At 38.8% G+C, this 57,671-nt stretch carries 50 protein-coding genes (2 of these 50 only partly in view); 12 read left to right on the forward strand and 38 right to left on the reverse strand.

Annotation, left to right across the window (positions count from 1 at the left end; translation table 11 throughout):
- From tkt to AC1TPB_RS09875, 3 genes are all read right to left on the reverse strand, one after another.
- Positions 1-1,406, reverse strand: the 5' portion of a protein-coding gene (tkt, locus tag AC1TPB_RS09865; RefSeq protein ID WP_482076308.1) for a transketolase. 613 nt of this gene lie to the left of the window's left edge; 1,406 of the gene's 2,019 nt are visible here — the first part of the coding sequence; it begins with the start codon at positions 1,404-1,406; its stop codon lies beyond the left edge, outside the window.
- Between the two features lie 144 nt (positions 1,407-1,550).
- Positions 1,551-2,438, reverse strand: a complete 888-nt coding sequence (purU, locus tag AC1TPB_RS09870) for a formyltetrahydrofolate deformylase (protein ID WP_482076309.1) — start codon at positions 2,436-2,438, stop codon at positions 1,551-1,553.
- Positions 2,439-2,509: 71 nt separating this feature from the next.
- Positions 2,510-3,631 carry a deoxyribonuclease IV gene (locus AC1TPB_RS09875; protein ID WP_482076310.1) on the reverse strand — a complete coding sequence of 374 codons (1,122 nt, stop codon included), beginning with the start codon at positions 3,629-3,631 and terminating at the stop codon, positions 2,510-2,512.
- Between the two features lie 237 nt (positions 3,632-3,868).
- Here AC1TPB_RS09875 and AC1TPB_RS09880 point away from each other — a divergent pair, with 237 nt between their 5' ends.
- Together AC1TPB_RS09880 and AC1TPB_RS09885 are read left to right on the forward strand one after the other, a co-directional pair.
- Complete coding sequence (locus AC1TPB_RS09880; protein ID WP_482076311.1) at positions 3,869-4,297, forward strand: DUF2621 domain-containing protein; 429 nt, start codon at positions 3,869-3,871, stop codon at positions 4,295-4,297.
- 58 nt (positions 4,298-4,355) lie between these two features.
- Positions 4,356-4,883 carry a hypothetical protein gene (locus AC1TPB_RS09885; RefSeq protein ID WP_482076312.1) on the forward strand — a complete coding sequence of 176 codons (528 nt, stop codon included), beginning with the start codon at positions 4,356-4,358 and terminating at the stop codon, positions 4,881-4,883.
- A 365-nt stretch (positions 4,884-5,248) separates the two neighbouring features.
- Here the strand turns inward: AC1TPB_RS09885 and AC1TPB_RS09890 are convergent, their stop codons facing one another.
- The 13 genes from AC1TPB_RS09890 to AC1TPB_RS09950 form a co-directional block, all read right to left on the reverse strand.
- Positions 5,249-6,706 (reverse strand): DUF6382 domain-containing protein, encoded by a 1,458-nt coding sequence (locus tag AC1TPB_RS09890; RefSeq protein WP_482076313.1) that lies wholly within the window; start codon positions 6,704-6,706, stop codon positions 5,249-5,251.
- A 114-nt stretch (positions 6,707-6,820) separates the two neighbouring features.
- Positions 6,821-7,327: an A24 family peptidase gene (locus AC1TPB_RS09895; RefSeq protein WP_482076314.1), complete on the reverse strand. Its 507-nt coding sequence runs from the start codon at positions 7,325-7,327 to the stop codon at positions 6,821-6,823.
- Positions 7,328-7,344: 17 nt separating this feature from the next.
- The gene (locus tag AC1TPB_RS09900) at positions 7,345-8,331 is read right to left on the reverse strand and encodes a hypothetical protein (RefSeq protein ID WP_482076315.1); all 987 of its coding nucleotides are present in this window, start codon (positions 8,329-8,331) and stop codon (positions 7,345-7,347) included.
- The gene (locus tag AC1TPB_RS09905; RefSeq protein WP_482076316.1) at positions 8,297-10,453 is read right to left on the reverse strand and encodes a hypothetical protein; all 2,157 of its coding nucleotides are present in this window, start codon (positions 10,451-10,453) and stop codon (positions 8,297-8,299) included. The genes AC1TPB_RS09900 and AC1TPB_RS09905 overlap by 35 nt, the downstream gene beginning before the upstream one ends.
- 74 nt (positions 10,454-10,527) lie before the next feature.
- Positions 10,528-11,232: a TadE/TadG family type IV pilus assembly protein gene (locus AC1TPB_RS09910; protein WP_482076317.1), complete on the reverse strand. Its 705-nt coding sequence runs from the start codon at positions 11,230-11,232 to the stop codon at positions 10,528-10,530.
- A gap of 4 nt (positions 11,233-11,236) precedes the next feature.
- Positions 11,237-11,413 carry a Flp1 family type IVb pilin gene (locus tag AC1TPB_RS09915; RefSeq protein WP_482076318.1) on the reverse strand — a complete coding sequence of 59 codons (177 nt, stop codon included), beginning with the start codon at positions 11,411-11,413 and terminating at the stop codon, positions 11,237-11,239.
- 65 nt (positions 11,414-11,478) lie between these two features.
- Entirely contained in the window at positions 11,479-12,339 is an 861-nt protein-coding gene (locus AC1TPB_RS09920; protein ID WP_482076319.1) for a type II secretion system F family protein, read from the reverse strand.
- A 15-nt stretch (positions 12,340-12,354) separates the two neighbouring features.
- Positions 12,355-13,122, reverse strand: a complete 768-nt coding sequence (locus AC1TPB_RS09925) for a type II secretion system F family protein (RefSeq protein ID WP_482076320.1) — start codon at positions 13,120-13,122, stop codon at positions 12,355-12,357.
- On the reverse strand, positions 13,106-14,344 hold the full coding sequence (locus tag AC1TPB_RS09930; RefSeq protein ID WP_482076321.1) for a TadA family conjugal transfer-associated ATPase: 1,239 nt from the start codon (positions 14,342-14,344) through the stop codon (positions 13,106-13,108). The genes AC1TPB_RS09925 and AC1TPB_RS09930 overlap by 17 nt, the downstream gene beginning before the upstream one ends.
- Entirely contained in the window at positions 14,341-15,501 is a 1,161-nt protein-coding gene (locus AC1TPB_RS09935; RefSeq protein ID WP_482076322.1) for a P-loop NTPase family protein, read from the reverse strand. Before AC1TPB_RS09935 ends, AC1TPB_RS09930 begins: the two co-directional genes overlap by 4 nt.
- 145 nt (positions 15,502-15,646) lie before the next feature.
- Entirely contained in the window at positions 15,647-17,659 is a 2,013-nt protein-coding gene (locus AC1TPB_RS09940) for a stalk domain-containing protein (protein WP_482076323.1), read from the reverse strand.
- A 214-nt stretch (positions 17,660-17,873) separates the two neighbouring features.
- A complete protein-coding gene (gene ndk / locus AC1TPB_RS09945) occupies positions 17,874-18,272 on the reverse strand; it encodes a nucleoside-diphosphate kinase (protein WP_482061678.1) in 399 nt (132 codons plus the stop codon).
- Between the two features lie 289 nt (positions 18,273-18,561).
- Positions 18,562-20,334 carry a M3 family oligoendopeptidase gene (locus tag AC1TPB_RS09950; RefSeq protein ID WP_482076324.1) on the reverse strand — a complete coding sequence of 591 codons (1,773 nt, stop codon included), beginning with the start codon at positions 20,332-20,334 and terminating at the stop codon, positions 18,562-18,564.
- Positions 20,335-20,426: 92 nt separating this feature from the next.
- Here AC1TPB_RS09950 and AC1TPB_RS09955 point away from each other — a divergent pair, with 92 nt between their 5' ends.
- Together AC1TPB_RS09955 and AC1TPB_RS09960 are read left to right on the forward strand one after the other, a co-directional pair.
- On the forward strand, positions 20,427-20,600 hold the full coding sequence (locus AC1TPB_RS09955; RefSeq protein ID WP_482061680.1) for a YycC family protein: 174 nt from the start codon (positions 20,427-20,429) through the stop codon (positions 20,598-20,600).
- Positions 20,600-20,839, forward strand: a complete 240-nt coding sequence (locus AC1TPB_RS09960) for a hypothetical protein (protein ID WP_482076325.1) — start codon at positions 20,600-20,602, stop codon at positions 20,837-20,839. The genes AC1TPB_RS09955 and AC1TPB_RS09960 overlap by 1 nt, the downstream gene beginning before the upstream one ends.
- A 122-nt stretch (positions 20,840-20,961) precedes the next feature.
- Here AC1TPB_RS09960 and AC1TPB_RS09965 read toward each other — a convergent pair whose 3' ends face one another.
- The gene (locus AC1TPB_RS09965) at positions 20,962-21,645 is read right to left on the reverse strand and encodes a DUF2225 domain-containing protein (RefSeq protein ID WP_482076326.1); all 684 of its coding nucleotides are present in this window, start codon (positions 21,643-21,645) and stop codon (positions 20,962-20,964) included.
- A 72-nt stretch (positions 21,646-21,717) separates the two neighbouring features.
- Positions 21,718-22,101, reverse strand: a complete 384-nt coding sequence (locus AC1TPB_RS09970; protein WP_482076371.1) for a globin domain-containing protein — start codon at positions 22,099-22,101, stop codon at positions 21,718-21,720.
- A 383-nt stretch (positions 22,102-22,484) separates the two neighbouring features.
- On the opposite strand from AC1TPB_RS09970, the gene ylbJ reads away from it, so the two are divergent.
- Both ylbJ and AC1TPB_RS09980 read left to right on the forward strand, forming a co-directional pair.
- Positions 22,485-23,573 (forward strand): sporulation integral membrane protein YlbJ, encoded by a 1,089-nt coding sequence (gene ylbJ, locus AC1TPB_RS09975; protein ID WP_482076327.1) that lies wholly within the window; start codon positions 22,485-22,487, stop codon positions 23,571-23,573.
- Between the two features lie 74 nt (positions 23,574-23,647).
- A complete protein-coding gene (locus AC1TPB_RS09980) occupies positions 23,648-24,448 on the forward strand; it encodes an NAD kinase (protein WP_482076328.1) in 801 nt (266 codons plus the stop codon).
- A 71-nt stretch (positions 24,449-24,519) separates the two neighbouring features.
- Here AC1TPB_RS09980 and AC1TPB_RS09985 read toward each other — a convergent pair whose 3' ends face one another.
- Complete coding sequence (locus AC1TPB_RS09985) at positions 24,520-25,200, reverse strand: YutD family protein (protein ID WP_482076329.1); 681 nt, start codon at positions 25,198-25,200, stop codon at positions 24,520-24,522.
- Positions 25,201-25,220: 20 nt separating this feature from the next.
- A complete protein-coding gene (lipA, locus tag AC1TPB_RS09990; RefSeq protein ID WP_482076330.1) occupies positions 25,221-26,186 on the reverse strand; it encodes a lipoyl synthase in 966 nt (321 codons plus the stop codon).
- 168 nt (positions 26,187-26,354) lie between these two features.
- Here lipA and AC1TPB_RS09995 point away from each other — a divergent pair, with 168 nt between their 5' ends.
- On the forward strand, positions 26,355-27,374 hold the full coding sequence (locus AC1TPB_RS09995) for a M23 family metallopeptidase (RefSeq protein ID WP_482076331.1): 1,020 nt from the start codon (positions 26,355-26,357) through the stop codon (positions 27,372-27,374).
- Positions 27,375-27,752: 378 nt separating this feature from the next.
- Here AC1TPB_RS09995 and yunB read toward each other — a convergent pair whose 3' ends face one another.
- The 3 genes from yunB to AC1TPB_RS10010 form a co-directional block, all read right to left on the reverse strand.
- Positions 27,753-28,751: a sporulation protein YunB gene (gene yunB / locus AC1TPB_RS10000; RefSeq protein ID WP_482076332.1), complete on the reverse strand. Its 999-nt coding sequence runs from the start codon at positions 28,749-28,751 to the stop codon at positions 27,753-27,755.
- Positions 28,752-28,937: 186 nt separating this feature from the next.
- Complete coding sequence (locus AC1TPB_RS10005) at positions 28,938-31,004, reverse strand: exosporium glycoprotein BclB-related protein (protein WP_482076333.1); 2,067 nt, start codon at positions 31,002-31,004, stop codon at positions 28,938-28,940.
- 249 nt (positions 31,005-31,253) lie between these two features.
- A complete protein-coding gene (locus AC1TPB_RS10010; RefSeq protein WP_482076334.1) occupies positions 31,254-32,102 on the reverse strand; it encodes a sugar phosphate isomerase/epimerase family protein in 849 nt (282 codons plus the stop codon).
- A 197-nt stretch (positions 32,103-32,299) separates the two neighbouring features.
- On the opposite strand from AC1TPB_RS10010, the gene AC1TPB_RS10015 reads away from it, so the two are divergent.
- Positions 32,300-32,518: a hypothetical protein gene (locus tag AC1TPB_RS10015; protein WP_482061690.1), complete on the forward strand. Its 219-nt coding sequence runs from the start codon at positions 32,300-32,302 to the stop codon at positions 32,516-32,518.
- Between the two features lie 318 nt (positions 32,519-32,836).
- Here the strand turns inward: AC1TPB_RS10015 and AC1TPB_RS10020 are convergent, their stop codons facing one another.
- Together AC1TPB_RS10020 and map are read right to left on the reverse strand one after the other, a co-directional pair.
- Complete coding sequence (locus AC1TPB_RS10020) at positions 32,837-35,116, reverse strand: ATP-dependent helicase (RefSeq protein ID WP_482076335.1); 2,280 nt, start codon at positions 35,114-35,116, stop codon at positions 32,837-32,839.
- A 66-nt stretch (positions 35,117-35,182) separates the two neighbouring features.
- On the reverse strand, positions 35,183-35,935 hold the full coding sequence (gene map / locus AC1TPB_RS10025; RefSeq protein WP_482061693.1) for a type I methionyl aminopeptidase: 753 nt from the start codon (positions 35,933-35,935) through the stop codon (positions 35,183-35,185).
- 284 nt (positions 35,936-36,219) lie between these two features.
- Here map and AC1TPB_RS10030 point away from each other — a divergent pair, with 284 nt between their 5' ends.
- Positions 36,220-36,864, forward strand: coding sequence for a hypothetical protein (locus AC1TPB_RS10030; RefSeq protein ID WP_482076336.1), 645 nt, complete (start codon positions 36,220-36,222; stop codon positions 36,862-36,864).
- 66 nt (positions 36,865-36,930) lie between these two features.
- On the opposite strand, the gene chrA is transcribed toward AC1TPB_RS10030, so the two are convergent.
- The 3 genes from chrA to metE all read right to left on the reverse strand — a co-directional run bounded on the left by chrA (position 36,931) and on the right by metE (position 40,587).
- A complete protein-coding gene (chrA, locus tag AC1TPB_RS10035; RefSeq protein ID WP_482076337.1) occupies positions 36,931-37,476 on the reverse strand; it encodes a chromate efflux transporter ChrA in 546 nt (181 codons plus the stop codon).
- A 1-nt stretch (position 37,477) separates the two neighbouring features.
- Positions 37,478-38,074 (reverse strand): chromate efflux transporter ChrB, encoded by a 597-nt coding sequence (gene chrB, locus AC1TPB_RS10040; RefSeq protein ID WP_482076338.1) that lies wholly within the window; start codon positions 38,072-38,074, stop codon positions 37,478-37,480.
- A gap of 230 nt (positions 38,075-38,304) precedes the next feature.
- Entirely contained in the window at positions 38,305-40,587 is a 2,283-nt protein-coding gene (metE, locus tag AC1TPB_RS10045; protein ID WP_482076372.1) for a 5-methyltetrahydropteroyltriglutamate--homocysteine S-methyltransferase, read from the reverse strand.
- 165 nt (positions 40,588-40,752) lie between these two features.
- Between metE and AC1TPB_RS10050 the strand changes: the two genes are divergently transcribed.
- Together AC1TPB_RS10050 and AC1TPB_RS10055 are read left to right on the forward strand one after the other, a co-directional pair.
- A complete protein-coding gene (locus tag AC1TPB_RS10050; protein ID WP_482076339.1) occupies positions 40,753-41,556 on the forward strand; it encodes an ABC transporter ATP-binding protein in 804 nt (267 codons plus the stop codon).
- A gap of 2 nt (positions 41,557-41,558) precedes the next feature.
- Complete coding sequence (locus tag AC1TPB_RS10055) at positions 41,559-42,695, forward strand: ABC transporter permease (RefSeq protein ID WP_482076340.1); 1,137 nt, start codon at positions 41,559-41,561, stop codon at positions 42,693-42,695.
- Positions 42,696-42,963: 268 nt separating this feature from the next.
- On the opposite strand, the gene AC1TPB_RS10060 is transcribed toward AC1TPB_RS10055, so the two are convergent.
- Positions 42,964-45,480, reverse strand: coding sequence for an AAA family ATPase (locus tag AC1TPB_RS10060; RefSeq protein ID WP_482076341.1), 2,517 nt, complete (start codon positions 45,478-45,480; stop codon positions 42,964-42,966).
- A 294-nt stretch (positions 45,481-45,774) separates the two neighbouring features.
- Between AC1TPB_RS10060 and AC1TPB_RS10065 the strand changes: the two genes are divergently transcribed.
- Complete coding sequence (locus AC1TPB_RS10065; protein WP_482076342.1) at positions 45,775-46,491, forward strand: hypothetical protein; 717 nt, start codon at positions 45,775-45,777, stop codon at positions 46,489-46,491.
- Between the two features lie 133 nt (positions 46,492-46,624).
- On the opposite strand, the gene AC1TPB_RS10070 is transcribed toward AC1TPB_RS10065, so the two are convergent.
- The 9 genes from AC1TPB_RS10070 to AC1TPB_RS10110 form a co-directional block, all read right to left on the reverse strand.
- Complete coding sequence (locus AC1TPB_RS10070) at positions 46,625-47,203, reverse strand: hypothetical protein (RefSeq protein ID WP_482076343.1); 579 nt, start codon at positions 47,201-47,203, stop codon at positions 46,625-46,627.
- Positions 47,204-47,580: 377 nt separating this feature from the next.
- On the reverse strand, positions 47,581-48,540 hold the full coding sequence (locus tag AC1TPB_RS10075; protein WP_482076373.1) for an NAD(P)-dependent alcohol dehydrogenase: 960 nt from the start codon (positions 48,538-48,540) through the stop codon (positions 47,581-47,583).
- A gap of 81 nt (positions 48,541-48,621) precedes the next feature.
- A complete protein-coding gene (locus AC1TPB_RS10080) occupies positions 48,622-49,320 on the reverse strand; it encodes a DUF4386 domain-containing protein (RefSeq protein ID WP_482076344.1) in 699 nt (232 codons plus the stop codon).
- Between the two features lie 230 nt (positions 49,321-49,550).
- Complete coding sequence (locus tag AC1TPB_RS10085) at positions 49,551-49,739, reverse strand: hypothetical protein (RefSeq protein WP_482076345.1); 189 nt, start codon at positions 49,737-49,739, stop codon at positions 49,551-49,553.
- Positions 49,727-50,161 carry a helix-hairpin-helix domain-containing protein gene (locus tag AC1TPB_RS10090; protein WP_482076346.1) on the reverse strand — a complete coding sequence of 145 codons (435 nt, stop codon included), beginning with the start codon at positions 50,159-50,161 and terminating at the stop codon, positions 49,727-49,729. Before AC1TPB_RS10090 ends, AC1TPB_RS10085 begins: the two co-directional genes overlap by 13 nt.
- Before the next feature lie 21 nt (positions 50,162-50,182).
- Positions 50,183-50,395 carry a hypothetical protein gene (locus AC1TPB_RS10095; protein ID WP_482076347.1) on the reverse strand — a complete coding sequence of 71 codons (213 nt, stop codon included), beginning with the start codon at positions 50,393-50,395 and terminating at the stop codon, positions 50,183-50,185.
- A gap of 307 nt (positions 50,396-50,702) precedes the next feature.
- On the reverse strand, positions 50,703-51,647 hold the full coding sequence (locus AC1TPB_RS10100; protein WP_482076348.1) for a DUF3800 domain-containing protein: 945 nt from the start codon (positions 51,645-51,647) through the stop codon (positions 50,703-50,705).
- Between the two features lie 1,215 nt (positions 51,648-52,862).
- Positions 52,863-53,060, reverse strand: coding sequence for a DUF2281 domain-containing protein (locus AC1TPB_RS10105; RefSeq protein ID WP_482076349.1), 198 nt, complete (start codon positions 53,058-53,060; stop codon positions 52,863-52,865).
- 460 nt (positions 53,061-53,520) lie between these two features.
- Positions 53,521-57,671, reverse strand: the 3' portion of a protein-coding gene (locus AC1TPB_RS10110) for an Eco57I restriction-modification methylase domain-containing protein (RefSeq protein ID WP_482076350.1). The gene runs 199 nt beyond the window's last position; only the last 4,151 of its 4,350 coding nucleotides appear in the window; the start codon falls outside the window, past its right edge; it ends in the stop codon at positions 53,521-53,523.

Raw genomic sequence — 57,671 nt, forward strand, 5'->3', positions numbered from 1 at the left:
TCATGCGTAAGTACAAATGTAACCGGTAGTTTCATTAGAGCTGATAGACGTACTGCAGGACGTAGGTAATCAGTGAATACGAAGAATGTACCACCGTATACTTTAAGACCAGAATGAAGTGCAATACCATTCATTGCTGCAGCCATTCCGAATTCACGAACACCGAAATAGATGTTGCGACCAGAGTAATCAGATGCTCCATATTGAGCTTCGTCATTAATATGAGTCATAGTAGAGCTTTCAAGGTCAGCAGAACCACCAACTAGGTTAGGTACATTTTTCGCAAGACCATTAATTGCTTTACCCGATGCAATACGAGTTGACACTGCAGCATCTTCAACTTTGTATGCCGGAAGATCAGCATCCCAACCTTCTGGAAGTGCGCCAGAAATAGCTGTTTCAAATTGTTGAGCCAATTCAGGATTTGCTGCTTTGTAAGCGGCAAACATTTCATTCCAAGCTGCGTTAGCTTTTTCACCAGCAGCTTTTACTTCTGCAAAGTGAGTAGTAACTTCTGTTGGAATATAGAACGCTTCTTCAACTTCCCAGCCATAATATTCTTTAGTAAGTTTTGCTTCGTCAGCACCAAGTGGAGAACCATGAGTACCGCCACTTCCGCCTTTTCCTGCTTTGTTAGGAGAACCGTAGCCAATGACTGTTTTCACTTCGATTAGCGTTGGCTTAGCAGTATCCGCTTGAGCAGCAGCAATAGCTTGCTCAATAGCAGCTAGATCGTTACCATCTTCAACGCGAAGTACTTGCCAGCCATAGCCTTCAAATCGGCTTTGGACTGTTTCTGAATAAGAAAGACCAAGTACTCCATCAAGTGTAATGTCATTTGAATCGTAAAGTACAACTAATTTACCAAGTTGCAAGTGACCTGCAAGAGAAGCTGCTTCATGGGAGATACCTTCCATCAAGTCGCCATCGCCACAGATTCCAAATGTGAAATGATCTACCACTTTGAAGTTTTCTTTGTTGTAAGTCGCACCAAGCTGAGCTTCAGCCATAGCCATACCAACAGCCATTGCGATACCTTGTCCAAGTGGACCTGTCGTTGCATCAACACCAGCAGTATGTCCGAACTCAGGATGACCTGGAGTTAGCGATCCCCATTGACGGAATTGTTTCAGTTCTTCCAAAGGAAGATCATAACCAGAAAGATGTAACAAGCTATATAAAAGCATTGAACCATGACCTGCTGAAAGTACGAAACGATCACGGTTAATCCATGTTGGATTGGATGGATTGTGGTTCATTGTTTTTGCAAACAATTGATACCCCATCGGTGCTGCGCCCATTGGCATACCTGGATGTCCAGATTTTGCTTTTTCGATTGCATCGATTGCTAGTGTACGAACAGTATCAATGGACAACTGCTCGATAGATTTTTGTGAAATAGTCATTTCAGTATCCTCCTAAAAACTTTTTTGTAGCCTCCGCGATTAACTTTTCGTCTGACAAAAAGTTAGTTCGAAAGCATTAGCTTAATTTGTTGGTTTTTCGTGGGACAATATCGTTAATTTCTTTGCATATTGTAACATTCTACACTAATTAAATACAACCGTCTTGTTCTGATGAACGAGTACACGATCTTCCAAATGCCATTTGATTGCTCGCGCTAGTACTACCTTCTCAATCGTGCGTCCGATCCGTTTCAAATGGTCTACCGTATCACGATGTGTGACACGTTGAACATCTTGTTCAATGATTGGACCGCCATCAAGTTCTTCGGTTACATAGTGTGCTGTCGCACCAATAATTTTCACGCCACGCTTGTACGCCTGAGCATATGGACTACCGCCAATAAATGCGGGCAAGAAGGAATGATGGATGTTAATAATACGATTTGGAAATTCTTCGATGAATTTAGCTGGAATAATTTGCATATAACGGGCAAGCACAATTAGATCAGCCTTCCCCGAAACTAATTCAATATGTTTGCGTTCAACTTCAGCCTTTGTATCAGGTGTAACTGGAACATGATAGTATGGAATGCCAAACGATTCCACTTGTTCTTTCATATCAAGATGATTACTAACGACCATAGAAATATCAGCATCCAGATCACCAGATTTCCATTGCCATAAAATTTCCATCAGACAATGATCTTCCTTAGACACGAAAATTGCCAGACGCTTTTTACGACTAGCACGGAACGTACTCCACTTCATCTCAAAACGATCTGCCACACGATTAAAATCTTCTACTATAATGGGTAGCTCTTGTTCAAGATTGTTGAGATCAAACTCAAAGCGAATAAAGAACATGCCACCCTCAGGGTTCATTGTAAATTGATCCGATTGTACGATGTTTGCACCATGCTCATGTAGAAACTGCGATACCGTTGCTACGATTCCGGGGCGGTCTGGACAAGCGATGAGCATTCTTGCGCGATTCTCAAAGTTGCGATTAGTGGTGTTCAATACTTGTGACATGATTACCTTCCTTTTCAACTTGTATTATAGGGTAGTTCAAAAAACAGACTTATATTTAAACTTCCAAAAATTTAATTTAAACTTTGACCTGATAACACTGCTGTTAGACGCTGATTCACTTCTGCTTCGGAAAGCTCGGCAGACAAGATGTTGCCTTCCATAACTAAATCGTACAGACGCTCCTGTGGTTCGCGTGGATCAGCTTTTTTCGCTTTTGCATCGGATTTCAATAACTCCCAGGTTTGCTCAACCAACTGCTGTGGGTTAATATCCTGCTTTGTGAAAAATTGAGTTAGCTTCTCAACATCTTCAATAAACGACGCTCCAAAACGCTCCTTCACGTTACCACGCAGCAATGCAATTTCCACCTCATACATCGGAGCTGTTTTTTTCGCATCTTTTCCAATCCAAGGTGTCTCAAGAATAAATGGTCTACCAGCCAATGCTTCATGATGGACAATATTATGAATCGTCTGGAAGCCGACATAGCCTGAGCCTAATGTAGCATGTCGATCCTTATGTGCTCCGATATTATTTTTACTATCATTAATATGAACAACGGCAATACGATTAAGCCCGACAATGTTGTCAAACTGCTGCAATACACCATCTAGGTCATTCACTATATCATAGCCTGCATCGTGAATATGGCAAGTATCAAGACATACTGTTAACCGATTGTTCATTTCTACTTTTTCAATAATCGCTGCGAGTTCTTCAAAGGTACGTCCAATTTCCGTTCCTTTGCCTGCCATCGTCTCAAGCGCAATATTGACATTCGTTTCGGCAGTTCCCGCTAACACTTGATTCAATCCCTCCGCAATACGGTTAATGCCAAATGCAGCATCTTTATCCGTGTATGCACCTGGATGCAATACGATATTTTGCACTCCGATATGATGAGTACGGCGTATTTCTTCTTGTAGGAAATTTACACCTAATTCAAATGTATCTTCTTTGTAAGAGCCCAAATTAACGATATAGGGGGCATGTACAACAATTTCGCTAATACCGGTCTGCTCCATCAATGCTCTGCCTTCTTCAATGTATAAAGATTCAATCGGCTTGCGTCGCGTATTTTGCGGTGCACCCGTGTATATCATAAATGTGCTTGAATCATATGAATTTGCTTCTTTTGTTGCAGTTAATAATCCCTTATCTGAGAATGAAACATGGGAACCTATTTTCAACATAATTTTTTTCTCTCCTTCTCGAGATTAATCACAGTTTATTGTAGTTCAATTATAGCCGATTTCGCAAGGGAAAAACCGTAAAGCTCCTTACTTCTAGCCTATATTTCAACATTATCATTAAAATAGTAAGAAATGTCGCTATAATACGCTCGAAAACCTTTCCATTATAGGCTATAATTTATAGAAGGCTCAAATGATTCACTTGAGCTTGCAACTTAATTTGAGGTGAACTTACAAATGTATGATTGGTTTATGTACTTCATTGTTTTTTGGGCAGTAGTAATGGTTGCCGCTATGTCGGTAGGCGGCTTTTTTATGTTCCGTAAATTTCTTAAAATCATGCCTAAAGGTGACGGAAAATCTAAACTTGATTGGCAAAACTATTGGGTTGACCGAAGTCGCCCAATGTGGACAGACGATTCAAAGCTGTTTCTCGCTGAGCTTGTTTCACCAGTTCCTACGCCGTTCCGTGATATAGCATCTCATTCTATTGCAGCAAGTATCGGACAAGTAGCGATAGAAAGCGGAGCTGAGACAGTGACACGTGGACATTGCATTGAAGGTTATATAATAGCAACTCCCAAGCGAGATTATAATAGCTTGATGGCTTTCCTGAAGAAGAAAAATATCGATTATTCGCCGTATCAGCATTTGTTCAATAAATAATAAGTGCAACTTATTAACGGGTAATTGCGTATTATCTTATAGGAGGTGGCTTCAGACTATGAAATGGAAAAACAAAGCAAAGAGAACAGCCACAACTACAAGTGCTATTCTATTAGCGATTATGCTTACTGCTTGTAGTGATCAAAATAACAACATCGTTCCTCCAAATAACACACAAGAGGAACAAACAGATGTAGGCTCCATCCCATCTACGACTCTACCTGACGAAACAGGTGAATTAGATCCTGGTTCTATATCTGGCGATAATAATTCTAATGAAGATAATGATACAGATAAGCCAAATGATAGTAATGACTCTAGTTCAAATGATGGACAGACTGCTACAGATGACTTTACCGAAAGTGATGTCATTAGTGCCAAAGGTATTTATATTGGTGCTGCAGATAACCACACTATCGAAATTGAGGTAGATAGTACTTATATCTCTCTTCAAGTCGAAGAGGACCTACAATACATTATTAATGATTACCCAAGTGATAAACCTGTTTCCTTCAAATACGTTAAAAGAGCATATAAAGGTTTTGACGATACACAAAATTGGTTAACAAGCATTACATTAGAATAGTCGCTAATTAGTAAACGGAGCAGTAACAATCATCACGATGATTGTTACTGCTCCGTTTCATTCTCATGTATAATGTAAGTATCTACATAACATAGTTTTTGAGGAGGTAAACTTTATGTTCGCATTAATTACTTTTTTAGGTTTTTTCGTAATTCCAATAGTTTCGTTCATTTTTATGTTTATTATTTTAGTTAAATATAACAAAGCTAACAGAATAATTGCCTCATTATGTTTTTCTGTCATTGTATGGGTTTTGATTACTTCAATTCTTTTATATCAAGGCCTTATTTCATCATAATTAGATAGTTTTATCTTTATCAAAATAGTCTACTCTATCTCTACTCGACATTAGTTAAGCTGCTCATCTACATCGCCAATTGATACTTAGGACCTTCATTATTAACTAACTGAATAATATCCCCCTCATACAATGGGTATGTCTTATAGGCGATCATCAATTGCCCATTCAAATAACTACCATTGCGAGAGCCTACATCTTTAATATGAATCGATCCATTATCGACCTCTACTTCAAGATGGACACGTGAAACGCCTGATGCAGCATCTTGATAATGAACACCTTCCTCAGCACGCCCTATTAGAAATCGATGATCATTAACAATAATTCGTTGCTCATCATCATAAAGCTTTCTAACTAATGAAGGTGTTCCGCTATTGCCTTTTGCCCCAAGAGATGTCGTTAACTGCTGTACATCGAGCATAACTGTTGCCTGTGGCGCTGCCACGCGTGCTTGTCCATTATTATGTAACGGCTTAAAATCTGCATTAGTCTTCACCGGATGTTCCGCCAATGAAGTTTGGGATGATTGATTAGATGGATTCGTATCTGAAGGGAGCGATTGATCATAATGATTCGCTTGATCATTGCGTTTTCGAAAGCTTAGCACTTTCCAATGTTGTTTCATTACAATAATAATTCCAGTCAACAATATGAGAGTAACTCCAGAGCTAAGCAGCAAATTAGTTATTGTAGTCTCTTCGATGTAAAGCATTTTCCACGATAACCCGATAACAGCAGCTATTAGCAAAATCGCTATATAATGCTTCATCCCGATCGTTCTTTTCTCTTCTTCATCTATTCCCCAATCATCATATTCCTGATCATTATCTGCTCTTGAAAATCCAATTGGAGCTTGTTCAGGTGACGATTCCAGCTCATTCTGAACATAATATACAACAGAGGCAGGCTTTGATTGTTCGCGATCTACTGGTTGTAACTCTTCCTGTGAAGGAGACGATTGCTGATGAATAAGATCTAATAATAGCTGACGAAGTGGATTAATCGGTAAGTATTCACTTCCAATTAATTGTAGTATCTTTTGATAGTCTTCATAATGCAAACTATCTACAAGTTGCGACCATCTAACCGCTAATAATAACAATTGATGTTCTTCCTTATAGAATAGTTCCTGAACAGGTATATATACTAATCTGATATTATTAGTCATCGGGTCAATATAAATAAGCTTCTCCTCTAAAAGACAACATTGCGGTCTTAGCATATAGTCATAACAAGTAGCTAGTGCATCAAGTAATGATAGCAATAAGCTATAGTAATCGATCATCTTAATACTTCGTGGTTGGTAATAATGAGTGAGTAGCTTATAATGTTGTATTCGATATACGAATACAATATCATTATCAATTTCATTCCAATCAAATGGCAGTAGCGTACGTACTGTATTGGCACTTAGCATATTCATCTCTAACGAATTCATGTCACGTGAAGTGAATGGAACTGTTCGTTCTATCGTCATCTGATGACCATTACTCATCGTATAATCGATTTTCAATTGCTTCATCTTAAACCTCCTAAAACTTTTTGTTAACTTCCACGTACAACTTTTCCACAAACAAAAAGTAGCTTCGAAAGCATAAGCCAAACTTTTTATTCATATAAAGTAGCTTCAAATGCATTATCTCAGCATATAGACTACTAGCATTGCTGGAGTAACTGCGAGCATAAATGGAAACTGATGAACCTTGTTAATTCCTAAAGCGATTAATGTCGGAGTGCTATCGGCCTCAATAACATAATTGCTATATTGATATCGATATCTATGCTTCAACTTAAGTATGGTCCGATAACCGATAAATAAAATAGATATAACACCGCCAAATAAAAAGGATAACATCATTAACTCAATAATTGGTCGTATGCCAATAAGAGCCGCCATTGATGCAAATAGCTTTACATCTCCAGCACCTATACCTTTAAACAGATAGATTAACCACATTGGAATAAATCCAACTAGTACTGCCACTGTTGCCCACCATAATCCCATCCATCCTTCCTGAACTAAACAATAACTGTAACCACAAAGAAGCGAACCTAGGCAGATCCAGTTCGGTATTTTAAATGATGTCACATCAAAATACAATGCGATGATAACGATTAATAGCGCCAGCCAGTAGTTCACCATCTTGCTCCCTCCTTCACCTATTTACTCTTTGCAACATTAAATATCTGTTCAATTTGATAGGATCGCTCAGGCAGTGAAAGATTCATATTCCACGAGCCAACCGTTGTATTACCCGATACATGCCATGTCCACTCCGCTTCACCTTTATCATTTGAAATAACCTCACCAAGGTGCTTAGCTACACTACTCCCACTTTTGTAAACAATACCTAAGTCAATCTTAGTGTTAGGTAGCGTAATTATTTTAAGCGTTGCCTTATGTCCCGGCTTTACTGGATTAGGCGTAAGTGATACGACATAGATGTAAGCATCTTCTACTTCATTGATCTCATAATAAGATGGCCGTACATCTGGTATCCATACGCGTTGCACAGCTTGCTCCCTAATTATAATTGCTTGATTGAATAACGGAATTTTGATCGGCAACTCGTACTCTAGCGCTAATGTCACATTGAGATCTGTATAATTAATAAGATCAGGTAATTGGAGGTAGGCCAGTTCTACTTTATCCTTTTGCAGTACAGGTGAAGACACTTGACTTTGAATCATCGTATCCAATATGTCTTTTCCTAGTATTGTTCCTGCGAGATTAGCTGCTGGCCACCAATTTCCTTTCAAGCCTTCTTGAACTAATGAATCAATTGGCGCAGGCAACACTTCACTAATGTCATACACCGTTTTCTTCCAGCCCTCGTCTGCATTATCATATTGAATCGTTGTATGTGAACCTGTCCGATCCTTTAGTTCATTGACCATTAGCGCAATTGGATGCATATGTGCAGATAGTTGTTGTACCGAGGAAGCAGCGGTTGCTTGTAATGCCATCTGAGCTGATATCGTCATAAGTAGCAGATAGAATACGAACAGAAAAAGTATGAAAATAGGCATCACTAGGGCAGCTTCCACAGTAATGGAGCCCGCTTCATTTTTTGTGTGAGCAGAGAGTTTATGTATTCGTTGTTGACTTATTTTAATAAGATACAGCGACAATATCTGTTTTTTCATAGATATTCCCCCGTATTCTATTACTCATTGGCAGGATTGCTCCGATCATTTCAGATATTCCCGGCAAAGACCATAGATTCATCGTCGTAGTCACTTGACCAGTAATCGCAGTCGGTACTGATAATAAAGTAATAGAAAGCTTCTGCTCTATGACAGCAATCATTCTTGATAATCGTTTATCTCTTCCTCCTACGTGCATAATTAGAAACAACCGTAAATATTGAGGGTAATCAATTTGGATAGGTACATATTGGGATAATTCCGTCGATCCTTTATTCAACAGTTGTTGCATATCAACCATTGCCGCACGAATCCCATGAACAACAGCAGCAGAAAACACAAGTAATGGATTACCTAATGCTCGATTAGCAATAAGCCCTTCTATCGTTCTAATTGCAAAGCGAAATGCAAATATCTCACCATATGCTAGCAGTACATTCTCAAGCGGCTCATGTATACCGTAAATAATATACTCGACCTCCTGCTGACTATAATCGAGTAAGTCTGCGTCAATACTTTTTGTTTCACTTGTAGCATCTCCTAGTGGGAAGTGCGTGTAGCGATTCATAATATATTCATTCAAATAGACATGATCTCTCGCATTGACCGCCATGTCTCCTATTGATTGTAGCAATGATTTTAATTGCGACGTTGCAGCCTGTGCTTGTTTTCTTCCACTATCCTCATTGTCTTCACTATCGTTGTCTCGCTCTTCTTCCTGCTCCTGATTAATTCGATAGTTGAAGGAATAGCGATCTTCTAACTGCTTGTATTGCTCTTTATATTGCTCAAGCTTTTCCTTGTTTTTGAATAAATCCGTTATACTTGCCAGTCCTGATAATTGTTCTTCATATTCCTTTTCATTCTGTTTAAGCTGATCCTTTACCCACTTTGTCGAAGTAACCTGCTGCTGCCAAAATGACAATATTGTCGCTGGCGAATAGTAGGCCGTTTCATATTGCTGTCTTTGAGATGAACTTTCCGTCATAAGTTGCTTCAAATAGGTTTGTTTTCCTGAAGCACCTGAGGAGACATTCGGAGAATTTATCGCGGATGAAAGTTCACTAATAAGCAAATTATTGTGATTAATATAGTCGCTAAGTAGTTGTTGTTGTGTCTGGATTGCTTTTTTGTAATCTTGAAAAAATTGTTCCGGACGTACTAATCCTTCATCGTCAAATGTTAGTGAGCTTAGTTGCTGCCCTAAATCATTACTATCTGTTGAAGGAGTACCTTGTTGCTCTGAGTTCATATATAGCTCATACTGTATTTTGATTGTATTATTAAGTGATCCTGCTGTTGCTATATTAGCAATAATTTCTGTAGCCATTTGATCGTTTGTCGTTTGCAATTCAATCGAATACATTTGCAAATATTTCGACATCTGATTATATGAATTCAAGTATGAACTAATTTGCTTATTATATTTTGCACTATCACTTTCAAGTTCTTCTCTTGCTTCTTCGGTCAATGTTTCATCTGCTAGCTGATTGGCAATATCCGCCGTATACTTAACCCAACTACGATAACTGCTATACCCATTCACTACACTACTCAATTTCGTAGTTGCATACATATAATAGCTACTATTTGATAATTGTTTTCCTAATAGTTCTTGTAATCCCAATGCTGTTTCTAGTTTTTTTTCTCTTGCAAGAAACATATCTTCAAGACGATTCATCGTATCCATCATGCTTTCAGCCTGGGCCACAGAATCAGATAATGTGAGCCATTTATCCATAAATTCCAATGTAAATTCAATCGGTGCTTTATATTTCATCTCTTCTAACACTTGTCTTCTAAATACATCATATTCTCCAAGATAATGATCTGTCGTCACACTTAGCTCACCTACCTTTAGCGGAGCAAGATCAAACGTCTGTTTTAATGAAAACAGACTCATCGAGGTTTCATGATTAGCTCGGACTATTTCTTGGAATAAATCGTTATTATCTGTACCCCCTCTACCAAATAAACCATATTGCTCATAAATCTTTTCATCGTATGCAGAAAGTACAGATTGAATCGACAGCATAGCTGCCGATTCTGTCGTCCGATGAAACAGTAAAATACGTGCATAATCTAATAACACCATGAAAAATAGTATTAATACGGTCATCATTAGCGTACAAAAAATGGTTACCGAACCATCCTTACGAAACCATAATTGATTTTCCCTCATATAATCATCCCTATCTAAGAAGAGAAGGACTTGATAGCCTTCCCTCCTTTTTGCTTCCACTCTGATTGTTCTTTATTAGACATTTTTTTCAATCTTTCCGTGTAATATAGAACAAGATCGACACTTCTAATAAAACTGATCGGATTAACGAGACTGCGGTGTGTTGTGTATGCTGGAGAGGCAAATACTTGTTGCTTTTGCCATATGAGCGGAGACAGCTGTTGCTTAATATTAATTTCAATACGAGGAAGTAATGCGGAGGTTGAATACGTCACTTGACCATTCACATTGAGATTCATCTGCCCAATATGCTGCTGTGCTAAAGTTAATTTATCTGGAATAAGTGCAGTAATCGGTATGGAATTCCCATTGCCTGGAGTTGTTTCTGATTGAATATTTGAGGTAATCGCTACGCTTGTAGTGCGCTGAGAATTTTGGAGAGGAATGATCTTACTTACTAAGTGCAGCATCATTTCATTCTCATATAAACCATATTGCTTTTCACTTCTTACTTGCCCAGTCACTATTTGACGGTCTGCATCATCCCATATAAATGCCGCACGCTCCGTAGTAGACAATGAAACGTACTGCAAAAAAACAACCTGAAACACATATATAGCAGCGACCATCATAATGACAATGACTGACATAATTAATGGAAATACTAGAGCTGATTCGAGGCTCATATTTCCGCGCTCATCTCGTATAAACTGTCTCATCGCATCACTTCAATGCATCGTCCATTTTCGAGCCTGAGTTCGTAATAAGTTTGTTGACATAACTCATAATAAAGTCTTTGAATAGAAGAAAAATGACAACGACAACAGCTATAATAAGTAGAACCTCCAATGTACCAATACCATCCTCATTTCGCCAAAATGCTCGAATACGTGGCTTCATATTTCTTGTAAATCGCCTTACACTCATCATCATTCCTCCCGCAACTTTTCATTAGCTTCATGACATTACATAAATTGCATAAATAAAACTGCCGGCGTCACAATGAGAATCATCAATAGTAGCAATACTCCCACTAATGGAAATATGAGTTTTGCCGAAGCTTCTTCCCCTCGCACTCTAGCCATGTTTTTTCTAGTTTCCCATAGTGACAAAGATATATCTTGCACCGCTGTAACGAATTGCTCACCTCCTCTCCGGTAATTCAATAATAGAATGGTTGTAAACACCGCTATTTGCTGAACGGCACAATTTCGATTCAATTTCTCAATACTCTGGGAAAATGAAGCTCCATTACGAAGTTCATGAACTGTATTTTTCCATTCGATATGCAGAGGGCTTGTACTATGTTCCTTGCCCACGATTGACTTCATAAATGCTTGCTGTACCGTCTCACCGGCACCAACTAATAACGTTAGCCTTGTCAGCATTAATGGCAGCTCCAGCAAAATTGCTTGCTTTCTTTGCTTCACCTTGTTCTTGCTCTCTTGAAACAATCTAACGATAATAATGATTGCCGTAAGCGTACCTATTATAATAACTGCTTGCTCTTCACTTAATACAGCAATCCAGAAGCTAATCATCAGTATCAATAAAGCTTGTCCAATTACAGTAGTAAAGGCATGTACCGTTTGATCAAAGCTCCATTGTTGTCTATTAAGCTGCAATAAATGGGTATGCAGATGATGAAGTAATTGCGATGCTCGTCGTTCAAGCTGGAGTAGTTCATAGCATGCATAACCAGGTCCGAGAATAAGCTTATGATCATTCAAAGAACTGTCCTTCTTTTTCTGTTTCGTAGCCTTATAATGATTAGGTTTTACTAATAGATATAACCACAGAAGAGTATAGACAATAGTGATAACCATTAACACGAGCATCACCTACAACTTAATTTGAGTTAATTTGTTCATGAACCAAAAGCAAAGTAAGAGTAAACACAATACAACTGTCAATAGCACATAGCCCAATCCACTATATAAAGCTTGCATATAATCTTGAGCAGTCGTATTTAAAAACTGTAAAAAGATAAAAGGTGCTGCCATCATCATTTTTGATTCAAGTTTCTTTTGTGCAATTAATACACTGATTTCATTATCAATCTCTATTTGATCACTAAGCATATTTGCAGTTCTACGCATAACAGTGAGCAGATCGCCACCCGATCGCTTACATGTTTGTAATGATTCGACGAATTGTGAAAACTCTGCAATATTGACCCGTTCTGCCAAATCTATTAAGCACTTTTCTAGTATTTCTCCGTTACTTAACTTATGATTAATAATGTTTATTTCGAGCATTAGCTCATCTTGTGCATTCGGGTATAGGAGCAACATATCCGCTTGGGCAACTTGAAAACAATTTTCAAGTGAACGGCCTGCTGCTAATGAGGAGAGAAGTGAAAGAAGTAAATCTTTGAATTGTAACTTCATACGTACTTTACGTTTGGCAATAAGTCGAACTCGTTCAAATTTCAACATATAGAGGGAACATGGCATGAGCATAATACTTAGTATAAAAGATTGATAGAAGCTATATGTAACAAAACCTATAAGTACGCTCCACATCATAATGCATGTTATGACTTCATTTCTACTAAGCTCATACTGATCATAATGCTGTAAGTATGTCTTCTTACGAACTGCTTCCATCCTGCAACTCCTCCTCACGATAGCCCGCAAGTAGTAGCTTATCTTTGCGATACAAGTTATTCGGGCTACGCACTAATCGCTCTGAAAGATTATGTTGCGACATATCATGATGAAATAACTTCTCAATTACAATTTCACCTTCATGCATTCCGATAATTTGACTAATCTCAAGCACCCCACGCGTCCGATCATGAAATCTTGTTAGATGAATCATAATATCAATCGCTGAACATATTTGACTTCTAACGACCGTAAGTGGTAGATCATGAGCACTGAGTACCATCGTTTCAAGCCGAGACAGCATGTCCTTCACATTGTTCGCGTGACCGGTAGACATTGACCCTTCATGCCCCGTATTCATTGCCTGTAGCATATCCAAAGCCTCTTTACCTCGAACCTCGCCTACAATAATCCGATTGGGGCGCATTCGTAATGATGCTTTGATTAGATCACGAATGGCAATTTCACCTTTGCCTTCCGTATTCGCATTTCTTGTCTCCAACGATACGAGATTAGGTATGCTAGTAATTTGCAGCTCGGCCGCATCTTCAATTGTAATAATGCGTTCATCGGATGGGATAAATTGCGTTAGTGCATTGAGAAAGGTTGTTTTCCCTGATCCTGTGCCACCGCCAATGAAAATATTATATTTGGCCTTTACAAGAAAGCGTAACCATTTTACGGATTCTTTACTTAATGCACCCATATGCATTAATCCATCCATCGTTAACGGTTGCTCCGGAAACTTTCTAATCGTTACACAAGGACCTCGCAGGGCAATCGGTGGAAGTACGATATTAACCCGTGAACCATTAGCTAATCTTGCATCTACAATAGGCGATGCTTCATTCACGACTCTATTAACTGAAGATACAATTTGTTGAATGATATCTTCTAGCCGTTCGCGATTTTCAAATTGGATAGCAGCAGGCTGCACATTGCCATGACGTTCTACAAATATTTCATACTCACTATTAATCATTATTTCAGTAATACTGCGATCATCTAATAAAGGCTGTAAAATATCTAACCCTCTAAACGAATGAAACACCGCTTTAACTAACAATAATTTATCGGTAGTCGATATAACTTGTTGATTACTATACTTTATGACTTCATCTTCAATTAGCTTATATAGCTCTTGATCTGATAACGCTTGTGAAAATGCGTAACTATCTCTTAGCTCATTGCGAATATGATAGATGGCACTATCGTCGATCATGAGGCATACGACCCTTTGTTAAGAAACTTATGAACGCAATGCTCTACTGTAGCACGATAGATCGAGGAGCTTAACAATGATGCGTATTGCTCCTCCCATTGCTCAATATGAGGGAGCTTGAAATGCACCTGTAAATCGCTCATTTGAATGGATCGCATTCCTCTGCTTTCATTCAAAATAACAATCGTATGACTTTCAAGCTTCGTCGTTAGCTCCTTCCATTTCATCTGTGCATACTGGATGGACATATGATGCTTCTTGAGCCACTCTTCACTTGCCATCATCATCATGTAATGAATATCGCATTCAGATAATAGTGTTAAATTCCACTCATCGTAATTAGCTGATAAATCAAGCACAATATAGTCGTAATGACCACTGGTGCGAATAATATCTAGCATTAATAAAGCATCTTCTTTCGTTAGCTGCTGTCGATCTTCAATATGAGCAAATGGCTTCAAACGATCACATTGTAGTCGTTGGTCATACTGTCGATGCTTAGCAAACCAGCTCTGGGCATCATCAGCATTACTTTTTACGGCATATAGGAAATCAGAATAGGTTACTTGCGAAGCAGTCGGATCTTCTGCAGACATCCAGCCCTCTGATGTGTTCCATAGTTCTAGATTGAAATAAAATACTCGCTCATTACGTGCAGCAATGGCATGAGCTAGATGTAATGCAAATATAGTTTTGCCACACTGTGCAATACTTGATCCAATACCAATAACGATCGTCTCCGACGTTCGAGGAATGACGGGTCTAGCTATCATATGTCGTTGCCCTTCTATAATCGTATATAACATATGAAGTAATGTTGATAGCGGTTGATATTTCACTAGTTTATGATGCTCTCGAAAATCAGATGGCTGCGATACAAGCTGTACAACGATAGGCTGTGTATGGACGTTCTGAACCGCATGTAGTTCATTGTTTAACATTATTAATTGGGGAAATTTCAATGTGAATTCATCATAATTAGCTTCATCAACAAGTATAAGATCCAGTTGACCATAAGCTTCACGCGGTTGAAATTTGGATAATGAAGTGAACAATTGCAACCGCCAACTATGATAGATTGGACTACTTTTCATATAACTAACCATTCTTGTTGCATATTCAATATCATCAGTAATACAAGCAACGGTAATCGTCATTAATATTCCTCCCTTTAAAACGAAAAGCACCGCATATGTAATGTCCTAAGACATTACATATGCGGTGCTTCCGCTAATAGTTAAGCACAATATAGCATAACGTTCCATTTACTGTCAATAAGTTTCATGATTATTTATGAAAAATTTATTTTGCTTTTGCAGAAACTAATATACTACCCTCTTTGCTATCGAAGTTAATCTCTCCACCAAGATTTTCATTAACAAAACGAAGCGGTATAAATGTAGTTCCTTGAATATTAATCGGAGCTACGTCTAGTTTAAGCTCCTTACCATTGACCAGCGCCTTCGTGCTACCTTCAGTTAGAACAATGGTTGATGTACCTTTGATCGTAATCGACTTCGCTTTACTATTCCAAGCGACATCAGCGCCAAGTACTCCACTTATAAAACGCAGCGGTACTAGCGTACGATTATCTCGCACGAACGGGGCAACCGTCAGCTCTGTTTTACCTTTGTTTGTATACACATATTTCTCATTCAAATACATTTTCACTTGACCGTCTGAAATATCTCCAACGGCATTTCCTACCTTAAAGCTTACCGTTTTCTTAGAAGCTTCACGACCCTTGGAATCATACACTGTTACTTGTAGCTTATGACTACCTTTCGTTAAAGTAGCTGTATCAATCGGGAAAGTATATGGATATTGCTTACGCTCTGCAACCTGCTTACCATCAATCGCAAATACGACTTTACCGATATAAGGATCGTAAGTTTTAACCCATGCAATCCCTGTTACAGAACCTCTTAGCGCTTGATCTTCTATTGCTGTTACGCTTTGCTTCAACGGAGTTGTTGTCGCAGCAGCATCTAATCCAACCACTGAACTCAAATAATACGGGTCTTTAATCATTTGTTTATATGCACTTAATACCGAGCTATTTTCTGTTAAGCTGAAATTATTCAAGCTACGATCCGCACTATGAGAATCCGTTAGCGTATTAAGACTGAACCAGTTAATCCCCTTCAGTCGAGGATATTTCAGCTTCGCACCGTGATATAACATATTCATTTTCGTAATTGCAAAATTTGTTGTCGTTGTGTTTCCTGCTTTACTGAAATGCGTTGCACCGTATTCACTAATCATAATTGGTTTACGATCAGCATACTGTTGATACACATAATCTAAGGAATCTAGCGGATTCACTTGATCCGCAGGCGTACTTACATTACCGTTAAAATATTTCACACTATAAATGCTTAGTCCAACCCAATCGACATAATCATCGCCAGGATAATAATCATTAATCGTACGTTTGGGATTAGCCGCCGGGGACCATACCATCGCCACATTAGGTGCTTCTTCCTTCATCACCTTGGATACTAGGCGGAATTTCTCAATATAAAGCTCGGGATTTCCACTCCATGTTACCCAGCTTCCATTCATCTCAGAAGCAAACCGTAGAAACACTGGCACTCCTGCCGCCTCGGCAGCACGGGCGAATTTCCGTAATGATTCATCGTCTTTGACCGCCGCCAAGCCTGATTCTGGTTGCACAGCTAGATGAATCGCTCCACCAGCCGCTTTCACTTGGCTAGCCCATATGTAGGGGAAATCTGCACCGTAGCGATGATAATTAAAGTATACAGCATGTTGTTTGCCAGATAATTCATTGAACTCTTGGAATTTCAAGCCCTTCTTATCTTCAACACCGCTATCCTTCTCAACAAACGCTCCAATGTACATCCCATTTTCCGGTTCAAACTTTGCAAGCTTCGTGCTCGATTGAACAGCAATATTGTCTTGAATATATATTTCAATTTCCGTATTAAGTGCATCTGCTGTTGCTAATACTGCGAAATAGGTGTTCATATCACCCGATTTTCCACCTAACTGACGATGAATCTCCGCTTCTTCATAGTATGTATTGGCGGCATTTTGAAATTGTCCATCTTTTTCGTAAGCTTCAGCTAATAGACGTAAATATCCCGCTTGCTTAGATTGCTTATTCGCAGCTACTAGATGTACGATTGCTTCCTTATATTTTCCACTTTTAACGAGTTTCTGTGCCTCTACGTAATGTTTCCAATGATGCGTTTCTGTAGCAGCCACCGCTTCACCCGAATAAGTAATTAGAGCCATAAATAAACTAATAACTAACAATACTATAATATTTCTTTTCGATGATATTAACATTGTCCATCCCCCTCTAAATGAGATTATAGTATAGATTTGGCATATATAATAGCATTTATCTTCTGAAAGCGTTGACCTTCATCATAACATTTAGTCATAACAAAAAACGCCGCAGCTCATTTACCCTTTCGGATATGCGAGGTACGACGCTGTATTTCATAGCTACGCGCAATATATGTGAACCTTGAAAAGTGCTTAATTACCGATAACTAATTCACCCAAAAAATCGTTGGATTTCAATTTCAGCATTTTCAACAGAGTCTGAACCATGAATAACATTGCTGTCTACGATCAATGCGTAGTCACCACGAATCGTACCTGCTTGCGCCTCAACTGGATTCGTGAAACCAATTAAAGTTCTTGCATTTTGTACCGCCTCATGACCTTCCAAAATCATCGCAAACACTGGACCAGAAGTAATATAATCAACTAACTCGCCAAAGAATGGTTTAGATTTCAAATGTGCATAGTGAACTCCTGCTTGCTCTGCAGATAAGTATAGCAACTGAGCTTGTACAATAACGAAACCTTTCTCCTCGAATCTATTAACAATTCGACCAATAAGACCTCGCGCAACTCCATCAGGCTTAATCATAACAAATGTTTTTTCCATAGTAAAAACTCCCTTCTAAAATTTTTTGGCAACATCTTGAGATTCTTCTACGCAACAAAAAATACTTCGAAAGCATGTGCTAATTTTTTGGTAACATCTTGAGACACTTCTGCGTAACAAAAAATACTTCGTAAGCATGTGCTAATTTTTTGGCAACATCTTGAGATTCTTCTACGCAACAAAAAATACTTCGTAAGCATACGCCTTTTTGAGTCGACATATTCTACTTGTACGTTAGCACAAAATAGCGAAACTAACTACTTTAACCACATTTTTGTCATACTGTCACTTATTTTTTAACGTCGGTTAGCTGCAAAAATAAGTTAATATCTTCAGCTACAAGCTCTGCTGCCTCTTCCCAAAAATCAGTTTTCGTTAGATCAACCTGTAGATGTTTTTGTGCTAACTGTTCAACAGTTAAACGACCCGTATCTCGCAGCAATGCATCATATTGCTCTGCAAAGCCTTCTCCTTGCTCTAATGCACGCTTATATATGCCTGCACTGAACAAATATCCGAACGTATACGGGAAGTTATAGAACGGCACATCTGTCAAATAAAAGTGCAGCTTGGCTGCCCAGAAATGAGGATGATACTGCTCAAGTAATCCATCGAAAGCTTGTTGCTGTGCTTCAACCATTAGCTCATTCATTCTTGTTGTTGGAACTGGTCCTTGTGCACGTTCTTCATAAAATCTCGTTTCAAAAATAAAACGTGCATGAATATTCATATAGAAGGCTATCGCTCGTTGGATCTTATCATCAACTAGCGCCAACTGCTCTTCTACTGATTCCGCTGCCTTCAATGCTCGATCAGATACGATTAGCTCTGCAAATGTAGAGGCAGTTTCTGCAACATTCATGGCATACTCTTGCGCTAATGCTGGCATATCATTCATCACATGCTGATGGTAAGCATGGCCTAGCTCATGAGCTAGCGTCGATACATTAGATGCACTACCGGAATATGTCATGAAAATTCTTGTTTCGCCGCTTTTTGGAAGTGAGGTACAAAATCCTCCAGGACGTTTGCCAGGACGATCTTCAGCCTCAATCCACTGATGTTCAAATGCGTATTGTGCAAATTGAGCCATCTCGGGGCTGAACGTAGCGAACTGCTCAATAATGAATGTTGCAGCGTCGTCAAAGCTCATTGTTGCTGTAGCTGACGCTAACGGTGCTTCAACATCATGCCAATCTAGTTTTGCAAGAGACAGCAGCTGTGATTTGCGCTCAAAGTAAGGAATAAGCTGTTTCTTCCCCTTTTCCACAGCAGCCCACATCGCTTGCAGCGTCGCTTCACTCATACGATTCATCTGTAGAGGTTCTTCCAGGTAGGATTTCCAACCACGATTGTTATACATTTTCAAGCGAAAACCTGCGAGATGATTGATCGTGTCTGCGCATAGATCAGCTTGCTCTCCCCATACCTTTTCCCATTCAGCGAATGCCGTTGTGCGGATGGTACGATCTCCTTCAGATAGACGATTCGCCATTTGCCCAGCGGATAGATAAGTTTCTTCATCAACCTTGAAATTCGTCCGTGACACAATTGTATTATAGAAATCTCCCCAAGCATGATAGCCATCAATCGCTAGATCGGCTGCTAATGCTTCTAGCTCTGGCGCCATTTGCCGCTTGGCTAGTTCCCTGCGTTCATTCAAATTATAAGCGAGTGGCTGCAAATCTGGCTGTGATAAATATCTCTCCCATTGCACATCATTTATGCTTCGCAAATTATTATCGAATTTCGTGAGCACTGCAGTAAACGCAGCATTTAAATTTTTCACTCGATCTAATAAGATGACCGCCTGCTTATCAAACATATCCTGCGCCATTAAACATGATACGAAGGAGTCCATCTGACGTACATTTAACAGTATTTGCTGTACAATATCGGTCTGCTTAATAATATGTTCAACTTGATCGGCTTGGCTATGTGCTAAATCTAAATGTAATTGCTTAATTAAATTGTCTGTATTCACTATTTCCTGTTTCAACTGTGCTGATTGTGATCCACCTTCATAGATGGAATCTAATTCCCATTTCAACGTATATTTCATTATCATTGCTCCTATCATTGAAAACTTGTATTTGCCATCTATACAGCTGTAAGTGTATAACATAAGTATAACGAAACTGGAGGTGCAGCACCATGCTCAAACAGCTATCTGCTGAAACGGCGATGAAGCTTGCTCAACAACTTGGTATTCCCATTTCACAACTTGTTCATACGCCGCGTCATATTGTATTACAGAAACTTGCTCAACTCGCGCAAGAAGAACAAAAAGCTGAGCAACAGCAAGAAACTACCAAGGAGTTAGATTAATGATTCCTTTCGAAAATACTTGGCCTTATGAACGTATTATGAAAGATTTCTATGTAGATCAATGTCCTTTTTGCGATGCCACTCAAGTATTGCTTCCGTTAAAGCAGCGGGAAATCGGCGAAATAAAGTCCGGTAAGAAAAAACATCTTGTTTTCCCTTGCTGCTATGCCAAGCTGCAAATCATCGATATTGATGATGATTACTTGCTGGCCGATACTAAGGTGAGAAGCTACCTCTAGTAGAGGAAGTTTAAAAAGCGGACTTTGATAACGATGGATATGCTAACGTAGGTTATTCAACATCGCATCTGAAGTTCAAAAAGCACAGAGTAGGAGTTGTATTCCCTAGTCTGTGCTTTTCATTAAGATAAATTTTTCTCTCGCTGTTCGGCTAATATTTCTCCGATTTCTTTCCACTGTTCACGACATGCTCTGATCATCCCAGCATCCATAATTGATTTATCGTTTACGACGCGTGAAAACCATTTCACTGCTTCGCTAAAGTTTCCTGTTCGTTTGTTCAACTCACCAATAATATATAATAACTTGGCATTTTTCTCACTGTTTTCTTCGTTCTCATATACAACAATATATTTGTCTAGCGCAAATTTCAAAAACCTTTGCTCTTCTGACTCTTGTTCCATATAACGATATAGCCAAGCAATATGATGCAATAAACCAGCAACTAGCCGATTCTCCGCCTTCATAAGTTGAGCAATCATTAATGCACGCTTATATGCTGTTAACGCCTGCTCAATTGTACGTTCACCGTGGAAATATTCTGAAACCCAGTGTTTACCGATTTCATTGTAGTAAACTTGTTTCTCTTTATCAGATAATTTTGCAGCTCCATTTTCTGAAAATGAATATCCGCAGGCTGGGCATATGCGCACAACATAAAAATCTGGATTAATATCATTTCTGTAATATCCACAAAAATCTGAATCTGAACGATTCGGGTTTTTGAAGCTAGGTCTTACCCTAGTAATTTCAAAATTCGTAGCGCAACATGGACAATCCGCATTAGATAGATACAATGGATCCATTCTTCTACCTCCCAAAACTTTTTGTATATGTCTAGATGTAATTTCTAAATGCACGAGAAATCATTTCGTTAACTATTCCGGTGTGTTAATAAAATGATATGCAGGTCCAGATAATCGTTCTAATACAAATGCCTGTAATTCCTCAGATAAATCAACCTCAGTCAATGCTTCTCTCATACATTGTAACCAAGCCTGTGCCCTTGTCTCGTTAATTTCGAATGGTAAATGTCTAGCACGCATCATCGGATGCCCAACCTCTGTTGTATACAAGTCAGGTCCGCCAAAAAACTGCGTCAAAAACATATATTGCTTCTCCATTACGGGATCTATATCAGTTGGGAACAATGGACTTAGGTCCGGGTGAGCTAACACCTTTGGATAAAATGCTTGTACAATATTGCGGATGGTATCCGCGCCACCCATCAAATTGTATGTACTTTCATTGGCCATTTCCATCAACTCCATTATTGAATTACATCGATTATAGCATATCATGATAAAACTTCCCCGTGAAGATAAGGCAAAAAACCGCCAATTATATTGGCGGTACGTATATGAATCAACTACTTGTAATCATAGTCCTTCGAATTAGCTGGTGTGGATATTGCTTCTCTGATGACATACACAAAGGAACATACAAGAATTCCTGCAAGAATGCTCATAATTATCACTCCATTATCTCACTATTCTCTTACTATCATTATATCACATTGTATGCAGTATCACCCCAAAAATGTAACCGTTTTCCAAATATTTATATTTCTTTTTTGTTATGCTTGTACACGTCTAGTCATATACATCAACTAATAACAAAATATAAAGGATTAGGATGACAACTCATGATCAAATCTATGCTTCATCCTCTATCGATTACAGCCTATTTGGCTACCATAATACTTATTTTTATGATTGTTTTTCCGACAACAACGCTTGATTCCGCACTGAGAGGTGTATCCATTTGGTGGGAAGTACTCTTCCCTGCTTTATTCCCATTTTTTGTTTTTTCCGAATTAATGATCGGCTTTGGACTCGTCCACTTTTTCGGGAAAATTCTTGATCCATTTATGCGTCCACTATTTCGTTTGCCTGGTATCGGTGGATTTGTTATTACATTAGGCTATATCTCTGGTTATCCTGTTGGTGCTCGTATAACTGCTCAATTATGGGATCAGGGCTTATTAAACCGTCGTGAAGGGGAGCGTCTAGTCGCTTTTACAACGTCATCTGACCCGATATTTCTGATTGGTGCTGTATCCATTGGTTTTTTTCATAATAGCGAGCTTGCCCTCATTCTAGCAGCTTCTCATTATAGTGCTGCATTTCTAATAGGGTTGTTAATGAGATTTCACGATGCTAAGGCAGAAAAACAAGAGCAACAACATTTAGAGTCACAAGCCTCACTATCTAGTATTTCCAATTATAAACAATCTAAACTCTATGCTGCGCTAAAAGCAATGCATCAAGCCCGCCTTTTGGATGGACGATCCTTCTCAGTCATTTTGCAGCAAGCTATTCAATCTGCTATTAAGCTTATGATTGTCGTTGGAGGACTTGTCGTATTCTTTTCCGTTGTACTTGCCCTGCTTACCGAAGGCCGTATTCTGCATCTCCTTATTATTACACTGCAACAATGTTTTCAATGGTTAGGTATTTCTGAAAGTGCGGCAGAAGCCATCGTTCCTGGATTATTTGAAGTTACGCTTGGCGCTCAGCAAGCAAGCTTAATCAGCTTATCGCTTCAGCATCAAGCTGCAATTGCCGTCGCTATTCTTTCATGGGGTGGATTTTCTGTTCATGCTCAAGTTGCCAGTTTACTTAGTCATACCTCTATCCGCTATGCGCCTTTTTTGGTGGCACGATTTATTCATGCTATACTTTCAGTTATAGTTCTCTATATGCTTTGGGGTTGGCTTGGTCCGGCAGTTTGATCCATGCTTGAACAAACTGCATATTTCCGCTATGCTCAATAGAGAATAAGGAACTTGCAAAGGGGTTTATCATTTTGAAATACGCTGTTATTGATCGTGGAGATACACTATCGAAACAACTAGCTAATCAATTCATACAACATGCCAACAGTAAAGGCTTTCAGCAAAATCAACAAGAGCCCGATATTGTCATCTCGATCGGTGGAGATGGTACTTTATTGAAAGCCTTCCATAAATATATCTCACAAATTGATCATATTTCTTTTGTAGGTGTTCATACTGGCCATCTTGGTTTTTATGCGGATTGGAAAGCAGATGAATTAGAGCTTTTATTAGAGAAAATGTGTACGATTGAACCTACTATTGTAAAATATCCGATTGCCAATATTGAACTTGTAACAAAGTCCGGCACCTATCATTATTCCGCACTTAATGAATTCACGTTGAAAAGTGTAGATAATACGATGGTTGCACAAGTAAACATTAATGGTGAGCAATTTGAAATGTTTCGTGGTGATGGAATTGTTATTTCTACCCCTTCCGGTAGTACTGCATATAACAAAAGCTTAGGTGGTACCATTGTCCATCCTTCTATTGAAACGTTACAAATTACCGAGCTTGCATCGATCAATAATCTCGTTTATCGAACATTGGGTTCTTCTGTATTATTACCTAAGCATCATTATTGCGATATTATTAGTATGAAGCAGCAACGCGTCCAAATAAGTGTTGATCATGTCAGTACGATGTTTGATGATGTTGTATCCATTAAATGCGGCGTATCAGATCAAAAAGTTCAATTTGCCCGTTACCGTCCATTCCCTTTTTGGAATCGAGTTCGTAATGCTTTTATCGGAATTGACTCCATTACATGAGAAACAAATAAGAGCTGTAATAATTAGTAAGATTGACATACAATCCTGACTAATTACTACAGCTCTTTGCGTTATTCGGTTACCGTCGATAACTGCTCCGACTGCGATTTGTTTGCTCTTACTTTTTTGTCCTGAGAACGGTTACCTTTACGGTAGTAATGCTCTTTACGTTTTTGTTTGCCGTCAGGACGACCTTCCTTCTTGCTTTCAGACTTTCCACCTGTAGTATCCTCGACTTGCACTTTTGAAGTTTGTCGGTTATTATTTCGTTGCTTATTTTTGTCACTCGACTTTTCAAAATATTTTTCAACACCATTGTCATTCGATTTCTGGGTTGATTTCTTTCTGTGCTCTTGATTAGAAGGTTTCCCCTCTGTTTCTGTTGTCGAATTCTCTTCTGTACTAATAGGCTCATCTGGAACAATTTCTAATTCATCAATATAAATATCTTCGTCATTTCTTTCAGTTGATACATCTATTTTCTTCTCTAAAACAAAGTATGCACAACCAAAATTACAATATTCATTGATGTAATCTGTAGCGTAGGAGAACGTAGAATCTTTTGTTGCTTTTGGATGGCCGTCTCGGAAAAAGCCTTTAAGTCTAAGCTGATTATAGCCCCAATCTCCAACGATATAATCATACCGTTCTAATACTTCACTATATCGATTACGAAAAGCTTCGACATTCCATCCGTTACGATTTACGATAATTAATTCATATGATTTTCCTGTAATATGAATTAAAGCCATTGCAGCACCTCTCTCTAGCTTTAGATCAGCATACTAGAGCACGCACCTGATGATGGCGTTTGTACCTGATCGGCTAATTCTGTCATAGTATTTATTTGTGTTTCTGCTTCGATTGCAGCGTGTGCAGAATCAGTTTGCTCATGTGCATGATAAGAGCTACGAACTAGTGGCCCAGACTCAACATGACGGAATCCACGACTTAGTCCTTCTTGTTTCAATTTTGCAAATTCATCGGGGTGAACGTAACGATCAATTTGTAAATGTTTCGGGGTAGGTTGTAAATATTGTCCTAGGGTCAATATATTACAATCTACTGCACGTAAATCGTCCATCGCTTCCAATATTTCATCCCACTCTTCCCCAACACCAAGCATAATGCTCGATTTAGTAGGAATTTTAGGATTCATTTCTTTGGCACGACGCAGTAGTTCAAGTGAGCGCTCATATTTCGCCTTCGCGCGCACACGATCAGAAAGACGAGAAACCGTTTCAATATTGTGATTTAATATATCAGGACCTGCATCCATTACAACTTGTAGGGCATCCCAATTCCCCATGAAGTCTGGTATAAGTACCTCAACACGGCAGAACGGTAATCTCTTACGTAGAGCACGAATCGTCTCTGCAAAAATCATAGCACCACCATCAGCAAGATCGTCACGAGCAACAGATGTAACGACACAATGACGTAAATCCATCTGTTCAGCCGCTTCAGCTACACGTTCTGGCTCTTCAAGATCGAGCTCAGTTGGCATCCCTGTATTAACGGCGCAAAAACGACATGCACGGGTGCAAATATCTCCCAAAATCATAAACGTTGCCGTACGATTTGTCCAACATTCATATATATTAGGGCAACGTGCTTCTTCACAAACGGTATGTAGCGTCTTAGTACGCATCATATCTTTAATCTCTGAGTAATTTCCACCCGTAGTTAATTTAATGCGAAGCCAGTCTGGCTTTTCAAGCTTTTCACGTTGTTTCATTGAAGGGTACCTGCTTTCAAATACTTTTCTGTTGACGACATTGACATTATTATATCATATTTTTTGAAATAAATAGACCCAATTCCAATACAACTACTTTGCACTCGGATATTTTTCTGCACTTTCGAGAACAATATGTAGCAACCAATCCTTGAAAGGATGATCACATTGTTCACAATTCGCAGATTAACCTTTATTGTAATCATCTTCCTGCTTAGTTATGCTTCTCTTCCGGCATTCCACACTTATGCAATAGAGCCAGAAAAGAAGTCAGCAGCTGAACTATTTGATGAGCGGATGCAGCTATACGAAAGTATGTCCTTGCTCACAAATATGAGATGGCAATGGATTGCAGCCATCGATCAATATGAACGAACAATATCCAAAGCACGTCCAAAAGCCAGGCCAAAGCTTGGAGAAGATGTTGGCATATATATCGAGGAACATCAATGGATCGGAACGCTGAATCCTGATTCGAGCGATCAGCATCCCAATTCCATTCAATGGTTTGATGGGATTGGTAAAGATGGCAATGGTGATCATATCGTCTCCAGAAATAATGATTCTGATCTATTGTATTCTGTTCTTTATGCAGTAAGTGCAACTGGAACTTCAGATGAAGCATTGTCGATTGGCTTGTGGAATTATTACGAAAATAGTAGAGCTGTTCAACGAATCCAGCAATTTGAACGAATTTACAGTCAATATAATAAGCTTGATCTATTCGAACATGCTTTTCCGTTACCACTGACTTCTGTCTATTCCTACCGCGATACTTGGGGTGCAGGGCGAGGCTGGGGAGGAAAACGTATCCATGAAGGGACTGATTTATTTGCAGGATATGGTGTAAATGTGAAAAGTACATGCTATGGCATCGTAGAGATTAAAGGTTGGAATCGCTATGGTGGATGGCGCATTGGTATTCGCGATCTTAACAATCATTATCATTACTACGCGCATTTACAAGGATTCTCGAAAGATCTAGCGATTGGTCAAGTCGTCTCGCCAGGTGAAGTTATTGGCTGGGTTGGTAGCTCTGGCTACGGTAAACCGGGTACTTCTGGCAAATTCCCGCCACATTTACATTATGGAATTTATACTGATCGAGGTTACATTGAATGGGCATTTGATCCATACCCGAGCTTAAAGCGCTGGGAAAATGAAGAGCGTAAGAGACTTCGCCCTTAGGCACAAGTTTCTTACGCTTTTTTGTTGTATAAGCTAGACACATTAGAGCAACTTTTTTCTTTATCTCGATGCGCTCCCGCCATATCGAGCATATTAACGAAAATTTTTGCTTTGTTCGTCCTATGGATCAGCTAGCTAGACACATTAGAGCAACTTTTTTCTTTATCTCGATGCGCTCCCGTCATATCTAGCATATTAACGAAACTTTTTGCTTTTTTCGTCCTATGGATCAGCCAGCTAGACACATTAGAGCAACTTTTTTCTTTATTTTTTATGCATTCTCCCTTGTATAGCTGAGTGGACTAATCACTCAACTGCGCCGTAGCTCCAAGAACTAATCGCTAGTGGAACAGCGATTAGTTCTCGGAGCCGTCTCTATTACGGACCATCTGCAGTACCTGTATCTAATATAGATGGCAATGCTTCTTCGATTGTCCCACTGGAAATACCTTCACCTTTTTGTAAAGGCACTGAAATATTTGGTGCTTCTGGTGCTGTATCACCAACTGGCTTGCCCGTACTATCGTAATAATACATAGGTACATCGCCTACAACTAGCAAGTATGAAATAGGAATTTCAGCCTCCACTAATTCTGGGTCAGTATCAAATGGAATAATGATTGAAATTTCCGTAATAACCTTTATATATACTTCAACAAGCACCATATTAATGGCGGCATTTTTCTCTCTTGTATTTAATTCCACCTTTACAGCGCCCATTGGTTCAAATGTAACAGGAATTTTAGGTCCATAATTAGAAATAATAGCACTATTTAATGCATGACCAATAGGAATTTGCTCCGGGAAATGTTGAAGCTCTGACAAAGCTTCTTGAACCGTCTCAATCGTGGCGGATGTGATTTTCATATGCTCGGAATAATTGAGCATAAATCCCGAGACTTTTCCGTTGCTATCCAGCTTCCAATCAATAAGCTCCTCGGTTTGTGATTGCTGAGTTACTTGTTCTGTTATCGCATTGTTAATCGCTTGAGTCGCGAGCTGCTTCACTCTTATTTTGGCAACGGTCATAAGTGGACCTCTGAGATTACGTTCCACGAACACAAAAGAAGGAATCGTAATTAGCATAATAATAACGAGACTTACAATAGTGATTTTTTTAAATCCCCATTTTTTTCTCGGTTTCGTTGCATGTATTTTGACGGGCTGGGCTCTTAAGCCAGTCAGTTTGGCGGATTGCTTTACTGGCTTAAAGCTCATCATTTTCGGTGATTGCCCGGAAGTATTCCACTCACCTATTGAGTTTTTTCTTCTCCAGCCCTTCGGCTGTGAAGCCCCACCAATTTGTAAGGAATTACTGATCGCAGCTAGAAACTCAGTGACATGCCATAGAATCCCCCTTTTCCCCCACTTCGCCACATTGGCACCTCCTTTGTACTAGCCTAATTATTCATATGCATAGGTCTAGTAAATAAGAAGAGCTACATCCACATAAATCGCGGTTCATGATTTCCATCAATAATCGATCATCAAAGAACGCCCAACTGTCATAAGACAGTGGGCGTTCTTTGGCTCAAAGCGCAATAGAAAATGCCAGCTTTCAAGCTAATCTATAGAGATACCTGCGCTGGCAGTACCAGTTAGATTAACGGCAAGCGCCTGACCAGAAGCTTTTATCGAGAAAACCATAAGCAGCCTCGTTCCAACAGTAACTGGAACATTAAAGTTTGCTGTTCCCTGTGAAGTCTCTCCTATTTCCACAATACCAGTATAGCTATTCGTTAACACTATGTTAGCATCTGCAATTGGATAGAATATATTATCTAACGTTGTTGATGCATATAGCTGTGCGATTACATCAACTGTATCAGTTGCTAGATCACTTCCCATCACTGTGATGAAAGAAGCCGACATAGCTGTAATCACTCCATCACGTGGGACGGTGAAGGCATTATTGGTCGGGTTTCCAGTGAGATCAATGCTGCCGCCACCTAGTGGCGCAGTGATTACATCAAAGTAGCCAAAACCAATCATTGCCATTGAGCCAGTAGTACCACCCATAAGCGAAGTAAGATTCACAGGAGCACCAGATGAAAAAGGTACGACCGCTACAGTTTCAGGAGCTCCTGCATCACCTTGTGGACCTTGTGGACCTTGTGGACCTTGAGGACCTTGAGATCCCGGAGCTCCTGCATCACCTTGTGGACCTTGTGGACCTTGTGGACCTTGAGGACCTTGAGATCCCGGAGCTCCTGCATCACCTTGTGGACCTTGTGGACCTTGTGGACCTTGAGATCCCGGAGCTCCTGCATCACCTTGTGGACCTTGAGGACCTTGAGGACCTTGAGATCCCGGAGCTCCTGCATCACCTTGTGGACCTTGAGGACCTTGTGGACCTTGAGATCCCGGAGATCCTGCATCACCTTGTGGACCTTGTGGACCTTGTGGACCTTGAGATCCCGGAGCTCCTGCATCACCTTGTGGACCTTGAGGACCTTGAGGACCTTGAGATCCTGGAGCTCCTGCATCACCTTGTGGACCTTGTGGACCTTGTGGACCTTGTGGACCTTGTGGACCTTGAGATCCCGGAGCTCCTGCATCACCTTGTGGACCTTGAGGACCTTGAGATCCCGGAGCTCCTGCATCACCTTGTGGACCTTGAGGACCTTGAGGACCTTGAGATCCCGGAGCTCCTGAATCACCTTGTGGACCTTTAGGACCTTGTGGACCTTGAGATCCCGGAGCTCCAGCTGCTGCTAGCAATATATAATCAGAAGAAGTACCCGGTGTTCCTGTTGGTGATGCTATGTTTGCCATATAGGTACTTCCATTATAAGTTACTACTTGGTTAGTTCTATACGTTAATGCCTGCTGAGGATCAAATGCAACGATCTTAGTCAAGCCTGTCCCTGCCTGAACTGTGTAGATTCCCGAAATACTCACTACTTTCGCAACTTCCGCACGGCTAATTTGAGCAAGAGGTTTGAATGTGTTATCCGAGTATCCATCGATAATTCCCAATCGGATCGCTACATTAATATAGCCGGCTGTTTCAGGAGATATGCTTCCAGCATCCACGAACAGGAGAGTACTTTTAGCCAAAGCAGCAGCTGCAGCTTCCTTATCTATTGAACGAATAACCAATTTCGTTACCCATTCGCGTGTAGCTGGCTGCGCTCCCCATTTATTTTCCTTGGTTTCCTCATTTAAATTGATTAAACCTGTATCAACCGCAAGCTTAACCCAGTCCTGTGCCCATGCATCCACTTCCAGTTCTAATGAGGCTGTACGGGGAGTAGCGCTCTCGTACCCCATAAGGCGCAGTGCCATAATGATAACTTCCTGCCGACTTATCGATACATTCGGATTAAAGTTTCCATACTGATCACCTTCAACAACTCCAAGTAGAGCAAGCTTAGAAATATACTTATGTGCCCACATATCAGTGCCAACATCCGGGAAGATAAGCTTGTTTGTTGCATTTGCAGAGTTTATTGTATTGGTAGTATTTGCTGCACTAACATGTTCCCACGAGGTAGCTCCAGCGATCTGAGATAGGATTACAGCAGCGACTAAAGTTTTGACCAATGGTTTCTTCATTCTTTGAACGATACTCTGGCTATGCTGTACCTTTCCTTCTTGAATATGAATGGACATCGATTTCTTTTCCATAATACCTCCACTAAGATATTTTTTTGTGTTTTATAAACGCTGTCAGGTGGTCAATGTAGACTCTTCCCCCATAGTAACAAATGCCAATGAAAGAATAATGAAAGAATCACTAGCGTTGCCTAAACAACATTTTATTTTAGTGGTTTTATTGGTACACGAGTCCCATACTTCCCAAGTTCGCTTCCTATTCGATGCCGATTAACCTTCCTGCATTACTTCGTTATCAAAGTCCGCTTTTTGAACTTCCTCTCAAAGTAAGGATTTTATATATGAGATATTATGCTGTAGCAATGCCCCCGTCGGTTGTGACGCACTGAAATCCTCCATACTCAACCAACCGTCATAGCCGATCGCCTTCAATGCCTTCATTACACTATGCCAATGAACAGCTCCTGTATCGATAGCACTCCAGTCCACTTGCCAATTAGCAGAGATGATATCATCAGATTTCAACGAAGTATATGATGCATTTTTCACATGGACATGTGTCAAATACTCTCCAATCATTTCAAGTCCCATCTGATAATTCTCATATCCTTCATGCACCATATTTCCAGGATCATAGATAATTCCAATATAATTAGAATCAAACCCATCAACTAAACGTACGGCAGCAGATGCACTGCAAGCAATATTTCCATGATGCGTTTCAATCGACCCTTTTATCTTATATTGCTGAGCTAACTCTTGTACTTGCGCCAGATATGCCCTTCCATCGGCAAGACATTGCTTATATGAAACTGTCCCATCATATGACGGTACTCCAATACGAATTGATGGTGCACCTAATAATTGAGCAGCCTTCATTGCCTGCTCCGTAGCCGCTATATCTCCAACTTTAATATAAGAGGCAAGATTAGGCTGCTCTAGTCCATGCTGCTTACTTAATTCCCCAATATGCTGCAGTTGTTCAACCGTTGCGCTAGCAGGTACAGTAGAATAGTTATTCCCCCAAAATGATGGTGCTTCACTTGATTTTGATTGATCTGGATCAATAAACCGCCATTCTACTCCATCATATTGATTATCACGAAGTAATTGTACAGTCTTCTCTATATTACAATCAGGCATCATTACAGTGAATACTGAAAATTTCATCTAATTCCCCCCTAAAACTTTTAGTTATCTTCTCGATATACTCCTTACGATTAACAAGTAACTTCGTCCCCACCATCGATAGTAATAGCTTAACACTGTTAGAATGCGATTACTTTTCCCTTATTGATCGCTTTCTCATTCCAATTGATTGTAATTGTCTATATAATGGAATAATCAACGAACAAGATGGAGGAAATATGTCCTTACTATACCGCTTAATGTCTGATGTTGATTTTCAAGAGGCATTAGACAAAGAAAAAAAGATTCGTGTTTTTCAAGATAATCAGATCATTGATAACAGAGCGATCATTGTACGCTTTGATGATCAGAAGATCGTAACTCAGGCATCCGTTGGTGATATTACATATCACCCTCGTCAAACATGTGAATTCTTCTTGCTGAAAGGTAACAAATAAGTAGTTAGGCGCTACGTAAATTGATACGCAATGATGTAATGTAATTAAATAATGCCGAACTTATCAGGATGATACCCATCCTCTAAGTTCGGCATTTTTACGTTATAGAAAAACTAGATGCACACTAGCTGAAAAAAATCCTTTGAACTCATCTACCATTCCCACATGTCAGACAATTGAGACGGTATTAAGTCATCACTTATCCGAAACCAATTCATCTCCCGAATCAAGTCACAATTGTTCTTGAAAGCTTTTACTAATATTTCTTAGTTCAAGCATTGCCGTCACCTATCCACCTACTCCATCCTACTTATTCATTTACGGCTGTAATTCCAACAATCCTTGCGTAATACACATCTCAACTTGCAGTGTTTTCAATCCGTGCTCCACAAATTTGATTTTAATTTTGGTGGACTGTACGTCTTCAATAGTACCGTCACCGAATTGTTCGTGGGTAATCTTAATACCAACGACTAATGCATTCGCATCTTTAATTGCGTTCGCATTTGTAGCCTTCACTTTGCTCGCAGTACTAAATTGCGTTATCGTTGACGATTGATGATTGACGATATGATCAAGCTTTTGCTGAATTTGCGCTGACATCGTTTGCTCCAACATCATCGGCAATAAATTTTGAATACTCTTTACTGCTTGTACAAATTCTGATTCCTTCGCTCGCTCATTTTGCCACTGTTGTACCGTTATCAAATGCAAGCTATGCCTTGCCCTGGTCATCCCTACATAGAACAGTCTAGCCGCTTCTTCCATTAACTCCCTACTATCTTGATCCGTACGCGATGGAATGACTTGCTGGACTAGATCCATCATAAAGACAACATTGAATTCTAACCCCTTTGCGCTATGTAGCGTAGACAAGGTTACAACTGCTTCTCGCTTTTTGTTTTTCGCTTGTTGTTGAGCTTGCTCAAGTTGCTTCAATCTCTCTGCAAATTGTGCTAATGTTTGTTGACCTTCAGCAATTCCCTCTAAGCTATTAAGGATACTAAGTAAATATTCCTTGCGGAAGCCTAACCGTTCACATAATCCAATAATTGCTTTATCATAGCCTAGCTCATTGCGGATCCGCTGAATCGCCTCAACAGGACTCATATCTCGGAGTAGTCGAATCGTTTGCTGAGCACGAATAATGAGTTCCGGCTGGTAGTCATTCAACGTCACTTTAGTTAGCAACAATTCGAATATCGACTCCTGTTCATGCAGCTGTTTGCATTGCATTATTTGCTGTTTGGATAAATATAGATTCATTTTCATCGCCAGCTTTTCAAATATATCCATTCGACGATCGGTATAGCTTAATCTCATAAAATTCAAAATATCTTCAACGACCCAATGAGAGAAAAAACGATCATCTCCATCCTTCATATAGAACGGAATCCCCCTGCGATCAAGCTCATTAACGAGCATAATAGATGAGTAATGATTACGATATAGTACAGCTACTTCTTGTAACTGATCAGATTGCTGTAAGCTACTTGCAATATAATTAATTTCTTCTTGTACAGATGGAAAATCATGAAACTGAATAAGCTCGCGAGCTGCATTTTCGGTAAACATCATCTTCGGATATCGGTTATGATTCTTCCTTATAAATTGATTAGCTATCGTTACAATTTCTTGCGATGAACGATAATTTTGCTCCATATACAAAATTTCAGCGGTCTGATAATGTTCCTTAAATGATAATAAATAGGTCGGTTCTGCACCTCTCCAGCTGTATATCGATTGATCATCATCAGCAACCACACATAGATTTTGATGATCTTCAACGAGTAGTGCAATAATATGATGCTGAATTAACGAAGTATCCTGACTTTCATCCGTTAACATAAAACGATATTTACGCTTGTATATATTCCGAATTGCCATATCTTCTCGTAATGTTTTCTCGGCATAGACGAGCATATCATCGAAATCTAGCAATAGCTTCTCTTGTGATTGCTTAAACTGTTCATACATACGCAATAATTCGTCCGCTTGCTTCACTTTACAAGGGATCGAACTCCATTGCTCGGGCAGAATCATTTTATTTTTCACATAGCTAATATAGGTCAATAATTCATCCAGCAGTTCATCTTTCAGTTTTTCATGAAATAACTTTTCATACAGTTGTCGTAATATAATATTTTTATGAAGTCTAACTTCTTGCTCGACTACTTCTTCAGCTGGTTTTTTGTCATAACCATCGATTACTTCATACGCGATTCCTTGCTTCCGTAATCCTTGTATGACAATTTCAAAAGCAAGACTGTGGATCGTGGAAAATTTCACTTTCGGAAGTTCAGGGAAAAACCGTTCATAACGCAGACTCATATCACGAGCGGATGCTTTACTGAAACTAACCGCAATAATTTGATCTGCTTGAACTTTATGATAGCTAACAAGATAGCCTATTCTCATAATAATGGTCGTCGTCTTACCTGACCCTGGTGATGCAAGCAATAATATTGGACCTTGAAAATGCTCCACTGCTTTTTGCTGAACATCATTCAGCTGTACCAAATCTTTATATTGTTGTAAAAATGGTTGTAACATAGGCACCTCGTATTTATACTCTGTAGCTATAATTTGTACATTCATCTAAACTGAAGAATGCCCGAGCAGATCAATGCATTGTGGAATCGCATAATATGCTCGGGCATTATATTAGGTTTGTTGTGTAATTAGCAATGGTCCGTCAGCTGTAATAGCAAGTGTATGCTCGTATTGAGCGGATAAGCTACCATCTGCCGTTCTTGCGGTCCACCCATCAGCATCTAATTGGGCATGATATTTCCCAACGTTGAGCATAGGTTCTATCGTAAGTACCATACCTTCCTTCAAGCGTGTACCTCTACCTGCTGGTCCATAATGAGGAACTTGTGGTTCTTCATGCATCTCAGAGCCGATACCATGACCAATAAAGTCACGTACAACAGAGAAACCTTCAGCCTCAGCATATACTTGAATCGCATTAGAAATATCTCCAATACGGTTACCGATAACAGCCTTCTCAATCCCTTTATACATAGATTCCTTGGTGACATCTAGTAATTTTTGTGTTTGAGGAGTAACTTGACCTACACCGTACGACCATGCAGAATCTGCTAACCAACCATTAAGATTGACAACCATATCAATCGTTACAATGTCTCCATCCTTCAAGATCATTTCCTTGCTAGGAAAACCGTGGCAGATCACATCGTTAACAGATGCACATGTTGCGAATGGATAGCCATGATATCCCTTTTGTTCTGGAGTAGCTCCATGATCGAGCATAAATTTTTCAGCAAATTCATCAATTTCCATCGTATTTATACCTGGTTTAATCATTTTTGCTATTTCTTTATGACAAGCAGCTAGAATCTCTCCTGCTTGCTTCATCTTCATAATTTCTTCCGTTGTTTTAATGACAATCATCTGTATCCCACTTTTCTTTCTTATTATGTTCTCTTCTTACTATATCACATTTAGCGTAATTATCGAGCATTTGCCCCTACTTTTGTCATTACAATTACAGCAATAACTTCCGATATTACTCCTAATTATGTTGTACTATTCGGTGCATACTAAAGCTAATATGTGAATTTTATCGCTGATAGTAAAAAATTTCAAGGTGTTATAAATAGCTTTTGCAGTATAATGTATATTTGTGTGTTTTCAACAGTAACTCGAAATCATTTATTCAACAGGAGATAATAGACGTGAAACAAAACAAAATTGGATTACTTATTAGTACGATTAGTATAGTAGCATTTATATCAGCCATAATTGTAACCATAACACTTACTAACAAAGCTATACAAACCGAGCAACAAAAGGCGACTTATTATGCTAAATTGTATGGTCTGGAAGATAAGGCTGATGTGATAGAAAATGAGCCTATTAAATTCCCCTCTCAAGAGTATTTAATGGATCAGAACTCTAAAGAATACAATGCTCTCGAGAAACTAAGGGCGCTGCATGCACAATCTGAGTATTTTCTCATGGGTGGGCGAATTGAAGCTTATACACCGGAAGCAACCAACAGCTGGACCAAAATTATTGATTCTACATTTCTTCAACAAGCGGAATACGAAACTATTCGAGATGGTTTACCCGCAGAAAAAGATCTTACCGCAGATATGAACAATATGATTTCTTTACTTCATATCGCTTCTGAGCAACGAAATCTTGAGGCATTACGCTATATGCATCGTATTCTTCACGATCTTGACCTATATGGCTTTCCTGCTCAAGGCTCAACAGCAACCGGATACTGGGGCGCTACTTATACCGTTCCATCTAGCAACAGCTCACAGATTAACGAGATCAATACATTTATTGAAAAGCATACCGTGTCATCATAGAAAAGAGCCTAAGCACGATTATTTTACTAATCGGATTTAGGCTCTTTTTCGATGTGTCAATTGGACTTATATATACGGTATCACGATACCCCCATAAGCAAAAGCAGCAATCATGACAATAGCGGGATGAATTTTCTTCATCTGCATCGCCCAAAATGCAACGGCCGCGATCAATATGGATTGCAGCCAACCAATACTTTCTACTGAGCTTTGTCCCATTTCCCATGTAAGTACTAACATCATAATAGCAATAACAGGCTGAACAAGTAGTCCAATTCCTTTCACGACATTAGATTGACGATGTTTTCGAAGTACTTTCAATAATAAGATAAGAGCAACTGCCGAAGGGATAATGGTAGCGATTAAAGCGACAATAGTTCCTACAACACCCCCTACATCGTACCCTACATAAGCAGCAATTTTTGTAGCAATTGGACCTGGCAGTGCATTACCAAGTGCGAGAATATTAGAAAACTCAGCAGCTGTTGACCATTCATAGTTCGTCACCACTTCACGATACATCAATGGAATCGAGGCAGGCCCACCACCATAGCCCAGTACATTTGCAACAAAGAAACCAATAAATAACTTTAACAATTCCAGCCAGTCCATATTATAGTTCACCCTCCTGCTGTCGTTTCACCTTCCACCTTGACATTATGCGGAAATGTACCGTTCCATATGCTAGAAATACAATAATAACAATAGCAGGATGAATATCAATTACTTGCAATAATAGAAACGCTAATATAAAACTTACTACACCTATATACTTACCAAGTCCTTTAACTGCTTTTGCCGCAAATTCATACATCATAACGCCAAGCATAACTGCTACAACAGGGATAACCGCACTAATCATTCCTTGCACAATAGGAGAGCCATTCAAGAAATATACTGCTGACATTAATGCAATCATGGCTACACTAGAAGGGATGATATGGGCAAGTACAGCAACGATCGCACCTTTCACGCCCTTTAAGCGATATCCCAAGTACGCCGCAATTTTAGTCGCAATCGGACCTGGCAATGCATTAGCTATAGCTAGTATTTCTCCAAATTCATCGTCATCCATCCATTGATATGTATGTACTGCTTCATGACGGAATAGTGGCATGACCGATGGTCCACCGCCGAAGCCTAGTAAGCCAACCTTCATCATGCTCCACATCAGTCGAACGTAAGAATGATTTTTTTTCTGCTCTTTCATTACCGATAACCTCTTTTCTAGTTGACTTATCACGATAACTTTATCAGTTATATTAAGTTTGTGCACATTCATCTTATCTTACTACCGTATGGAAAAAATGAACATAAAAAATGCCGAGCAAGGGCAGTAATCCCCCTAAACTCGGCATTTATGTATGCAACGTCATCGTCTATCTTCCCTAGCAAGTAGTAACTACTACGTCTTGGGAGAATATCCACTTACCGTTATGCTTACACTTGCAGCTTTGCTCTCGCCTCTAGCGTAGCCGTAACCATATTACGAAGCGCATCGATCGTCTCTGCTTCTTTGCGTGTCTTAAGTCCACAATCGGGATTAATCCAGAAGATTTTCGGACTCAGCACTTGCAGGGCACGATCAATCATCGTTGTCATTTCTGCTACAGCTGGGACGCGTGGACTATGGATATCATATACACCAAGTCCAATCCCTTGTGGATACGTATTCTGTTCAAAGCTACCGATTAATTCACCATGGCTACGTGATGTTTCGATGGAGATAACATCAGCATCCATCGACTCGATTGAAGCGATCATATCGTGGAAATCACAATAGCACATATGAGTATGAATTTGCGTTGTTGCCTCCACAGTACAAGTAGTCATACGGAACGCTCGAATCGACCAGTCAAGATACGCTTGTTGTTCATTCGCTTTTAATGGTAGTCCTTCTCTTACGGCAGGCTCATCGACTTGAATAATTGGTATACCTGCTGCTTCTAATGCCTCAACTTCTTGACGCAATGCATAAGCTAGCTGATAAGCAACCTCTTCTCTAGCAATATCTTGGCGTACAAATGACCAGTTCATAATGGTAATTGGTCCTGTCAGCATTCCTTTGACTGGTTTATCCGTTTGCGCTTGCGCATACACTGTTTCCTTCACCGTCATCGGCTCGATAAAGGTTACATCCCCATAGATAACGGGAGGCTTCACACAACGAGAGCCGTATGACTGCACCCAGCCATTTTTCGTAAATACGAATCCACCTAATTTTTCACCGAAAAACTCAACCATATCGGTACGTTCAAATTCACCATGAACGAAAACATCTAAACCAAGCTCTTCTTGATAAGCAATCCAACGATCAATTTCCGCCTCGATAAATGTGTTGTAGCGTTCCTCCGACCATTCGCCCTTGCGCCATAACTGTCTAGCTTGACGAACTTCCAATGATTGCGGGAAACTTCCGATCGTTGTTGTCGGTAAAATTGGCAGTTCCAGCTTCTGTTGCTGCTCGTTATAACGCTGAGCAAATGGAACGGAGCGCTCGAGACCTGTTCCTTTCAATTGCTCAATCGTTGCATACACTTGCTGTTGATTGCGTTGTGCTAAATTGTTAAACGTTGCAAACGCTGCTTTGTCTTGTTCGATTTGGGTTAAGTAGCCAATATCAACACAATTAATCGCTAACGTTAATTGAACGATTTCTACGATCTTCTCATCCGCATAGGCCATAACGTTACGAATCTCTTCTGGCAATGCAACTTCACGATTCAAGCTTACAGGAACATGCAATAGACTGCATGATGACTGAACCCATAATTGCTGCTCTCCTACTCGCTCCTTCAATGATTGAAGTAGTTGATGCTGCTCTGACAAATTAGCCTTCCAAATGTTTCGCCCATCAATGACGCCTGCACCCAATACTTTATTAGCTGGGAAGCCATACTGTGTAATATTAGCAATGTTTTGCTCTACGCCATGTACAAAGTCTAAGCCAATACCCGCTACTGGTAATTGAACAATTTGCTCATAACGTTCAACACTTTCAAAATACGTTTGCAGCATAATTTGTAGTTTTGGTGCCGCTTCGGCTAACGCCTGATATATACGCTGTAATGTAGTAAGCTCCTCGTCTGATAACTGTTGCACGATAGCAGGCTCATCGACTTGAATCCATTGCACACCTGCTTGTTCAAGCTCCTGCACAATCTGTATATATAATGGAAGCAATTTATCAATCCAAGCTGTAAATTGATCACGCTGATAACCCTTCGATAGCTTTACAAACGTAAACAAGCCTAGCAAAACGGGTTTACCTTCAATATCTAAATGTTGTTTGGCTTCTTGATAAGCACTAAGTGGACGGTTTACCGTTAATTGCGGTTCTATATTGCCAAGTTCAGGTACGATGTAATGATAATTCGTATTGAACCATTTCGTCATTTCACTTGCAGTTGCATCCTTCGAGCCACGGGCAATTTCATAGTAAAGCTCTGTTGATACGACTCCGCCATTATACTGAAAACGCTCTGGAATTAAGCCAAGCATTGTTGATGTATCAAGCACTTGGTCATAGAGACTAAAATCATTAACTGGAATGTAATCAATTCCCGCTTCCTTCTGCTTACTAAGATGCTGCAATCTAATTTCCTGCAATTGACTTAGTAGTTGTTGCTCGTTGATTTGCTCATTCCAATAACTTTCTAAAGCCTTTTTCCATTGACGCTGTTCTCCTATACGCGGATAACCAAGCAAACTACTTTTCACCATCATGATCGCTCCCTTAATTGATTTGACTTAAGAGTATCATGTTGTACATATTATAAATAATTCCAAAAATCTATACTTAGGTATAGGTTAAAGCTATAGCAAAGAGATCAAGTTGGGGGACGCTACGGCGTAGGTGAAGAGATTAGTTCTCTCCGCTGAGTAAGAATGAAACAAATTCACGTTAATGACGTATACAAAACTATCGATGTTAATGAGGAGGCTTATATGAAATCGAACTCTAATAAAGCAAAGCTGATACTCGATGTTAATATAACGGAAGCGGGATATGAACCTAATGTTGCAACCATATCTAATATACATATCCAAATTCATCAAGGTGAACTAGTAGGGTTAATCGGCCCTAATGGCGCTGGAAAAAGCACTACGATTAAATCTATTATGGATATTGCACCTTATCGCCTTGGACATGTTGACATAGGAGGTCAATCAGGCACTTACGCATACGTCCCAGAACAACCGATCTATTATGAATACTTCACATTATGGGAGCATCTGTGGTTTGTAGCATCTGTTAATGGAATCGAAGAAAATGACTTCGAACAACGTGCAGAAAAACTTCTTGTGCAATTTAAACTCGTAGACCAGAAGCATCATTATCCAAGTAGCTTTTCCAAAGGGATGAAGCAGAAACTTATGCTCATTCTCGCTTTCATCTTAGAACCAGACTTATTTATTGTGGATGAACCATTTGTCGGACTTGATCCCCAAGCTACAATTGATTTCTTGGCGTTACTTGACGATGCAAGAGCTCAAGGTGCTGGTGTACTGATGAGTACTCATATGCTTGACACTGCCGAACGTATATGCGATTCTTTTGTGCTTATTCATCAAGGGAAAGTTGTAGCAAGCGGAACTTTAGCTGAAATAATAATGGCTGCTGATCTAGATGACCAAGCTACTTTATTTGACTGCTTTAATACGTTAACAACGGATGTGATGTCGTGCTAACAATGGCTCAATTATTCAAAGTTCGACTGAAACAGCATTACTTACGAATTTACAAAGTAGTAGATAGTATTTTTGACTGGTCAGTTTGGCTTTATATCCTTATCCCAGCTGTTGTTATATTCATCGGATTTTATCATGAGTGGTGGCTGGAAACACCTCAGTGGGCAATTAATATTCCATGGGATATAGTTAGTTTAATCATCATTACGATTATTGTCTCCATTGGTCAAATCACTATATTGGTAGAAGATGCTGATCAAGTCGTATTGCTTCAGAAGCCCCGATGGCTATTGTCATTAAAGCGTTATGGTTTGATATATTCTTGGTTCATTGTTCAGCTTCTAAGTTTATGTGTACCGCTAGTACTACTTCCATTTCTAGTATTAGTTAGCGATTGGACTGCTCTACATATATTAATGCTTGTAGCGTATGTTGCGATTAGTAGTATCATTCCGTTAATCGTAAATCATCGTTGGACGATTACAGCAGCTTGGTGGAAGAAATGGCTACTACAACTACTCATTTTCATAATCAACAGCTGTATCATATTCGTACCTATATTCCTTTATCTCGATCATGTTTTCCCATACTGGGTTGGCATTACAATTAATTTTATCGTCGCGCTCATAATGATTAGAAAATATGCAATGACCCCACTTAACTTTCAGCAGCATTTGTCTAATGCCAATGAGAATAAACTTCAATTTACAGGAATGATTCTCAGTCAGTCGATGGAGTTAACTTCAACAAGTAAACGCAAAAAACCTATACTCTTTAGTCAGTCACAACGGTTAATCAATCGTAACAATCTCGGAAGTATAATCGGAGATTTATATATTAAATCTTTGCTTCGAGACTTCGGACAATTAAAAGTATGGTTAATGTTCCTTTCTGTAAGTTGCTTTGCACTAACACAAGTACCGGGATATGCACCATTCGCTGTCATTATCTTGCTAACCTATATTGCAATCAATCTCTTTAACCTACAATGGGAACTATGGTCGAAACGAGATTTTGTATCCTTATATATGAAGCTTGTAGAGCAGCCTTTAAAAGCTAGAAGGGTAGCACGTAATCCGCTGATCGCCTTAATCATCCTTATATGGTTAATCGTAGCGATATGTATGCAGCTACTATAGCAGTCCGCTACGTGAACCAATTACTGCTCCAATCGCCGCTGGCCTCGGATTTATTGTAATAATAATAGTGGTATAAATCCGAGGTCAAAAACGACCGCTATCGCTTTTCCACTAGTAATTGGTTCTCTTCGCTAAGTATTATCATGTAGGAATAAAAAAAATGCCCCACCTTGGGACACATTGTAAAGAGGTGCAGGTGGGGTCTATTATCTTTATAATAACTGAACTGCCACAAACACGTCAACAACTCATTATTAATCTTATATTGTTATTCCTGAACGATAAACTTCTCATTAAGGCTAGTATTACGTCTTAGGTTACGAAAAGTAGCTATAGCATGGGCAATGGCATTCGATTGACCGATGACGCAGCTGAAATCCTTTGCTCTTGTGTATCCCGTATAAAAGATACTATTATCTAGCATATTATAGTTTTCCATCATAACCACCATTAATACAGCAGGCCATTGTGAGCCCTGTGATTTGTGAATCGTCATCGCATAGCAATGATCCAGCTCATCAAATTGGTTCATATACTTCACATAGCCATCTTCATAGCGAACGACGATAACATACTCTTCTTCATCCTGTTGTTGATTGACCTGATAAATTTCTTCGATTACGCCGCATTCACCATTTGTAATGCCAACTAACTTACTGTTCTCCTCGTAGCTATCGGAGCTCGATTTCGTATACCATTTCATCTGATAGTTGTTAGCGGTGTGAATGACTTTATCTCCAGCTTTAAAGTATAACGGTATTTCTTCTGCTTCGTCACTGCCACTTATTTGCTTAACTATCACTCTATTCTCAACCTTGATGCCTGCTTCGCTCTTATTAAATGCTTGCTGAATCATCCAGTTCATTACATACGTGCCGACCTCACCTTTACGCTGAGGACATAATACTTGAATATCCTCAATAGACATATCTCTCGTTGCCAGTAGTCTATCAATGGATCGGATAACGGTATGCTGCACTTTCTCAGCTTCATTCTGATAGATAACATAGGCATCTAATGTGTCTGCACTTGTATCGATCATCTCACCTTGAATGATTTTATTCGCATTTACGATAATACCTGAATCCTTCGCTTGCCGTTTCACGACATCCAATGTAATAACTGGAATCACTTCGCTGCTAATCAAGTCATGAAGTACATTACCCGCTCCAACACTCGGTAATTGCTTCGTATCGCCCATAAATATCACTTTACAGTGAGGTGGGATCGCGCTGAATAGATGCTTCGCAAGCACGATATCTAGCATTGAGCTTTCATCTAAGACGAGACAGTCAATATCTAGCGGCAGTTTCTCATTATGTTCAAATCCACCATCTGGCTTGAATTTGAGCCCACGATGAATCGTCGTGCATTCTCGTCCCGTTGCTTTCGCAGCTACTTTAGATGCTTTTCCAGTAGGAGCAAACACCTTGACGCGGAACGGCATATTCCGCTGTTCATATTGCATTTCCAATAAAGCGAGAATGACTTTAAGCGTAAACGTCTTTCCGCAGCCAGCACTTCCATTCAAAATATACATTCCGCCTGTTTGTTCCGTAAAACTGTTAACAGCTTCTGCTTGCTTACTTTCCAAATGCAATTGATTTGCCTGCAAATACGACTGTATATCCCCTTCAGTATCGTCAAAGGGAATCGTTGGATGGAGCAGTATCCGTAATATTTTGGCGGCAACGATGAGCTCTGATTGATACACCTCTGGCAAATAAATCCGTTCCTCCGACTCAACAAGCTTCATTCGCTCAATCAATCGTTGAATATGATTATTAATCGACTCTATCTCAAACGAAAGCACTGTAAAACGATGCTTTTGCTTCAGCTGGTAGTTTCCTTCGGCTCTGTATCGCGAGCAATGTAGGGACACCGCATCGTAATCAAGCTCATAGCTGCTACCACCTAATTGATACACAATCGTCGCTTGCCCAGCGTATTGACTAAGCAGCTGCTCCATTTCTACTACTGTTAGCTGAATATCTAACGTAGCCTTGACCCGCTGTAGAAGCTCCTCGCGCATTAAGAAACAATGTCCTTCTTGCGATGCCTCTCGTAGTACATAACGAATAGCCGCTAGCATCCGACTTCTCCCAGTAAGATCAAATCCTAACTCTTTTGCAATTTGATCACATCGACGAAAGCCAAAACCCTTCACCAAACGGATTAAAGTATACGGATTTTTCTCAATAACATGATCGACCTCTTGCCCTAGCTCCTTAATTAACCGCTTTGCTTGATTAAGCGTCATGCCCCAATTCATTAATCGGGCTAGCAAATCATAGTTACCGTCAAGCACTTTAATTTGCTGACTCCAGCTCTCGACCAGCTTCATTCCTATACCTGATATTTCGTTAGCGATCCGCTCTGGATCATTCATCAAAATATCAACAACTTCCAATCCATACGTATCATAAAGTAGCTCTGCTCGCTTCTTTAACCCTTTCAAGCTTTGCAGAAAAACAATAACACCCTCTGGCGTCGTTGGCTTTTCAATTTTGATCGAATCAAGCTTTATTTGCTTACTATTTTTATATAAAGTTACTGCACCTTCAATGAGATAAGACTGTCCCTCTTGCAGCGCAAACGGAATATCTCCTGAAATAGTAAATGTCTTTTTCTTATCTTCGATGCATACATAAGCTCCATAGCTTGCTTCCTCATCGAAAAAGACTTCACCATATACTGTCACCTTGCGCTTAATTTTTTGGTTCACTTCCAGCTCTTCAAGCCAGTTAGGGAGTGATTGTTTTGAGAGTCTTGATGGCCATGCCATGGGTTCACCTTCTTTAATGGTTAGTTCATAGTAAATTATCGGTGAATTACTACTACATGTCTATAGGGAGTTGTGTTGGTGTTGGATTGGCAATAATTTAAATATTGAAAGAGACAAATAAGAACATTTGTTCTATAATATAAATAACATCTTGTTCTCTGTTTATTATAACCACCAATTAGTAGAGGGGGTATTACAATCGTATTTAACAAAGCAAGCGTAAAAAATCACATTTATTCTAATAATACACCTACTAGAAGAGACTCTTTTATTCTTACTCAATTACATGAGACATTGCAAGAAACAGAAGACCTAGTACAAACCTTTAAATTAGGTGAAAGCATTCCGTTTCTTCTCTGGAATAACTTATTCAATAAACATACATTAAACGGATTGGATTATGATGAGTATACTGTCAAAAATCCAGCTGGAACGGGTCCAAAACGGTATGACACGGGGAGAAAGGTATTTGTTGACTTTGGATATGGAATAGATAGAGAACTGTTTCAACCTCATCCAGCCATTGTTCTTGGTGATTTCAATGAAATGATTGTTGTCGTACCTACAAACTCGGAAAACGATGACGAGATTTTTAATGGTGAGATCAAAAAGGCAATTTTAAGTGTCCCCAGTGATGCCACTGGTGTGAGGGGCCAGTTTCCAATCTTTCCGAAGGATACAATTATTAATTTACACCAGATTAGACATGTTTCCAAAAACAGAGTACAAAAAGATTTAAGGTGTAATATAAAGGATTATATCGTACCTAATCATATTCTCGATCAAATTAACACACATTTTCCTTATCCAATACTTCAATATGGTGATCATTTGTATAGGGTACTTATATTTAAACTTGCACATCTATACTCACCAGACACCTTACATGAGATCAAACGTCTTCAGCACCAGATATCCTCTCTCACTGCCCAGGTAACTACAATCTCAGCTAAATTAGAAGCATTCATTAATGAAGCAGCCACAGCACGAGAGGATTTCGATCTCAAGTAAATTTTAGTGCAACAAATGGAAATATTGACCGAATCATGAAGATGTGATATTATTAAATTTATTAACACTCTATATTCCCCGCCAACTCTGTTGGCTGTGGTGCTTATCTGAACGTTTTAATTACGTGTCGCCATTATCTCAAGATAATTGTGCCGATTAAAAAAGCCTCCCTTTGGAGGCTTTTTCTCTTTTTACGATCAGCATAGACTTTAATTCTGCATTGGTAGTTCAGGACTTTAATTTGCTGACTCCAGCTCTCGACCAGCTTCATGCCTATACCAGATATTTCGTTAGTGATCCGCTCGGGATCATTCATCAAAATATCAACAACATCCAATCCATACGTATCATAAAGCAGCTCTGCTCGCTTCTTCAACCCTTTCAAGCTTTGCAGAAAAACAATAACACCATCTGGCGTCGTCGGCTTTTCAATTTTGATAGAATCAAGCTTTATTTGCTTACTATTTTTATATAAAGTCACAGCACCTTCAATGAGATAAGACTGTCCCTCTTGCAGAGCAAACGGAATATCGCCTGAAATAGTAAATGTCTTTTTCTTATCTTCGATGCATACATAAGCTCCATAGCTTGCTTCCTCATCGAAAAAGACTTCACCATATACTGTCACCTTGCGCTTAATTTTCTGGTTCACTTCCATCTGTTCAAACCATGTAGGGAGTGATTGTTTTGTAAGTCTTGATGGCCATGACATTGGGTTCACCTTCTTTGGTTGCTATTAATGGAAGGCTTTAATTCTTTTTGGGATTTGTTACCGTTAGTTAATATTTGATTATCTTATAAATTATCGGTGAATTACTACTACATTTCTATAGGGAGTTATGTTGCAGGAGACTTTATTCTAAGCCAATTCGTTTTCCATATACAATATAAGTCCAACTTATATCTGCCAGCAGTATATCTTCGCATGAAAAAACCTCCCGATTAGGGAGGCTACAGATTATTATTTCTTAATAGCTCTATCTAATCAGTCATTACAAATACTTTATCGCCAATTGCAAATTGATGAAGCTAAGAGGGATTCGAACTCCCGCCCCCTGCGCTGCCAGCGAAGTAATCTCCCAGACTCAACTAAGCTTCATGCTCAATGACTACATTGCCCTTCTTATGTCCTAGCTCCACATACCGATGAGCTTCTACCATGGCCGTCAGTGGATAGCTTCTGTCTATGACTGCCGCATAATGGCCATTCTCGATAAGCTCTTTAATATAGAGAAGATCCTCCTTCTTCTCTTGAGCCAGACCCGACAGTACCTTCACTCGCTTTGTTTTGTCGTTCCATGTTCCTCTCAACATATCTGCTAAGCCTGCCGCACCTAGAATTAATTTTCCTTCGTTCTGAACCAATCTCTTGCATTGCGCAAAAGGGAGTTTATTTACCGTCTCAAACACAACATCATATCGCTTTGTATGGCGGTTGAAATCTTCTTTTGTATAATCTATAACATGATCCGCTCCGAGGGATTGCACTAAAGATGTATTAGCTGAACTACATACAGCAGTCACTTCAGCGCCGCTAGCCTTAGCAAATTGGACGGCAGCCGAACCTACAGCCCCTGATGCGCCGTAAATTAGAACTGTTTCTCCTTTTTGAAGTTGTGCTTTATTCAGAAAATGTAGGGCAGTCATTGCTCCGAAAGGAACTGCAGCCGCTTGGGCAAAGTCCATATTTTCCGGAATAACAGCAACACAGCCGTTCTCAGGCACGCATATATATTCACCATATGCTCCCATTGCCATCCCTGTCGTCCCAAATACTTTATCGCCAATTGCAAATTGATGAACCTGAGAACCAACCTTTTCAACTGTCCCTGCAAACACACCGCCCAATATCGGTAGTCTCGGCTTTGTCAAACCGAAAGCAAGTCTGACCGCCCAAGGTTCTGCTTTACGCAAACGCAAATCTGCTGAGTTGACTGCAGTTGCTTGAACGCGAATGAGCAGCTGCTTCTCCTTAGGTAAAGGCTGTTCAACCTCTTGGAGTTGGAGTACGTCCGGCGGTCCATACTTAGTGCAAACAATAGCCTTCATCATTTTCAATGGATTCCCTCCCAATCTATACTAGTACTATGCGAATCGTCTAATCATTCATTACTCATTTGTGCAAATGATTTATTTTCCCATTAGCTTTACAAGATTTTGCTTATGAAATCCCTTCACAATCAACCAGATTGCCAAACTCATCTCATAAACGCCCACAGGCAGGGCAATTAAACCTTTTACTGCTGAGAGAGGAGCTATAATTCCGAACATGTCTAATAGACCCGCGATGAAAACCAATACAGCTGTAATCATACCAAATGCTGCTAACGGTCTTGGCACTAGACCAGTTCTAAACAATAAATAGCTGTACAATAAAGTATTGACACCGAGCATAAAATTAGGACCTAGCATGAAAGTCCAACGGTGACCCGCTTGCAGCAAGTATCCGATTTCAAGGAGATTATGATTGCTTGTTAATTCATTTGCCTCATAATGCATGCTAAGCTGCAATAAAGTTAATATACTCACCACGCCGATGACAATAAAAACCCCTTCCATAAATCGAAAGGTTACATGTCCTAGAGCTAATTGTTCATTCCAACGGCGGAGATAAGGAAACAGCATAACCGCTGTACCTATTGCAAACATGATTAGCAATATATCATTAAATACACCAAACAATATCTTTGATTCATAACCGTTAGTCGCAGCCATAAACCATTGATCTGACAATACGGGATTATACAAAATTAAAGCGATAATCGAAGTAACAGCTGCACCAATGTAAAAAATACCGATAATGATTCCATTTCTCCTGTCTTTTGTCATATACATTTTCTCCTTTTGTTAATTCATTTTTCTTGCTCAGATTTCATATTTTCATTAACTATAACCATAAATTGTAATGTGACGATTAAATTTTGTGGTTTTTTTTGTAATGGAGTTAATTTCATTGGTCCGGAGAAAAATAAAAACACACGACCTTAGGTGTGTGTTTGAACAGGATTATTCCGATATTGCTGACCTAAAATAAGAAACACTTGGAACGCCGTTCGACATCACATAATGAATTTTTCTAAGGTTTCTTCATGAGGAAACTGCTCTGATTGATTCACCTCTGGCAAATAAATCCGTTCATCCGACTCAACAAGCTTCATTCGCTCAATCAATCGTTGAATGTGATTATTAATCGACTCTATCTCAAACGAAAGCACTGTAAAACGATACTTTTGCTTCAGCTGATACATAACGGATCGCATCGACGAAAGCCAAACCCCTTCACTAGTCGGATTAAAGTATACGAATTTTTCTCAATAACATGATCAACCTCTTGCCCTAACTCCTTAATTAGCCGCTTTGCTTGATTAAGCGTCATGCCCCAATTCATTAATCGGGCTAGTAAATCATAATTACCGTCTAGCACTTTAATTTGCTGACTCCAGCTCTCGACCAGCTTCATGCCTATACCTGATATTTCGCTAGCGATCCGCTCTGGATCATTCATCAAAATATCAATAACTTCCAATCCATATGTATCATAAAGTAGCTCTGCTCGCTTCTTTAACCCTTTCAAGCTTTGCAGAAAAACAATAACACCCTCTGGCGTCGTCAGCTTTTCAATTTTGATAGAATCAATCTTTATTTGCTTACTATTTTTATATAAAGTCACTGCACCTTCAATGAGATAAGACTACCCCTCCTGCAGGGCAAACGGAATATAGCCTGAAATGGTAAATATTTTTTTCTTGTCTTCGATGCACACATAAGCTCCATAGCCTGCTTCTTCATCGAAAAAGACTTCTCCATATACCGTAACCTTACGCTTAATTTTTTGGTTCACTTCTAGCTGTTCAAGCCATGCAGGGAGTGTTTGTTTTGTGAGTCTTGATGGACATGGGTTCATCTTCTTTGGTTGCCATTAACTTGTTGCTTTAATTCATTTTGGAATGCGTCGCCGTTAATATTTGATTGTCTTTTAAATTATCGGGTAATGAGTGCGGGGGTGATGATAAAATTGTGTAATGTAGCTTTTATAATATTCTTTAAGGGTTTGTCCATTTTCAATGTTTCTCATTTGACCTAGAGGAGTTGAGCCCTTATCCTAGCATATGGGCGATACAGAGCGAGTCGAGCTACATTATCTACAACAAGCAAGTATTTAGGCGGATGTGTCTCCATAACGAGCCTTCGCCATTCGGTGAGATATTTTATCACATTAGAAATGTATTCCTACCCTTACCATCCAGTTCATCCAAATATCCTAGCAACGTTCGAAAACGCGAATTAGAATACTCCATCATCTCTCGATATTCCTTGGACGTCAAATCAGGATTTCGCAATCGAATAGCTTGCAGCCTGTTCATTTCCTCCACATCATACTGTGTTTGATGAATCAAGAATCTGGACATATAATTGCCAATGGACAGTTCGGATAAGTTTTCACTGCCATTCCAAGCATACAATTTTATTTGACTCTGGAATCGCTCCACATTGCTTCCTTGAGATAGAAAACGGTAGATAAGGTCACTTTTGATTCTGACAGCATCCGACTTCCCCGTATAGCTTTGCTCCATCAAGAATACAACGATTCCCATAAAGGTATCAATAATTTGCAAAGGAATAGACTCATGAGATTTTTCGGACTCAACGGATGTAATTTTGTATCTTTTGTTCCTATAGACAGAATGGGCATTCATCTGCTCTTTAATTTTGGAATGCAATCCAAGCACATCGTATTCATCATTGTGGTCAATTTTAATCTCTACGTCCATTTGATCAGTAAGTTCGCGAGTAATACCGTAGAATAGCCGCTCTGGTATTTTAATGTAGAATAGACTCCTTAACTCCATCGTTGTTAAATCGAGTTGTTGAGCGATGGATTGAGCTTCCATGTTGTTGACAACAAGGAGATTAATATTAATTTCTTGGTTAATAATATGGTTAAGCACCCTGAAGTACTTCTCCAAATGCTTATCATGATTGTACTCACGAAAATGTAATTCGCTCTTGGTACCCAACTTTTCGAAGATGCCTTGCACAGAGCTAATTATTTCCGTCATAACCTGCTCACTGCCTCCATATGCACCATAATATGAATACATCTTATCCGGCTGGTCAATCTTATTTGCTTCATCAAAATATATTCTGTATCTCATGCTACACATCCTATATTCATCATTAATTATGTAATGTCTATATAACTATTAGCCCTTGCTTGACTTTACGCTACACACATATTATCATGATTATACAGGAATACTACGGTTGAGTATAGCTTTCTCCGCTTCGTTAGTAGAGCTGGCTATACTCAATAAAAACCCTTCTCAGCCTCGTTGGCAGAGCTGGGTTTTTTTATTTTTCGTGCAGTAAAAAAAGAAAATCCTATCTAATTTTTGATACAGACTCGCTCTTTTTGTGGAGTTATTGATGGTAAAATTATATTATACAGCTTTTAGTTTGATTAAGCTTTTTGGAAATTAAAAAACTCATGTGCTATTGGCATGAAGTTCACTTACTGCAACTTAAACTCATATTCTTCCTTAATCCTATCAGCCCAATAATCGAAGGTCTACAATCTGCGAACTTGGCATAGTGAACAACGATGACACGTTTTTCTTCATCAATTAAATTCTATGGTGGAATTAACTTTACCGAGCGAACGACCTTTTTTCAATACTTTGTTGTTATATTTTAGTTAATCGACAGGCGTAGTAATATAAAAAATTATATCGTACCTAATCATATTCTTATCAAATTAACATACATTTTCCTTATCCAATACTTCAAGATGGTGATCATTTGTATAGGTACTTATGGTTAAACTTGTACATCTATACTCACCAGATATTCTCTCTCTGCCCAGGTAACTACTCTCTCAGCTAAATTAGAAGCTTTCACTAATAAAGCAACCACAGCACTAGAGATTTTCGATCTCAAATAAATTTTAGTGAAATAGATAGAATTGTTGACCGGATCATGAATATCTTATATCATTTAAGTTATTAATACTCTATATTCCCCGCCAACTCCGTTGGCTGTGGTGCTTATCTGAACGTTTTAATTACGTGTCGCCATTATCTCAAGATAATTGTGCCGATTAAAAAAGCCTCCCTTCGGAGGCTTTTTCTCTTTTTACGATCAGCATAGACATTAACTATGCTTTGGTAGTTCAGGACAGAGATCGACTAACACTTATTTAGAGAACCCCCCCTGTGAGAGTTTACTCGGTCAGTCGGCTGTGAGCTAGCTCATAGAATCAATCTTTTATTTGCTTACTTTTTCACTACACCTTCAATGAGATAAGGCTGTCCTTCTTGCAAGGAAAACAGAATGCACTGAAATGGTAAATATCACAAAATACATTTCCTTACTTATACGCCATTCCATACCTCGTCATCTACAGTGTTATCCCAAAAATCTATACTTGTCTTACTCGCTTCTTCTAAGCTTTTCAATGCATCCTTTTCACGCTTCATATTTAGATAGCCAATAATATCATGCACTTCTGCAGCATCTTGATCTGTAATTTTATCAATCAACCGTTTTAATTCTTCGCGGTTTACGCTCATAGACAACACCGCCTTTCATTTCTTATTACCATTATACTACTTGGAGTTTCGTTTGAAGCATAGGATGTTAAGTTTTCTATTGAAGCTAGCGATTGATATACCTCTTACAGATAAATTCGTCAATTCCATCTTGCTGATTGGTGATGCTCAAGTGCGATATTTGATTGTTTTCTTAAAAATAATCAAATATCGCAAGTAATAGGAATGACTAAACGATAATATTAAAAAAAGTTACTTCCCCAGTTTTTTCATACCAATCTCCATCACTTTTATTTATTTTCACCTTGATTACACATCCGCATTATGGGATGTAAAGGGAAAGATAAAAAACCTTGACCAGCGAAGGCCAAGGGCTTGTATTCCTTGATATACAAGATATATTAACTGTTTGAGATCTATAGATAAATTCTAAGCATATTGAATACCTCATAATCCATTCATGTGAATTTCTTACTTATTTTTATTCCATAGGTCTTACTTTATCTTCAATGAACTGAATTTCATTCTGACTCAAATTATACTTTTTATATAGCTGCTTATCAATTTCAGATATTGATTTTAACCAATTGATATCTGACTCATCAGTGAAGTCTTGAATAGGGACCTTCGACCATTTATCTCGTGTATTCTCTTGGGTTATTTTTAAGACACCTAACATTGCTCTTGTGAATTTACTCTTAATATATTTTAAAACGGCCTCTGCTTCGTATTTGGTTAAAAATCCGCCAATTGAAAGAAATGTTTCTGTAGCACCAACATTAGGTTCTAAAATTAATGGCGAACTTATCACTTCACCAAATGTTCCATTTCCGCTAGCTTTGGGCATAATCACTTTATACTCCTCAAAACTATTTGGAGCATCCAGATACCTTTTATCCATCCAATAATACATACGCTGACTCTTCTCAAGTCCTAAAATACGAATAAATTCCCCTTCGTGCTTAGGCTTATCTTTGTAAACGATAACATCTTTTAACAACCTAAATGCCCCTGTACCAATATCATTCTTATGTCCCTTAGACTGTATATCCTCAATTTCAGGATAATCCTCGTGAGCAGCTTTTGATAACTTATAGACTCCTCGACCAGAAATGAAACAATCCAATGTTTTCTCAGTATTAGAAGCTACTTTATTCAGAATTGAATTTAATTCATCATAGACTGTAAAAATTCCAATCTCTCCAAAGACTTTTTCCTTATCCCTATACGTTATAGCAACTCCTCCTTTAATATCAGTACTTGGAAACACCTTGGAGCTATCATCGAAATAATCTACAACTTTCAGATGTTCATCAGACAACATTTTCTCGTTCCATGTTTTCGGTGTACTTCCTGCATTAAATAAGAATCGGGCAGGATGAATCATTTCTACTTTGTCAGCTAGTTTATAAGACTCTTCCAAAAACTTATGGTAAATTGGTGGAGCATAGGTTTTATTATCTCCTATCGTTTCATCCTGATAAGGTGGGTTTCCTATTATTACATCGAATTTCACTTTATCATCTCCAAACGCCTCATAGATTTTTGTACTTAACTTTTCTTCACTAGCTAATTTCAATGTATCGACTTCTATTAAATTTTTCATCGAAATATCCATCATATCATTATAGATGAAATTTTTAACGATATTATAAATAATATTGCTTGGTGCACATGCATATACTTGATTTTCAAGTATCCATTTAATACGTTCCTGCTGATTCGGAATTTTTTCTTTCAATCCATCGTTTAATTTCTTGACTATCTCTGTAATATACAAACCACTTTTAACATATAGGTCAGCAAATATTTTTGTTTCATCTGAAAATATACCTGGATTTTCTTCTTCTAGGACATTAATCATTTTTTTAACTACTCTTTTTGGTGTGAAGATTTGATTGGTTTTCTGCGGTGGGATATAATCAAAAATATCTTCTTGCAAACTATCGTCAAAATAATTTGCTAAGCGCTCTTTAGTATCTAAAAACTCTTGGATACTAGCATTGAATACAACCTCATTGAATAATCCTTGGATTGTTTTTGTTATTCCATCATCAATATATTCAAATCCATCGCGAAGTTTTTTAAATTCATCTATTGTAATACTAGTTAAATCTACAAACGTATCTGGATCAATATTTACTTCAAAGTTTGTTAATTTAGTATCATCATCCCCGTATGCCATTAAGAACGCTGGGATTGTACGTGCAAATCCTCGTAAATGATCACGAACATCATCTTCAGTTGTTTTCTTTTTCTTTTCTTCTACTTTTTTTATTTCTTCTCCCACAACAGTATTAATTGTTTTTTCTACTTCTTTGTTAATCTCTTTTGCAAAAGACTCTTCAATTTTTTGTTTCTCTTTTTCATATTGTTGAGTTGCTGTTTCTAATACACACTCATCTTGTATTGTTTCTGCTTCTTGTTTTTTGCTTTCATATTCTCTTTCTAACTCTTTTACTTGATTATTTAAAGTCAGACTCTTCTTACTTATAATATCTTCGATAGCAGTACTTACTGAATCTTTTAATTTATTAGTTTGTTCTTTGTTTAAATTAAATGAATCCTTCAAATTAGTAAAGCCATCTGAAAAAGATTCTGTTATATCTTTAGCTAAATTTTTTATATTTTCCTTCTGCTTTTCTTCAGCTTCTTCAAATGAAGATACGACTTCATCAACAACTTCTATTGTTGTATATATCTTTTCACCGAAAAGCTCCTTAGATCTACCTATCACTACTTCCTTCGGTATTTCTACTTCTCCATCATCATTTAGATGGGGATTAGTAACAGATATTTCACGTCGTTTCTCTAGCCTTTTATTTTTCTCTGGCGGTATTTTATCTAGAATTTCTTTAAAAGGTGAATCTCCTGAAAAGATACCTGATATATTAGCAAATAATAAATTACTCATAAATCCTCTTTTCACTACTTCTTTCGATGTAATACGAGTAGGAATTGCTAGGACTTCAGAAGCATTTATTGCATGCATTGCACCATTTTCATCTTCAGCAATAACTGGAAAGAAGTTTAATAACTTTTTAATTTTAGATTTTCTTTCATCTGTCGTCTTGAAGCCACTGCCCGATAAATTATTAGCAAAATCATCATAAAGCCTTAAAGTTCTATTAGGTGAAAAATCAAATATATACGAATTCTTTTTCCTGTGTAGTATCCCGTTATTTTCAAATTCATATGGATTTTGTGATCTGAAAGCAGCCTGAAAATATAAACTAGGAGACTCAATATTATTTAACATTAATACAGCTGTCCATTCAGGAATCGTTACACCCGTTGTCAGTTGTCCCACAGATAGCGTTATCGTTTTATTATGTTTTTCAATCGCACCTCTTACTTTGTCAAAACTCTTTATGTTCTCTATTAAATCAAGTGCCTCAATTTCAATACCTTCATGTAAACTAACTCCATCCCCTGCTGCAAGTATCACTTTATAGTCTTTAAAAATTGGATGATCAGCTAATAATTTTTCGAGTGCCTTTGCTGCATTAACACGAGGTAATAGCCAAAACGTATGATTTAACTCATTACGATATTGATTTTTAGAAAATGGGAATTTCCCTTTCGAAAGGTTGTCTAAAAAACGTGTTACACTTTCTTCATACTCAAATCGTCCATTTTCTTTTACTCTGAAAAATTCATTTAAATCAAAAGCATAATCAACGTTTTTTTCCTCTTCTAAAGTTATCCCTTCTGAAACTTCTTCTTCCACCATCTTACTCATTTGATAAGTAAATAGATTTAAAGTTGGTAAATTTTCATAAGGATTGCTACTAATCGCTGGATCCCAATTTCCTTTCGCTTCTTGCTCATCAACATAAGACCAATTAAATATTTGCTCTTCGGTAAATTTGTTACTAGCTAATGCTTTAAATGGTGTACCAGATAAATGAAGCGTAAAGTCTCTTTTTATTTGACTAAATGCTATATCTGTCTTTTTTGTATCAATTCCTTCATGTGCTTCATCAATAACTAGTAAATCCCAATTCAATCCAGAAAACCATTCCAGTTTTTCATAAATACCACCAGCGAATTTGGCTCCCTTTAAGTCTTGTAATGATATAAAAGTAATCTGCGAAGGATTAGAATAAGATGATGTATCAATAAACTCTAGATATTGTTCTCTTGTCATAGCTTTTCCATTTAATGCTTCTGTTTCTGAAACGAACTTCATATGCGGCTCTTGCCACGCAATAAATTTATGGAAATCATCAAACCATGAATTTGCAATTGCGGGTCTATTAGTTACAATTAAAACATTGGTTGCTTTTAAGTTCCTTATAAAATCGAAAGTTGTTAAAGTTTTTCCGAAACGCGGTTTCGCATTCCACAAGAATTCCCTCGGTTCTTGATCATATTGATCATTTTCTAAATACTCATATGTTTTTTCAACAGCTTGTTGTTGTTCATTCCGCAAAATATAGCCTGAATGCTTATCATCAATTTGGCTCTCGTCGTAGTCAAGATTGATAAATTTATTCGTTAGTTCTTCAGCTTTTTCAATCGTTCCATTAAAATAGAACCATTCATCAGCACGCCCATTAAAATTTTTTCTCTTGATTCCATTTAAGATCAGGAATTTATGTAAATCTTTATCTCGAAACCACCTACCAT

Source organism: Paenibacillus sp. Y951 (assembly GCF_056786395.1).

Coding starts and splice junctions, on each gene's coding strand:
- purU (WP_482076309.1), bottom strand. CDS start 2,438: ATGTCACAAGTATTGAACACCACTAATCGCAACTTTGAGAATCGCGCA.
- AC1TPB_RS09875 (WP_482076310.1), bottom strand. CDS start 3,631: ATGTTGAAAATAGGTTCCCATGTTTCATTCTCAGATAAGGGATTATTA.
- AC1TPB_RS09880 (WP_482076311.1), top strand. CDS start 3,869: ATGTATGATTGGTTTATGTACTTCATTGTTTTTTGGGCAGTAGTAATG.
- AC1TPB_RS09885 (WP_482076312.1), top strand. CDS start 4,356: ATGAAATGGAAAAACAAAGCAAAGAGAACAGCCACAACTACAAGTGCT.
- AC1TPB_RS09890 (WP_482076313.1), bottom strand. CDS start 6,706: ATGAAGCAATTGAAAATCGATTATACGATGAGTAATGGTCATCAGATG.
- AC1TPB_RS09895 (WP_482076314.1), bottom strand. CDS start 7,327: ATGGTGAACTACTGGCTGGCGCTATTAATCGTTATCATCGCATTGTAT.
- AC1TPB_RS09900 (WP_482076315.1), bottom strand. CDS start 8,331: ATGAAAAAACAGATATTGTCGCTGTATCTTATTAAAATAAGTCAACAA.
- AC1TPB_RS09905 (WP_482076316.1), bottom strand. CDS start 10,453: ATGATGACCGTATTAATACTATTTTTCATGGTGTTATTAGATTATGCA.
- AC1TPB_RS09910 (WP_482076317.1), bottom strand. CDS start 11,232: ATGAGACAGTTTATACGAGATGAGCGCGGAAATATGAGCCTCGAATCA.
- AC1TPB_RS09915 (WP_482076318.1), bottom strand. CDS start 11,413: ATGAAGCCACGTATTCGAGCATTTTGGCGAAATGAGGATGGTATTGGT.
- AC1TPB_RS09920 (WP_482076319.1), bottom strand. CDS start 12,339: ATGGTTATCACTATTGTCTATACTCTTCTGTGGTTATATCTATTAGTA.
- AC1TPB_RS09925 (WP_482076320.1), bottom strand. CDS start 13,122: ATGGAAGCAGTTCGTAAGAAGACATACTTACAGCATTATGATCAGTAT.
- AC1TPB_RS09930 (WP_482076321.1), bottom strand. CDS start 14,344: ATGATCGACGATAGTGCCATCTATCATATTCGCAATGAGCTAAGAGAT.
- AC1TPB_RS09935 (WP_482076322.1), bottom strand. CDS start 15,501: ATGACGATTACCGTTGCTTGTATTACTGATGATATTGAATATGCAACA.
- AC1TPB_RS09940 (WP_482076323.1), bottom strand. CDS start 17,659: ATGTTAATATCATCGAAAAGAAATATTATAGTATTGTTAGTTATTAGT.
- ndk (WP_482061678.1), bottom strand. CDS start 18,272: ATGGAAAAAACATTTGTTATGATTAAGCCTGATGGAGTTGCGCGAGGT.
- AC1TPB_RS09950 (WP_482076324.1), bottom strand. CDS start 20,334: ATGAAATATACGTTGAAATGGGAATTAGATTCCATCTATGAAGGTGGA.
- AC1TPB_RS09955 (WP_482061680.1), top strand. CDS start 20,427: ATGCTCAAACAGCTATCTGCTGAAACGGCGATGAAGCTTGCTCAACAA.
- AC1TPB_RS09960 (WP_482076325.1), top strand. CDS start 20,600: ATGATTCCTTTCGAAAATACTTGGCCTTATGAACGTATTATGAAAGAT.
- AC1TPB_RS09965 (WP_482076326.1), bottom strand. CDS start 21,645: ATGGATCCATTGTATCTATCTAATGCGGATTGTCCATGTTGCGCTACG.
- AC1TPB_RS09970 (WP_482076371.1), bottom strand. CDS start 22,101: ATGGAAATGGCCAATGAAAGTACATACAATTTGATGGGTGGCGCGGAT.
- ylbJ (WP_482076327.1), top strand. CDS start 22,485: ATGATCAAATCTATGCTTCATCCTCTATCGATTACAGCCTATTTGGCT.
- AC1TPB_RS09985 (WP_482076329.1), bottom strand. CDS start 25,200: ATGGCTTTAATTCATATTACAGGAAAATCATATGAATTAATTATCGTA.
- lipA (WP_482076330.1), bottom strand. CDS start 26,186: ATGAAACAACGTGAAAAGCTTGAAAAGCCAGACTGGCTTCGCATTAAA.
- AC1TPB_RS10005 (WP_482076333.1), bottom strand. CDS start 31,004: ATGGAAAAGAAATCGATGTCCATTCATATTCAAGAAGGAAAGGTACAG.
- AC1TPB_RS10010 (WP_482076334.1), bottom strand. CDS start 32,102: ATGAAATTTTCAGTATTCACTGTAATGATGCCTGATTGTAATATAGAG.
- AC1TPB_RS10015 (WP_482061690.1), top strand. CDS start 32,300: ATGTCCTTACTATACCGCTTAATGTCTGATGTTGATTTTCAAGAGGCA.
- AC1TPB_RS10020 (WP_482076335.1), bottom strand. CDS start 35,116: ATGAATGTACAAATTATAGCTACAGAGTATAAATACGAGGTGCCTATG.
- map (WP_482061693.1), bottom strand. CDS start 35,935: ATGATTGTCATTAAAACAACGGAAGAAATTATGAAGATGAAGCAAGCA.
- chrA (WP_482076337.1), bottom strand. CDS start 37,476: ATGGACTGGCTGGAATTGTTAAAGTTATTTATTGGTTTCTTTGTTGCA.
- chrB (WP_482076338.1), bottom strand. CDS start 38,074: ATGAAAGAGCAGAAAAAAAATCATTCTTACGTTCGACTGATGTGGAGC.
- metE (WP_482076372.1), bottom strand. CDS start 40,587: ATGGTGAAAAGTAGTTTGCTTGGTTATCCGCGTATAGGAGAACAGCGT.
- AC1TPB_RS10050 (WP_482076339.1), top strand. CDS start 40,753: ATGAAACAAATTCACGTTAATGACGTATACAAAACTATCGATGTTAAT.
- AC1TPB_RS10055 (WP_482076340.1), top strand. CDS start 41,559: ATGGCTCAATTATTCAAAGTTCGACTGAAACAGCATTACTTACGAATT.
- AC1TPB_RS10060 (WP_482076341.1), bottom strand. CDS start 45,480: ATGGCATGGCCATCAAGACTCTCAAAACAATCACTCCCTAACTGGCTT.
- AC1TPB_RS10070 (WP_482076343.1), bottom strand. CDS start 47,203: ATGTCATGGCCATCAAGACTTACAAAACAATCACTCCCTACATGGTTT.
- AC1TPB_RS10075 (WP_482076373.1), bottom strand. CDS start 48,540: ATGAAGGCTATTGTTTGCACTAAGTATGGACCGCCGGACGTACTCCAA.
- AC1TPB_RS10080 (WP_482076344.1), bottom strand. CDS start 49,320: ATGACAAAAGACAGGAGAAATGGAATCATTATCGGTATTTTTTACATT.
- AC1TPB_RS10085 (WP_482076345.1), bottom strand. CDS start 49,739: ATGTATCAGCTGAAGCAAAAGTATCGTTTTACAGTGCTTTCGTTTGAG.
- AC1TPB_RS10095 (WP_482076347.1), bottom strand. CDS start 50,395: ATGAACCCATGTCCATCAAGACTCACAAAACAAACACTCCCTGCATGG.
- AC1TPB_RS10100 (WP_482076348.1), bottom strand. CDS start 51,647: ATGAGATACAGAATATATTTTGATGAAGCAAATAAGATTGACCAGCCG.
- AC1TPB_RS10105 (WP_482076349.1), bottom strand. CDS start 53,060: ATGAGCGTAAACCGCGAAGAATTAAAACGGTTGATTGATAAAATTACA.